This window comes from Streptomyces sp. NPDC001493, from assembly GCF_053597235.1.
Genome location: NZ_JBSFHV010000003.1, coordinates 115,344 through 167,604, shown reverse-complemented (window position 1 = coordinate 167,604; position 52,261 = coordinate 115,344). Strand labels below are relative to the sequence as shown.

Genomic DNA, 52,261 nt, shown 5'->3' with positions numbered 1-52,261 from the left:
GCCGCGCACGAGCAGGAGGTCGCCAACACGGTCGCCGAGATCGACCGGGCGGTCGCCTCCGAGGCCACGCTCGCCCGGGTGCGCCGGCTTCTCGAACGGGGCCCGATCGGCACCTGCTGCGACCGGTACGTCAGGGCCGCGCTCGACGCGCCGCCGCCCACCACCACCTGACACACCCGCCGGCCGGGCATCGTGTGCCCGGCTGGCAACCCAACTCCACCTCACGAAAGACGATCATGGCCACTGTCTACGTAGTACTGCTCGCAGGGATCCCCGTCACCGTCACCCACACCGCCACTGACGCCGAAGACGCCGGGCGGGAGGCCGCGAAGCTCGACTCCACGGACATCTTCCGGTGGGAGCACCGTCGTGGCGAGAGCCGCCTCCTCAGGCGGGCGTCGACCGGCCGCTACGTGCTGACCGGATGCACCTACCGGGAGGTACCCATGATCGCCAGGAGTGGCGGCGTTGCAGGCGCCACCTCTGTCGAGCCTGTGGCCAGCCAGGTTCCCGCCGCCGCTCCCGGGTGTGACATCTGGCGCCGCGAGAACGGGCGTGCCGACCTTTGCGCGTCGCTGCTCTGCCCGCGGTGTAACTACCTCCGCCGCCGGTAGCACCACCACTCCGCACCGCCGGCCGGGACGCCCTCCAGCGTCCCGGCCGGCACCACCACCCTCGCCCCACCGCACGACCAGGAGACCGCCGTGAACACTGCCGCCTGCATCATCTGCCTCTCCACCCTGCACGCCGCCGAGGCCAGCACCTATGCCTGCCAGCGGTGCACCGACCGCGTCGACGGCCACCTCCGCGCCATCGGCGGACCCAGCGGGCTGTACGTGCAGCTCTCTACCCGGCTCGCCCCCGGCTCCACCGGTGGCGGCCCGGCGGTGTCCGGCGGCGGCGCGACCGCCCCCGTGCCGGTCCGGCTCGACGTGCTCAACCTGATGACCGCGGGCGGGCCGGTCCTCGGGCCCCTGGAGGGGTGGGTGCAGGACTGGGCCACCCACGGGCGGGCCCGGGTCTGCGCAGGCGGGACGCTCCAGCAGCGCGTCGACCACGCGGTCAGCACGCTCCGGTTCAACCTCCGGTGGGCGAGCGAACGGCACCCCGCCGTCGACGAGTTCGCCCGCGAGATCGGCAGCATCCACCGGGCGCTCACCGCGCGCATCACCGGCGAGCGACCGGTGCGCACCGTCCCCGTCGCCTGCCCGTGCGGCACCGTCCTCCGCGTCGGCCTCGACACCCCCGGCGCCCGGTGCCGCGGATGCGGCGAGCAGTACGGGCACGCGGAGGTGCTCCGGCTCCCGCTCGCCGGGCGGCAGGTCGCCGCGTAGGCCCGGACGCCCCCTACCCCTTTCGTCGCCCGTCACCATCCCGGTGGCGGGCGTTCGCCATACCCGAGGAGACCACCGTGCACGTCGACTTCATCCACCTCGCCACCCCAGCCACCATGACGCGTGACGCCTACCGCGAACTCTGCTGGGGAGCGGACCTGCCCGAGCGCCCCGCCGGGTACGGGCTGCTCCTCGGCCACACCGACGACGGCGAGCTGCACACCGCCGTGCTCGACGACACCGAGTACGTGCGGCTCCTCACGCAGGCCGGCGGCGGAGTGGACGTCCCCGCCGAGAAGGTGGTGGCCACAATCGCCGACTGGCCGTGCCTCCGCTCGGATGCCGACAGCGTGTGGGACTGAACGTGCCGTCACCGAACCGTGACCTGGGCAACCGTGGGACTTCCACGCGCACCACCCCATAAACCAAGTAGCGGCGGACTCGCCGCCGCCACGAACCAGGGAGCATCACATGTCTTACGCCGCCGACCCGCAGCGCCTCGCCCGCCTCCTCCGCGACCTCGCCACCGGCCTTGTCGCAGCGGGCACCGACCCGTCCGGGAGTAGCAGCATCCGGCTGCTCGCCGCCGAGGCGCTCACGGCCGCCCGGGGGTTGGAGGAGCCGCCGCCCCTGCGGAAGCCGGGGCGTCTCGTCTGCTTCTGACACGGAGCGGAGGCAGCGCTGTCGGTCCCGCGCCGTACTCTGTGAGTGGGCGCGGGGCCTGCATGTCCTAGGAGGACGAAATGCGCTCTGCCCACGTGAACGCCGCGAAGTTCATTGGGCCCGTACTGCCCGAGCCCTACGAGTCCATGCTCGGCGGCCACAACCCAGCGGCCACCCACCACCTGCTGGCTACCGTCTTTGCTGACGTCGTCTGCCCGCCCACAGGGCACCGCATCCCGTGGCAGGACTGCTACGACTCCGCGCAGATGCGCCCCCTGCCGCACAAGGCTGGCTTCCTGCTGGAGCACGGGGGGCCGCGCCCGATCCCCGCCCACCTCACCGGAGCGGCAGCGCGCCGGTACCGGGCGGCCGTGCGGATCGCGATCCGCATCGAGTGGGCGGCCCGCTCGATGCCGCTCGGCAACCAGGGCTGACGGTTCAGGGGGCGGACCAGGCGTCGGGCCCGCCCCCACGCCAGTCGATCAGCCCGGACGCGGCGACGTCGTCCTCGGTGACGTCGTCCATCCCCGCCCGCCGCAAGAATTCGGCGACGTCCCGCAGTGAGTGGGCGAGCCCGAGGATCGTCCCGTCGACCCGCACGCGCCGGCCGCCCGTCGGCGAGACGGGGTACACGACGACGGGCAGGTGACCGGACATAGCACCAGCGTCGCCTACGCCCGCGGGCCCCGCGCGGCAGGGTAGCCCGGACAGCGCGGCGCCCCCGAGCCGGTGACCCAGTACGGGGGCGCAAATGCGTGCTGAACTACCCGGCCGCGCGGGGCCGGTTCTTCCCAGATCCGGTGTAGCCCCGCTCGATGTCCTGCACGGTGGCCAGTGAGATCTTGAGCGCGGCGGCGATCTTCCGGTAGGAGATCGGCGGGTCCTGTGCGCGCATGTCGAGTACGACCTGGCGGCGCATCTCCCGCCACCGCTTCCCTCTCTCCGCCTGGTCTGCCATCACCTCCCCGATCGCCCGAGCCCGGCTTTGCGGGTCGGCCATTTCCTCCACAGCCTGCATGGCGTCGATCACGCGTTGCGCCTCCTCGGTCACGCCCGGCCTCATCTCTTTTGGGCGAGGCACTTGCCCGGAGTGTACGGGGCCCCGTACAGTCTGGGGAAGTAGCCCAGCTACGAACGCAGAACGGCCCCGATCGGAGTGCTACCTCCACATGACCGGGGCCAGCCATCCACCTGAGCAACCAGGACGGACAGCCATGGACAACCGTACCCACTCCACCACCACGCTGGCACGCGCCCTCACCGGCCCCACCCACGCCCAGCAGATCCTCGTCGCCACCGCCAACGCCCTCCAGGCCACCTGCGACCCCTTCGAGCCCATCAGCCTCGCCGACGTCAACGCGACCTTCTTCGGCGCCGCCCGCGGCACCATGGCCGCCCACCCCGACGTCGTCACCCTCGCCGCCATCGAGGCCGCCGCCCACGCGCTCCCCACGATCCACGACGGCGAGACCGGCGACGCCTACTCGCTCCGCGTCCACCACGCCGCGAAGGCCGCCTGATGGCCGCCCAGCCGAAGGTCACGCCGCAGCGCGAACCCGGCTCCGTCGTTGCCGAGCCCGCCACCGTCGACGCCTGCCGCCGCGACTACGACGCCGCCAAGGACGCCCGCGCCAGCTTCGACGAGCACGCCCAGCGGTACTACCGCCGCCCCGCCAGCGACCGCTGACCGACGGGCCACCAACCGGCCGGGCCCGGCTGCAGACCGGGCCCGGCCACCTATCGCTCCTGGAGGGGCACCTCGTGAAGCACGAACTCTCGCCCGGCCAGACGGCCGTGCTCGTCGCCGCCGCCGTACCGATGGCCGCCGCAGGCGGCATCGGCGGCTGGGGCACCTACACCAACATCGTCACCGAGTTCCATCGCGCCGCGACCGCCCTCGGAGTCGTCGCCGCCGGAGAAGGCGTCACCCTGATCCTCGCGCTCCTCATGGTCGGCCTCACCATGCTCGGCCAGGCCGCCCCCACGCCCGTCCGGCTCGGCCTCTGGCTCGCGCCTGTCGTCGCCACAGTCACCGGCCTTGTCGTCGCTGACGACGCCACCGAGGCAGTCGTCTACGCCATGACCCCCATGGCCATGTCCGCCTCCGCCGAGGGCCTCGGACTCCTCGCCCGACGAGTCGTCATCCACCGCACCGGAGTCGACGCCGAAGCACAACGGCGCAACGCGACAACGATGCAGCGGCTCGCCGTCGCCCGTGCCATCGCCGCCAACCACCCCGACAAGAAGGTACGCACGAAGGCCGACCTGAAGGCGTGGGACCTCGCGAAGAGGGTCGGCGTCGGTGACACCCAGCTCGGCGCCCACCTTGTCGAGGTGCAGCGCGACCGGCTCGGCGACGGCGCCGACGCGGCACTCGCTAGCATGCTGGCCACCACCCCGGACCGTCCGCCGGCCGCTCCAGAAGCGCCCGTCCGGCACTCGGCGACCGAGGCGCTGCGGCCCCGCTTCTCCTCGATGGACCCGGCTGACGCGATCCGTGTTGCACATGATGCGCAGCCTGATATGCCCCCGGCCGAGCTGGCCGCGCTCCTCGTTACCTATGGCGTAATCGTGGACGCGGTACAGGTCGCCCTGGTGCTCCACGGCCAGCCGGAGCGCATCACCGTCGACCGCGATGACGCGGATGACGCGGACGATGACGCGCCCGCTGATACGGGTGATGCGCCACAGGTCACGCCCTTGGCGCTTACCAAGAAGCAGGCCGTTCTCGACGCGGTCACCGCGCTCGGCCCGGCCGGATTCACTCCCAAGGACGTCGTCGACCGCGTGAAGCGCATCAACCGCATCACCGTGCAGCCGGCGTACGTCCGCACCGTCCTCAGCCGCGAGAAGAAGGCCGAGCAGCCCCAGGGCGACGACCACATGGAGGGCGGCTTCCTGTGACTGCCATGGCCCTGTTCTTCCCGGTCGCCGCCGTCGGCTCTGTGGTCGCGTTCGTCGTGCTCCTCTCCGGCGAGACGCCCCGCTTCCGCGCCACCCTCGCCCTGCTGCTCACCGCCGCCGCGCTTACCGCGGCACTCCTCCGCTGAGGACTCACATGCCCAAGCCGATCACCCCGAGCCGGATCTTCCCGGCCGGGGCACCACTCCCCGGCGGCAGCATCCCGCCGCCCCCGCCCCCAGCGCCGCCGGTCTTCCCGCCCATCCCGGCCCCCGGAGGCGAGTGGTGGCGGCGACCCCCGCCACCGGCCCCCGTCGCCGTGCCGCCCCCGATCGATATCACCATCCACATCGACCCGGCCGCCTGGCTCCCCGCGCAGCCGGAACCCGCCCCCGGGCCCCCGTGGTGGAGGCGGCTCCGCCTCGGCTACAACGCCGCCTGCATCCTCTGCGCGTTCCCCGCAGTCGGGCTCTGGGCCGACGTCCTCCGCTCCGTCCGCGACGCAGACGCCCTCGCAGGCGCCTGGGTCATCGCCACCGTGCCGTTCGGCCTGGCGGCGTTCGCCGACAACGTGCACCGCATCCGCGCCGCCCACGCCGACCCCGACTTGTGGGCCCCGAAGGTGCGCGCGGCCGCCGCCCGGACCGCCCTCTGGACCACGATCCTCGGCCCCGCCATCGCCCTCCCGATCGTCACCATCACCTACCTCATCACCGGAGTACGCCCATGAGCGTCACCCTCGCCGCCGGACTCAGCGGCACGACCTCGGCCACCATCACCTCCGCCGGCCTCGCCGTCGGCCTCGCCCTCCTCGCCGTCGAACACGTCACCTGGTGGCGCGGCGCCACCGCCGGGGGAGGGGGCAAGGGCGGCCCCACCGAGGGCGGCGGGAAGGCCAAGGATCCGAAGGAGTTGATCCCGTTCTGGTTCGGCGTCGCCTTCGGCACGCTCGCGGTCGCCTGCCCTGCCGGGCTCCTCGGCTACGGCGCTGGCGTCCTGCGATGGGGCGGCAACGGGATCGGCGGCACCGTCATGGCATGGATGACCGGCGCGACTGCCCCGACCGTCGCCACCGGCGGTGCCCCCAGCCTCGATGGGAACGGGGCCCTCGTCGTCACCGCGCTCGTCATCGGCCTCTGGCTGCTGCGCAAGCGCTTTGGCAAGGTCGTCAAGGGCAAGTGGAAGAAGGGCGTGTTCTGCGGCGTCTTGATCGCCATCGGCACCGGGGTCTTCGCCATGGTCGGCGACCTGGTCGTCCCCGGCGCCAACGACCTTGGGAACTGGCTCCTCGCCTCCCTCCTCCATGGCGACCTTGGGAGCCTGGTGTGAGCGACCAGACCACCGCCCAGTGGCTCCGGACCGCCGTCGAGCGCATCGCCACCGGCTCCAGCAGGATCTGCCTTGTCTGCGCTCGCCAGCTCGCCCAGCGGCTGCTCAGCAAGGGCCGAGCCTGGAAGGAGGGTGTCACCGACTGGGTCGGCGAGGCAGAGGGACACGACAAGGTGTTCCGCATCGGACTCCTCCTCGGTGGCGCGCTGATCCTCCGGAGGGCCGGCGGCGGACTCCTCGTCCCCCTCGGGCACGCCGTCCAGTCACCCACCGCCCGCTGGCTCCTCTGGCCGGCCGCCGCAGTGTGGATCGTCGCCGCGTACCGGATCGGCCACCCCGACTGGACGCCGAAGGCCTCGCCGACCCAGGACCGCGGCGCGGACGAACCGGCGGAGGCGCCAGCCGAGGACGACGCAGTGGAGCCGGACGAGCCGACCGCCCCCGAGGCTCCCCCGGCACCTGCCGGGCCGTCCCTTCGCGACCTCCACAACGCCCTCGCCCGCATCGGCACCCCGCACGCCCACATCACCGCCCTCGCCGAGGCGCTCGACACCACCCCCGAGCTCGTCCGCGAGGCCCTCGGCGCGGCTGGCGTGCCGGTCGAGGCGGTGAGGATGCGCGGGCGCGGCTCCTCCACCGGCGTCCGCGGCGGCAGCATCCCCACCCCGCTCCCCGCTCAGAAGGGGGCCTCTGACGACGTTGTTGCCGCAGGTCAGCCCGCCAACAACAACGACAACAACACCGAGAGGGGCTTCCGGATCGAGCAGGACCCCGACAACCCCGTCCGGCATCACGTCCAGCACGTCGCCTGACAGCTGCCCGATCCGCCCGAGTGAGACGGGCGGTGAGGGGAGCCGGACAGCCCGGCCCGAGACCCAGGAGTACTCCCCGTGGACTTCACCCGCTACCGCGTCGTCGACCAGGACGGCACCTTCCTCGACGAGTTCACCACCAACTCAGCCGACTTCGCCGAGGAGCGCATCGGACGCATCCGGCGGTACCGCCCCGACCTCGTCGTCACCGAGACACCCGACAACTGACTCCACGCCCAGGGCGGCCGACAGCTGCCAGGCCACCCGGCCGCCCCGGACGCGGACCCCATCCCAACCACGAGACAGGACCACCAGCATGGCACTCCCGAACATGAGCCTCGAAGAGCTGAGGCGGAAGAACGAGGCGAGCCGGGCGGCCCGGGACGCCGAGAAGAGCGCGGGCGCCGCCAACGGCCAGGAGAAGACGGGGCGCTGACGCTGGCCGGGCGCTCCAAATCCCTCGGAAGAGACCTCACAAGGAGGCTTGCAAAGTATGGGTCGAGTCCTGTAAAGTAAGTGATGTCGGAAGGGGGGAGCACCCCGAACGACTGGCAGATTCCCAACTCAAAAGAGGTAGCCGTGACAGACGGACAGAGACTCTCCATCGGAGAACGACTCAACATCGTCTACCAGCGCCTGACGGCGCTGCCCCCGGCAACAGGCCCCGAGGAAGCCCTCCGCCAACTCGCCGAAACGCTCACCATCGTCGAGAACGAACACAGCGGAATCCCCGAGGACCCGAACCCCGGGCTCGCCTTCGACGGCCGGATGTACCCGCCCCGCGCGGACTACACCACCCGAGAAGACGACGGCACGCTGGTAGCAGTCACCAAGGGCAACGTGATCTACGCGAAGCCCGACGGGGAACTGATCATCACCAGCAGGCGGAACGGCGAGACGGTCTACCAGCGCCCCGGCGCCTAGACCAACCGCCCGCCCCCGGCAGCCAGCCGGGGGCGGGCCCCCTCTGCCACAGCTACCGCCCCAGGAGACACCCGATGCACCCCGACCTCATCGTCATCTACACCGACCGCCTCGACGCGTGCCGCGACTTCTACACCGGCCTTGGCCTCGCCTTCGTCAAGGAACAGCACGGGTCCGGCCCCGAGCACTACGCCGCCGAACTCGACAGCGCCGTGTTCGAGCTCTACCCGGCCAGCGCGCGCCGCCCCGCCACCGGGTCGCTGCGCCTCGGCCTCACCCTCCCCGCCGGCCCCCACACGGCCCCCACGGGCCGGCACACGCACACCGACCCGGACGGGCGCACCATCGTCCTCACCGTCACCCAGGAGACACACCCCATGACCACCGCACAGGACGCACAGACCGCGATCCGCCACGCCTTCGGCGACGCGGCGCACGCCGACATCACCACCCTGCCCGCCGGGAACCTGGCCATCACCCTCACCAAGGGCGACCACGCCGCCACGATCGACGGCCACGACGACAGCGGCTGGGGCTGGACCGTCGACCCCGCCGACGACGACGGCTTCACCGGCCACGAGAACATCGCCGCCAGCCTCGACGAGGCGCTCACCGCCGTCCGCGCCGCCCTGCTCTGACCGAGAAGGGCCGACGGGGCGGGGCCCGAAGGCCCACCGCCTGAGGCGGGGAGCACGCCCCGTCGGCCGCAGCAGATTCCCCAGAGGAGAACCACTACCGATGGTAGCGACCACGCCGCCCGAGCCGCCCGAGGGGCGGACGGGCGTCACCTACGCCGAGATCGCCGCGCACTACGGCCTCGCCCCCCGCTACGTCGCGGAGAACCCCCGGTGGGGCCGCCACCCCTCGTGGCCGCCCCGCGTCGCCAAACGGGGCCGCAACGGCGAGTTCGACCCACAGGCGGTCCACTCCTTCGTTCAGGACCACCACGCCCGGCAGGTGCCCACGCTCGACCCGCAGCACGCCTACACCGTCGCGGAGATCGCCACGGCCACCGGCCTCGCGGCGGACACCATCTATGCCGACATCAGCCGAGGCCGCTGGCCGGAACCCGACCGCACCACCCCCGACGGCGTGCGCACCTGGCACGGCTCCACCATCACCACCGCGCTCGCCGGACGGCGCGGATACCGCCAGAGCGGTGATGCCACCGGCACTTGACAGATCACCAGCGCCGAAGTCATGATCTGTCTCACTAGGACTTCTGCGCGCAAGGGCCACCCACCGGGTGGCCCTTCGTCGTTCCACCGGGAGGTGCCCATGCCCCCACGCCTCGTCACCGCCGCCGACGCCGCCGTCTACACCGGCCGCGCCACCGGCACCATCTGGCGGTGGGCCTCCGAAGGGCGCATCAGTCGGCACGGACACGGCAAGGGCGTCCGGTACGACCTCGGCGAACTGCCACGCGCGGTACGGGACCCCTGGACCGACGAGATCACCCTCGGCGACCCGCCCCCGCTCCCCGCCGGGGCCCGCGCAGCCTGAACGCAGGACACGGCAACCCCAGGTGGCCGATGATGTCCCCCTCATCACGCAACGTCCGGGGGGACACGCACATGCACAGACGCATCGCCACCACGCTCATCGCGGCTGGCCTGCTCGCCACGCTCACCGCCTGCAGCAGCAGCGACACCGCGAGCGCACGGGCGACCACTCCAACGGCGACCACCGCCTCACCGGCTGCGGAGTACGACGCCAACGACTGCAAGGCTCTGCTGGAGCGCAACTACACGGATGAGGAAGTGCACGACGCCTCGGGCGACCCCGAGTGCGCGGACCTCACCCACGACGAGTACGTTGCCGCCGCCAGCGAGGTCGTCGCCGCGCACAAGGACGACTTCCTCGACCAGGCCACCAACGAGGTCGCTTGGGACAGCGCATGGGACCAGACGCCCGCCGAACAGCAGCAGGTCATCTGCGACCGGGTGGCGATGGACGGCGCTGACGCCGTGGCGCTGGAGATGGCCGCCGCCGGCAGCCCGTCGGGCGACGAAGCAGAAATGCTCCAGTACTTCGCCGACAAGAAGTGCTGACCTGATGGGAGGCGCCCGTGGCCGGTAACCCGCGCACCGGGCGCCCCTACCGCGCCCTATGCGACTGGCTGCGGGCCCAGCGCCTCCCGTGCTGGCTCTGCGGCCACAACATCCGGTACGACATCCGGGGAGTCGAGGCGGGCAAGCACCCTGACGCGTTCACCCTCGACCACGAGCAGCCCCTGTCGAAGGGCGGCGATCTTCTCGACCGGGCCAACGCGCGGCCCGCGCACCGCCGGTGCAACTCGGCGCGGGGGAACCGGGCGAGCGTCCCGCAGCAGCGAGCCTCACGGAGGTGGTGACAGCATGGCGACCATGACCGAGCCGACCCTGACCCTATTCAGCGCTGACCTGCTGTCCAAGTGGGGCTTCAACGACGGCAACACCCCCGATGTCTGGCTTGACTGGTGCGACAACCAGGACGTCGCCCACGAGGCGCTCGGCTTCCCGTGGGCCGCCATCGTCCGCGCCCACCTCGTCCCCGCCATCGAGCAGGACGTCACCACCGTCGACATCGAGACGTGCCACAACCCCATCAGGGTGGACGCCGTGAACGGGGTAGACGTCACCGAGGCCTGGTACGGCAGAGCCGAAGCACCCACGCTCTCACCCGACCACGTGGATGTCCCCATGGCCGAGGTGCTCCGGATGGCCCTGGCAGAGGCAGGACTGACAGACGCGCCACGCAGTGGAGGCGCGAGGCTCTGACCGTTGGAGGTGACGCCGTGCTCATCGTCGTCACCGGCCCGCCGGGCGCGGGGAAGAGCAGCTACATCCGGGCCAACGCCAAGCCCGCCGACATCGTCATCGACCTCGACCTGATGGCCCTCGCCATGGCCGGCCCCGGCGCCGACCACCACGACCACCACCCCGCGCTCCTCCGGGTAGTGCACCGGGCCCGGCAGGCGGCCATCCATGAGGCTGAGCGTCACCTGGATGTGGTCGACGTCTATCTGATCCACACGATGCCGCAGGCGAAGGCCCGCGCGCACTACAAGCGACTTGGCGCGCGCATCGTCACCGTCGACCCGGGCGAGGCGATCGTCCGTCAGCGGGTCCGGGACATGCGCCAGCCCGCCATGGAAGCCGTGGTCACCCGCTGGTATCGGGACCGGCGCAAGGGCGGGTCACGTCCGGTGACCAGGCAGGCATCACGCACCTGGTGACCACCGGCGGGCCGCTCGGCCAGGCGCCGGCGGGGAGAGAGTGGATCAAAAGTTCAGGGCATGAGGGGGCGACCCAAACGCCCTTCTCGCCCTGTTTTTTGCGCGAGCGATTCCAAAGACGATCTTGACCGAAGCCTCACACCTAACCCCAAGATCATTATCACGCACGGTAACGTCACGCAGGGTGATGGGGGTGGCTCGTGATCGCGGATGAAGTTGGCGACGAGCTTGACAAACTCGGCGTGACCAGCATCGCTCCCGGGCGGGCAGCCGTCGCCCTCAAGCTCGCGCGGGCCCTCGACCAGATCGCCGATGGTGACGCTCCGACATCACAGGCCGTCCTCGCCGACAAGCTCGACGCGATCATGACCAAGCTGCGTGCGCTCGCGCCGCCCGCGACGGAGGGGGACGTCCTCGATGACCTCGCTGCTCGACGGGCCGAGCGCCGCGGCGCCTGACCTCGTACACGTTTCCGACGTCCGGGGCGCCCAGCGCCCGCGGGTGTTCACTGCCCCGCCGTACACCTCGTCGGCCGGGCAGGAGGCCGTCGAACTTGCTGCACACGCTGAGCTGGTCCTCGACGAGTGGCAGCAGTTCGCCATGCACGTCGGCCTGGGCGAGCGTCAGGACGGCAGCTGGTCGGCGTTCGAGGTCGCCGTGAATGTCGCCAGGCAGAACGGCAAGGGCGGGATCATCGAAGCCCGCGAGCTGGCGGGCCTGTTCCTGCTTGGCGAGCGATTGATCTTGCACTCGGCCCATGAGTTCAAGACCTCGATCGAGGCGTTCCGCCGCATCGTCGCGCTGGTCACGAACACCGACTCGCTGCGCAAGCGCGTGAAGGCCGTGCGCCGGACGACCGGTGAAGAGTCCATCGAACTCCTCACCGGTCAGCGGCTGCGGTTCCTGGCCCGCTCCGGAGGCTCCGGTCGTGGCTTCACTGGGGACTGCAACATGTTCGACGAGGACATGATCCTGGGCGACGACGCGATGGGCGCGTTGATGCCGACTATGGCGGCCGTGAAGAACCCGCAGGTCTGGTACCTCGGGTCCGCGGGAATCGGGTCTCCGTCGCAGCAGCTGGCGCGCCTGCGGCGCCGGGCTCTCGCCGCGATGGAGCGGGGCGAACCGGACCCGTCGCTCGCGTACCTGGAGTGGAGCATCGACCCGCACGTTCGGGAGTGCCCGCCCGGGTGTACCGACCACGACGACCCGCTGTCGCCACTGTCCGTAGCGAAAGCCAATCCGGCCCTGGGCTACCGCCTGACGCTGGAGCACACGGAGCGGGAGCGGCTGACCATGTCTCCTGAGATCTTTGCCCGTGAGCGGCTTGGCGTCGGCGACTACCCGACGGACGGGGAGGACACGTGGCGGGTTATCGACGAAGAGGTGTGGCGGGCGCTGGCGGACGGCACCAGCTCGATGGCTGACCCGGTGAGCTTCGCGGTCGACATGACGCCGGAGCGGTCGCACGCGGCGATCTGCGCGGCCGGCCGATCCGGCGAGGCTGTGCACGTCGAGGTGGTGGACCACCGGCCGGGCACCGGCTGGGTGGTGGAACGGCTCGTCGAGCTGGTGGAGAAGTGGAGTCCGTGCGCGGTCGTCATCGATCCGGGCGGTCCGGCCGGCTCACTGATCCCGGCGGTGCGCAAGGAGCTGGAGCTGCTCGGCATGCCGGACCTGCTGCTCGAACCGAAGACCCGGCAGATCGCGGGCGCTACCGGGCAGTTTTTCGACGCGGTCGCCTCGCAGGCGATCGTGCACCTGGATCAGGCGCCGCTGTCGACCGCCCTTGCCGGGGCGGACAAGCGGCCGGTGGGCGACGGCTGGGCGTGGGCGCGTCGTGGGGTGTCCGTAGACATCAGCCCGCTGGTGGGCTGCACGCTCGCCGTGTGGGGCCATGCGGAGCGCGCGGACGCCGAGCCGGAAGGAGCGCCGAACCTGTGGTGATTCTCCTGGGAGTCGTTGAAGTGCTGTTCCTGCTGGCCGGGCTGGCTGGGGTGGCGATGTGGTCGGTGCCGGCCGGGCTGGTTCTGGCCGGTGTGCTCGGGGTGCTCGCGGTTGAACGGGAGCAGGCGCGACGGAAGGGGACGGGATGAGCCTCTTCGGGTTGTTCGAGAGCAGGGCGACGGTGGAGAACCCCACGGTCCCGCTCACCTCGTCGTCGCTGTCCGCGCTGCTGGGTGGCGGGACGCCGGTCGAGGCGGGCGTTGCCGTCACGGAGACGGGCGCGCTGCACATGCCAGCGGTGTGGCGGGCGGTGTCCGTCGTGGCGAACGTGTCCGCGTCCCTGCCGCTGCACACGTACACCGTGGGCACGAAGGACCGGGTCGCGGTGACCCTGCTGGAGGACCCCCACCCCGAGCTGACAAGGTTCGAGCTGTGGCGCCTGGTGTACGTGCACCGGCTGCTCTGGGGCAACGCCTACCTGCAGAAGGTGGTCAACGGGGCTGGCGTCGTCGTGCAGTTGTGGCCGATTCGCCCGGACAGGGTGCAGGTCGACAAGGAGCAGCCGACCGCGGGGAACCCGAGCGGCAAGGTGTTCTGGATCCAGATCGAGGACGGCGCTCGAGTGCGGCGCACGCCGACGGAGATCCTGCACCTGCCCGCACTGGGGTACGACGGGGTGACCGGGTGTTCTCCGATCCGCGCCGCAGCACAGGGCATTGGTCTGGGGATCGCCGCCGAGCGTGCGGCAGGCCGCCTGTACGGCAGCGGCAACATGATCTCCGGTGTACTGCAGACCGAGCAGCGGCTAAACCCGGACCAGGCGGCGGCGCTGAAGGCTGGGTGGAAGGCGCGATACGGCGGCGGCCAGTCGGCACACGACGTGGCGATCCTCGACTCTGGGGCGTCGTTCCACCCGGTGACGATGCCGTACAAGGACTCCCAGTTCTTGGAGTCCCGCATGTTCCAGGTCACCGAGGTGAGCAGGATGTTCGGCGTGCCGCCGTTCCTGCTGATGTCCACCGAGAAGTCCACGAGCTGGGGCACCGGGCTGGAACAGCAGGCGCAGGGGTTCGTCACCTGGGACCTCGCGCCGACGTGGCTGACCCCGACCGAGCAGCGGGTCACGAAGGAACTGTTGCCCAAGACGATCTATGCGAAGTACCAGTTGGGCGGGCTTCTTCGCGGGGACAGTGCCGCGCGAGCAACGTTCTACCGGGCGATGCGTGACGTCGGCGCGTTCTCCGCGAACGACATCCTCGGCCTGGAGGACCGCCCGCCGCTCACCGGCCCCGAGGGCGACATGCGACTCCAGCCGCTGTACATGGCGCCGCTGGGCTACGACCCCAGCGTCAAGGCGCCGGCAGACCTTCCGCCGGATGTGGACCGGGCGGCCCGTGCCGCCGACCACCTCACCAAGGCCGCCGCCCTGTTGGCCGGTTCTGAGACGAAGGAGGGCAGCGATGCCGAAGACGACTGAGCGCCGAGATCTGACGCTCGCCACGGCGGGCCTTCAGGTCCGGGATGCCGACGAGAGTGGATCGCGCGGCTTCGCCGGTCACGCTGCGGTGTTCAACTCCCGCACCGCGATCGGCAACCCGCTGACCTGGGGATTTTACGAGGAGATCGCCCCCGGCGCGTTCACGAAGACCATCAGCGAGGGGGACGCCCGCATGCTCGTGGATCACGACACGAGCCTCGTCGTCTCCAGGGTCTCCGCCGGCAGTCTGCGCCTGGCCCAAGACCAGGTCGGTCTGGCCGTCGACGCCGACCTCGACACGCGCCTCTCCTACGTCAGCGACCTGGTGGTGAACCTCGACAACCGGAACATCACCGGCATGAGCTTCGGGTTCCGGGTCGTGAAAGACGAGTGGGAGCCGCTGGAGATGGAAACGGTCGACGGGGACAAGGCCGAGGTCGAACTGCGGGTCATCCGCGAGGTACAGCTCTTCGAGGTCAGCGCCGTCACCTTCCCCGCCTACGAGGACACCGACGCCGGCCTCCGCTCGGTGGGGGTTGCCTTGGCCGCGCGCGGCGACGACGCGGCCTTCGACCGCCGGGCCGCGTACCGGCCCGAACTTCTGAACTTCCGCCGCGAGCCGGGCCCAGCGCCCACTCGCAGCGGCGACGCAACCCAGCCGGGAGAGACCACTGGGGCCCGTCAGGCGATGCGCATGGAGGCGCTCGCCGCCCGCTACCTCCTCGCGCGGTAGCCGCTCTCACATCCCTTTCCAGCCCCCCGCTCAACGGCGGTCGGGGCTCTTCGTGCTGGGAGGCACAATGCCGAACCTTCAGGGCCTGCTCGACAAGCGGGCCACCGCGTGGGCCGCCGCCCAGGACTTCCAGTCCCGGGGCGACGACACCCCGCTGTCCTGCGAGGACCGGGCGGCGTGGGAGGCGGCGCTCGCGGACGTCGAGCGCCTGTCCGTCGAGATCGAGACCGAGGAGCGCCACTCCCGCCTCGCTGCCGTCGACTACTCGCAGATCGTCGCCCCCGGGGCGGACACCGCGGAGGCCGAGGAGGCCCGCGCCCGCCACGGCGGGGAACGCGGCGTCACGGCGTACCAGGACGCGTGGCGGTCCTGGCTCCGAGACGGCACCCAGGACCTCACCTCGGAGGAGCGCAACGTGCTCCGCACAGGGTGGGTCGACGGCAAGGAGTTGCGCGCCCAGGGCGTGGCGACCGGCGCCGCAGGTGGCTACGTCGTCCCGCCGGCGTTCCGCGCGACCATGGTGGAGACCATGAAGTTCTTCGGCGCGATGCGCCAGGTCTCCGAAGTCATCACCACTGAGTCGGGACAGACGCTCCCGTGGCCGACCAACGACGACACCGGGAACGTCGGCGCGATCCTGGCCGAGAACACCCAGGTCACCGAGCAGGACGTAACCCTCGGCCAGCAGGACATCGGCGCGTACATGTACACGTCGAAGCTGGTCCGGGTCTCGCTCCAGCTGCTCCAGGACAGCGTCCTCGACTTCGAGAACTGGCTGGCCCGCAAGCTCGGTGAGCGCATTGGCCGCATCCAGAACACGCACTTCACGACCGGCACCGGCACCGCTCAGCCCGAAGGCGTCCAGACTAACGCGATCATCGGCAAGACCGGCGGCACCGGCCAGACGACCAGCGTCACCTACGACGACCTGATCGACCTCGTCCACTCCGTCGACCCGGCGTACCGCAACTCCGGACGCGTGCAGTTCATGCTCGCTGACTCCACGCTCGGATCGGTGCGCAAGCTGAAGGACGGCCAGGGCCGGCCGCTGTGGGAGCCCTCCGTCCAGGCCGGGGTCCCCGACAAGGTGCTGGGCTACGGGTACACCGTCAACCAGGACATGCCGGCGATGGCGGCCAACGCCAAGTCGATCCTGTTCGGCGACTTCTTCGCGGGCTACCTGATCCGCGACGTCTCCGACATCCAGACCCTGCGCCTGGCCGAGCGCTACGCCGACTTCCTGCAGGTCGGCTTCCTGGCGTTCTCGCGCGCCGACGGTACCCCCCAGGACACGGCCGCGATCCGCGCCTACCGCAACTCCGCAACCTGATCGACCGAGAGAGGACACCGACCATGGCGAACACGCCGAAGCCCAGCACCACCGACTCCGGGGTGCTCCAGGAGAAGCCCTCCGCCGCCGCGGCAAAGGGCGGTGACCATGACCGGATCGTCATGGCGTCGCGCCGCGCGGACGGCAGCATGGACCAGGTCGCCCCGGAGTTCATCGGCGACAAGGACGTGGCCATCGCCGCGGCGAAGCAGCAGCTTGGCCAGCAGGCGGCCAGCGCGGTGGACGTCGCGGCCCGCGGGGTGTCGTCCGCCCCGGAGGGTGCTGGTCCGTCCGAGCCGGACCCGGACGTCGCGGCACTGAAGGAGGCGCAGGACAAGGCGATCGAGAGTGCCGAGTCCCAGGCGGAGCGCGAGGTCAACGATCTGCACCAGGGGCTGAGTGGCTGATGGCCCGCATCCGCATGCTGACCAGTGTGTCGGGGCGGGGCTTCGCGTGGGCGCCGGGGGAGGTCGTGGACCTGCCCGGCGCCGAGGCGTCCGTGTGGGCTGACGGAGTTCGAGCCGTCATGGTCCGCGACGAACAGCCCGAGACCCCGGAGTCCGGTGGGGCCCGGCCGGAGCGCACCCGCAAACGGCCGGTCCGGCGCGAGACCCGCACTACGTAGAGGAGGTGGGTCGTGGCTCTGCTCACGCTCGACGAAGCGAAGGCGCAGACCGGCACCCGGGGCAGCGGCTCGGACGCCGAGATCCAGATGTACATCGACGCCCTCACCTCGGTCATCGAGGGGTACGTCGGCGTCGTTGAGCAGCGGGAGATCTCGGAGACCGTGACCGGCCAGGGAACGGCCGTCGTCCTGCTGAGCACGCCGGTGCTCGCCATCGCCTCGCTCACCCCGGTGGAGACCGGCGGTACGGCCGTGAACGTGGCTGGGCTGCACGTGGACGGCCCGTCCGGGGTGGTCGCCTACGCGGACCGCTCCCAGTTCACCGGGGGCCCGTGGACGGCCGTCTACACGGCGGGCCGGGACGAAGCCCCGCCGACCATCCGGCTCGCGGCGCTGCTGCTGTTCCAGCACCTGTGGCGCACCCGCAACGGTCCGGCCCGGGGCGCCAGTTCGGACGACAGCTACTCGGTCAGCGAGCCCATCCCCGGGTTCGGGTACGCCGTACCGAACCGGGTGCTGGAGTTGCTGGAGCCGTTCAAGCGTCCGCCGGGGATAGGCTGATGGCGACGTCAGCAGTACCCGCTGCGATCTCTGCGCTGCTCGCCGCGCTCGGCCCTGCGCCGGAGCTGGCCGAGGTCCGGGTCATCGACGGGCCGCCGCCAAACTCGAACCTCTCCGAGCCGGACCGGCTGTACGTCGGCTGGTCTCCCGGGGCCGAGCAGGCGGCTGAGATTCAGCAGGCCTTCGCCGTGGTTGGCGCTCGGCGCCGCAACGAGGACGCATCCATCGCCTGCTACCTGGAGACCCGCGACGGCGGCGGCGACATGGCGTGGTGCCGGGGGCGCGTCTTCGATCTGCTGGCCGTCGTGGAGTACCGCCTCCGCGCCACCGACGCGGCACCGGACGCGCCGACGCTCGGCGGTGCGGTGCTCTGGTCGGAGCTGACCGCCGGGTCCCTGGTCCAGGAGCAGGGCCCGGATGGCGCGTATGCCGGACTCGCCTTCACCGTGGCGTACCGCGCCCGCATCTGAACACCCCACCATCAGGAGGAACGCCATGGCGCGAGTGCGCTACATCGGCGCCGAGCCGGTCACCGTGCCGGAGCTCGGCAGCAGGACGATCCACCCGGACGAGCTGGTCGAGGTGCCCGACGCCCGGTACGACGGGTACGTCTGCCAGACCGCGACGTGGGAGGCGGTCGAGGAGCCCAAGGGCGAGACCCCGGCTGCGAGGAAGACCACCCCCACGGCGAAGCCCGCCATCACCTCGAAGGAGGGCTGACCCATGGCGATCGGTTCCGGGCTCGGTGCCCAGATCGGCATCGCGGCAGAGGCGTCCTACGGGACGTTCCTCGCGCCGACGAAGTTCATCGAGTTCACCAAAGAGTCCCTCCAGCTCAAGAAGACGACCGCGCAGTCCGCCGGCATCGCTGCCGGTCGGCTGGTCCCGCTGTCGTCCCGCCGTGTGGTCACGCAGCGGCAGGCGTCCGGGTCGCTGGACATGGAGGTCACCAACAAGGCGATGGGCGTTCTGCTCCAGTCGCTGATGGGCACGACGGTGACCCCGGTGCAGCAGGCAGCCACCGCGGCGTACCTCCAGACGCACATCCTGGCGGACACCGCCGGGAAGTCCTTGGTGATCCAGAAGGGTGTCCCCCTCACCACGGGCACCGTCACCGACAAGACGTTCCTCGGCTGCAAGGTCATCTCGGCGGAGTTCTCGTGCGAGGTCGGCGGCATGCTGCTGGCCACGTTCGAGATCGACGCCAAGGACTGCGACGAGACGCAGACGCTGGCCGTCGCCACGTACCCCTCGATGTCCCCGTTCCACTTCGGGCAGATGTCGGTTAAGACCGGCACGTACAACTCCGAGGTGGCCCTGGACGGCATCCGCAAGGTCTCGGTGAAGATCGAGCGCCCGCAGGCCACAGAGCGGTTCTACGCCGGACAGGCCGGGTTGAAGAAGGAGCCCATCTCGAACGACCAGGTGAAGATCACCGGGTCGCTGGAGGGCGACTACGTCTCCACCATCCTCGACGACCTCCACACCTCGGATGCGGCCACGTCGTTCGTGTGGGACTTCACCGGTCCGATCATCGCCGCGGCGAACGCCGAGCGGTTCACCATCAAGATTCCGGCCATCCGGCTCGACGACGCGCCCCCGGTCGTGGAGGGCTTCGACGTGGTGAAGCCGACGTTCAACTTCACCGGTTTGTACGACGGCACGAACCCCACGCAGATCGAGTACATGAGCACGGACATCACCCTCTGACGGGAGATCCGGCGTGCCGTCCTCCTTTCAGATCGTCGGCACCGGCCAGCTGCTGGAGCTTCAGCGGCGCCTGCGGTCGGCCGGGCACGAGAACATCCGGTCGTCCATGCAGCGCCGGGTGCGGCGCGCAGCCGAACCGCTGCGGGACGACCTGCAGTCCACGATCCGCGGCCTGTCGATCCAGTCGGCCGGCCGCAGCTCGGGGAAGCGCGGCGGCCGGTCCCCGACGACCCGGCCGCTGCGCGCGTCGATCGCCGCCGCGATCCGGATCAGTGTCCGCACCTCCGGCAACCCGGGTGCCCGGGTGTTCGTCGACAAGGGCCTGCTGCCGCGCGACATCCCGATGGGCGTCCTGGACCGGCTGAACGACGGCCGACTCCGGCACCCCGTGTTCGGCAACCGGAAGCGCTGGGCCACCCAGACCGCGACGCCCCTGTGGTGGGACAAGACCGTCCGCCGCCACACCCCCCGTATGCAGTCCGAGGTGGCCCGCGTCGTGGACGACGTGCGCCGCCGTATCGAGTAGGAGCCCGCTTTGATCATCAGGTACACGCCCGCCGGTGGGGCGCCGGAGGACTACGACGCAAGGTCGCTGCTGACGTCGGAGGCGTCGATCGTGGCCCGAACCATCGACCAGAAGTGGCCGGAGGTCAAGCAGGGCCTGGTCGACGAAGACCTCGACGCGATGCGCGCGGTCGTCTGGGTGCTGCGCAAGCGGCAGACCCCGACCCTACGGTTCGCCGAGTTCGACCCCGGGGTGGACGAGATGGTCACCCGGTATGACAAGGGCGAGATCGAGACCTGGATCGACGGCGCCTTCGGCCTGCTGGGCACCGACCCCGAGGTGACGGCCGAGGGGATCGCGCACGCGCTGCGCGAGGTCCCGGCCGCCGCCGCTGACCCGGAGCACGCTCGTGCGTACATCGGGAAGCGTCAGGCCGAGGCGACCGAGGGAAAAGCCCTCGAGGAGCCGGAGCCCGTGGCGGAGTCCGTACCCGGGCCGACGAGCTCTGCGACCGGGACGTCAACGCTCTCCGCAGTGAGTACCTCGGACTCTTCGCTCACCTCCTGAACATGCCGCCGGACGTCGTCGACCGGCAGCAAGTCGAGGACTTCTACTCCCTCGTCTGCTGGCTGGACGCCCACCAGCAGGCCCAGCAATCCGGAGGTGAGTGATGGCAACTCGCCTTACGTTCCTGATCGACGCCCGCGACGGTGCATCCCGCGTCCTCGACCGGATCGGCGACAATGCGACCCGCCTCGGCCGGCGCATGCTGACTGCGTCGATCAACGGCGAGGCGGCGATGAACCGCCTCGGGCGGTCGACCACGGACCGTATGGCCGCGATGGAGAGGAGCACCGGCCTCGGGGAGAAGGCGGCGTCCCGGCTGAAGGGCGCCCTCATTGCCCTGGGCCCGGCGGCGATCCCGGCTGCCGCGTCCCTTGCCCCGCTCGCGGCCGGAGCCGGTGCCGCCGCGGTGGCGGCTGGTGCCTACGCGGCGGCGCTCGGTCCGCAGATCTCCGCGATGACCGAGGCCGCCGAGGCGGAGAAGAAGTACACCGACGCGGTCGAGGCGTCCGGCGAGCGGTCCGAGGCGGCGGTCACCGCACAGCTGGACTACCTCCGCACCCTGGCCACCATGCCGCCAGAGACACGGCGCGCGGCGGCAGCTCAGTCTGTCCTGACGGATGAGTACAACGCGTGGTCGGACTCGCTGTCCGGAGACACGATGGGGCCGGTCATCAAGGGCATGGGCATCCTGACGGCCCTGCTGCCGAAGACCAGCGGGCTGGTCAAGGGGACCAGTGGCGAGCTGGACCGGATGGTCACCATCCTCGCCGGGGGCATGGAGTCCCCCGGGCTGGACGGACTCAACAGCAAGTTCACCGCGTTCGCCACGGGCGCGCTGGACCGCGTCAACGACGGTCTCGTGCGCCTGATGCGGACGGGCTCCTCGGGCAGGGTCGGCACCGGCCTGACCGAGTTCATGGACTACGCCCGCGAGCAGGGCCCAGTCGTCGCGGACACCGTGCACAACGTTGCCGACGCGCTGGTCAACGTGCTGCGTGCCAGTTCCGATGTTGGCGTCGGCATGCTCGACGTCGTCAACGCGTTGACCGGCATCGTCGCGGCCGTACCCCCGGAGGCCATCGCGGCGGTGCTCCAGCTCGCCCTCGCCATCAAGGCCGTGCAACTCGCAGCTGTCGGCATGGGTGCCGCACGAACCGCGATGGCCTCATTCGGTACCCAGCTCGTCGCGATGCGAGTAGCAGCAGCGGCAGCTCCGGGTCGGCTGGCTGCGGTCGGCGCCGCGATCGGCGCCTTGTCGAAGGCGGCCAAGCTGGCGGTGGCAGGCACGGCTATCGGGCTCCTGGTCCTGGCCGTCACCCAGCTGTCTCAGATGGGCAAGCAGGCGCCGCCGGACGTCGACCGGCTGACCACGTCTCTGGGGAAGCTGGCCCAGACGGGCAAGGTCAGCGGCGAGGCGGCCCGCGCTTTCGGGTCCGACCTCGGTGGCCTGGCCGACTCGCTGCGCGACCTGTCGCGCCCCGCGAACTACGACAAGTTCGAATCGTTCATGGCCGGCCTGATCGGCATGGACTCGGCGACGATGCGGGACGCGAAGGCGGATCTCGACTCCGTCGACAAGGCGCTCTCCAACCTGGTGCAGGGCGGGAAGACGCAGCTGGCCCAGGCCGCCTTCGATCAGCTCGCGGCGGCCATGCGCAAGAACGGCATGAGCGCGGGCGAGCTCCGCGGCAAGCTCGACGACTACCAGGCGGCGCTCGCCGACCAAGCCTTCGAGGCGCAACTGGCGGCACAGGCGCAGGGGCTCTTCGGGGCGCAGGCGCAGCAGGTGCAGGCGAAGCTTGACACCCAGAAGGCCAGCGCGGACGGGCTCCGCCAGTCGATCCAGGCGTTGAACGATGTGAACCGCGCTGGCCTCGGCGGGATGATCGGGTTCGAGGCCGCCATCGACGCTGCGGCGAAGGCGGCGAAGGACAACGCGGGCGCGCTCTCGATGTCGGGCGGCCAGCTCAACCTGAACTCGGAGAAGGCGCGGACCGCGGCCACCGCGCTGTCCGACCTCGCGGCCCGGACCGACGAAGCAACTGCGGCGGCCCGGCAGTCGGGCGCCGACTGGTCCGAGGTGAACGCGATCTACGACCGGGGCCGGTCGAAGTTGCTCGCCTCAGCGCAGGCGATGGGGCTGACCAAGGCGCAGGCGGCCGAGCTCGCGGACCAGATCCTGGCCACGCCGGACAAGACGGCGCGGATCAAGGGCAACCTGGAGGATCTGGAGGCGAAGCTCTCCTCCGCGAAGGCGCGGCTCCAGTCCGTTCCGGACTCGCGCCGGGCGGCGATCCGGGCGGAGATCTCCGACCTGCAGGCCAAGGTGGCGCAGGCCCGGGCGGCGCTCGGCACGGTGCAGAGCAAGACCGTCAGCGTGATGGTGCAGTACCGCTCGTCGAAGAACCCGAGCTCCTTCGCAACCTCGATCGGCGGGTACGCCTCCGGAGGCAAGCCGAAGCCGGGCGAACTCGCCTGGGTTGGCGAGGAGGGCCCGGAGCTGATGCGCTTCGGGTCTGGCGGGGCGGAGGTGTACTCCCACCGCGACAGCATGGCCATGGTGTCGAGCGCGGCGTCGGCCGGCCGTGACGCTGGGCTGGGGCTCCGGCGCGGCATGGCCGTGTCGACCGACGGCGTCGAGTCCTCCGGTCGCTCTCTCGGAGCGGCCATCCTCTACGGTGTGCGCGACGAGCTTCAGATCGCGTCCCCGTCGAAGAAGACAAAGGCGCTCGCGGCCGACGCGGGCAAGGGCCTCATCGTCGGCATGACCGGCTCGAAGGCGCAGATCAAGGCGACGGCAGCGGACCTGGCGAAGGACATCTGGGCTGCCTGGTCCGGGACGAAGAGCACGAAGGACAGTCGCCTCGTCGCCATGGTCAACCGCGACACGGCCAAGCTCCAGGGGCTGGCCAGCAAGCGGGACTCCCTCGCGGCCCAGATCACCGCGGCGCGGGCATACTCGGCCGAGCTGAAGACGTCCGCCCGGGACGACGCCAAGCTGAGCAACCTCGGCCTCTCCGACGAGGAGGTGACCGCCGGGTCGATCCAGGCCGGGCTCCAGCAGAAGCTGGCGAAGATGCGGCAGTTCACCAGCTACGTCACCACCTTGGCGAAGAAGGGCCTGTCCAAGGGTCTGCTCCGCCAGGTCCTCGACATGGGCCCGGACCAGGGGTACGCCTACGCGTCCGCGCTGGCCGGGGCATCGAGCACGGCGCTGAAAGCGATCAACGCCACCCAGTTGGGCATCGACCGTGCCTCGACCACCCTCGGGAACACCGGCGCCGACCTGCTGTACGACTCCGGGGCGAACGCCGGGAAGGGCTACCTCAAGGGGCTGCAGTCCCAGCAGGCGGCGATCGAGAAGCAGATGCTCACCATCGCCAAGGGCATGGACAAGGCGATCCGCAAGGCGCTCGGAATCAAGTCGCCCAGCACCGTCGCGGCGAAGAGCGGCGGGTACTTCACCCAGGGCCTCGGCGTGGGCGCCCTCGCTCAGGTGCCGTTCCTCGACCGGGCCATGGCCACGGTCACCGGCCGTATGGCGGCGGCCCGGCCGGTCGTCGGCCGCCCGGCGGTCACGGGCGGCAGGGCATCGGGAGACCAGCAGGTGATCAACCTTGGCGTCACGTTCTCCGGGGTCATCGACCGGATCGGCGCGGCCAAGGAGATTCAGAGGCTGCTTGCAGAGCTGGCCCTGACCACGGGCCAGCCCATTCGATTGGGGGTGACGGGATGACGCTCATCGTGGAGGCGGCGTTCGGCAGCACGCTTGCCGACGCCGTCGCCGGGTTTGTCGCCTGGACGGATATCACCCAGTGGGCTGGCACGGTCTCCATCACCCGGGGCGCCGAGTCTCAGCTGTCCCAGACGCAGGCCGGGACGTTGAGCCTGCCGCTCGACAACGCGGATGGCCGGTTCACCCCGGAGAACAGCGGATCTCCGTACTACCCGAACGTGGTGGACGGGGTGCCGATCCGGATCAGCGTAGCCACGGCCAGCCTGAACCTCCTGAGGAACCCGTCCCTGGAGGGGGACCAGGACACCGCCATGGACACCTGGGAGTGGGTCCAGTGCACCCCGGTCTCCGTCGGCACACCGGTCCAGTCCGGCAGCCGGGCGGCCCGCGTCGTCTGGGACACTGGGGCGGCGGGCGCGTCGTTCCAAAGCACGGTGTACGGACTGACCGTCGGCGCCCGGTACACGGCGAGCGTGTACGTCCGCGTCCCTGCCGGGGACGTGGCGGTGCGCATCCGGATGGGCGGGGTCACCTCGTCCGCGTCCGCAGTGAACGACACCTACACCCGGCTCAGCGTCACGTTCACCGCCACCTCCGTCGTCCTGCCGCTCCAGGTCATTCCGTCGACCGCGCCCGCCGCCGGTGACCTGGTGTACGTCGATGCCGCGCAGGTCGAAACGGGCGCAGTGGCCACCACGTTCGCTGCGACGGGCGCGCAGCTGCACCGGCGGTACTGGGGGCTGATCAACCAGTGGCCCGTCCAGTGGGAAGGCCTGCTCGCCGCGTCCGCCATCACGGCCACAGACATCTTCTCGGTGCTGTCCCGGGCCGAGGATCAGATGCGCCCGATGCTGGTCCAGGAATCCCTGGTGTGGGGGCCGCAGGCCCTGTGGATGCTCGACGAGGTGGCTGGCTCCGCGTCGGCCGGCGACGAGGCGGGATCGGGCGGCGCCGGAACGCTGGCCGTCACGCAGGCAGGGGCGGGCGGGACGTTGGCGTTCGGGTCGTCGTCCGCCCCGCTCGGCCTCGACGGCGCCCCGATGCTCACTCCGGCCAGTTCCACCGCCGGCCAGTTCCTCCGGGGCGCGACCGGCGCCGACTTCCGAGCCGGGACGTTCAGCCCGTGGCTGTGCGAGGTCTGGTTCCAGACCTCGCTCGCCGGTCGTGCGATTCTCACCCTCACCTCAACCGCTGGCGACTCCGTCCTGCTGATGTACCTCAACGCCACTACGGGGTACCTGACGATCGAGACGCAGCAGGCTGGCACGCTGGTCACCACCACCGTGACCAGCGTTTCCCTTGCAGACGGCCGGTGGCACCACGTGGTGTACAGCAGCGCCCTCGGCGAGGTGTACGTCGATGGGGCCAGCCTCGGCGCCTACGCCGGAATTCAACAGGTCAACGACCTGACCACCATCACCGTCGGCGCGACCCACACCGACAAGGCCATCTGGTCCGGTTCGCTCGCCGGGATCGCCCTGTACGCCGACCCGACGATCACCGCCTACGACCTGGCCCTGCACTACGCGTGCGGGACGACCGGGTACGCGGGCGAGACCGCCGACGAGCGCGCGCACCGGCTCGCCGCCTACGCCGGGATCCCATTGCGGGACACCGGCATTTTCACCACGGGGATTGCCGAGCAGGCGGCGCTCGGCTCGACCGCCCTTGATCACCTGCGGGGCGTCGAGACCACCGAACAGGGTGTCCTCGTGGCCGACAGGGACGCACCGTGGCTGTGGCTCCAGGGCCGCAGCGTCCGCTACAACCCGAACGCCACCCTGGCCATCGCGTGGGCTGATCTAGAAACCGGGGATGTCGAGCTGGCCTACGACACCCAGCGCGTCATCAACTCGGTGACCGTCACCCGGCCCGGAGGCGCAACCCAGCGACTCGTCAACGCCGCGTCGCGCGCCGCCCGGGGGCCGATCGGCCGGACCGTCGACACGCTCGCCATGGACGACCTGGTCACGTCCGACCTCGGGTCCTGGCTGCTCCAGCGGTACGCCGCCCCGCACCCCGAACTCCGCTCGCTGACAGTCGAGGCGTACACCCTCGGTCTGACCGCGTACCGGCAGTGGCTCGCCGTGGACATCGGCACCCCGCTGACCGTGACCGGCCTGCCCGCGCAGGCGCCCACCTCCTCGATGGGCGTCACCGTCGAGGGCTACACCGAGACCATCGGCGACCAGCAACACCGCCTCGCGTTCCACACATCACCCACCGCGCTCGCCACCGTGTGGGTCCTCGATGACCCCGTGTACTCCGTCCTCGGGTCCACGACCCGATTGGCATTCTGAGGAGCCCCATGCCCCGCATCGTCCCTGTCGTCCGTGCCGAGACGGTCTACACCCCGCCGGCACCGCAGCCGCTCAACGCCTGGGCGGACGTCCCTGGCGCCGAGCTGGTCTACTTGTACATGGAGTCCCGGACCGGGCGCCCCATAGAGCGGCCCGTAGAGGACACCGGCGACACCTACTACGCCCGGATCAACCAGAACCGATGGCTGGCCGACTGTGACTGCGGGTCCGCGCAGGTCATCTCCCCGACCGACCCGCGGTACGGGTGCGTGGTCTGCGGGTGGGGCTGGGTGACGCTGGTCTTCCCCGAGGACGTTGCGGCCGTCGAGGCGCAGATGCTGCTGGAGCCGAAGCCTGCGTACCGGAACTGGTGGCACCCGGACGACCCGCGCAACCCGGACCGGCCGATCGAGCCGGAGGTGACGCCGTGACGTTCTCTCCGAGGACGTGGACGGTCGGCGAGACTGTCACGGCCGCGCAGTTGAACCAGGAGATCCGCGACCAGTTCGCGTCGATCCTCGACGCGTGGACCGCGTACACCCCGACGTGGACCGCAGCCACCACCAACCCGGTCCTGGGGAACGGAACGATCGTCGGCCGTTACCTCAAGGTCGGCCGGACAATGCAGATCCACATCGAGCTGACGATGGGCTCGACCACGACCTACGGGTCCGGGGCCTGGACGATCAGCCTGCCCGTCGCCGCAGCGTCCGGCTCCGGCACCCGCGTCGGCGTCGCCCACGCCCTCGGGTCCATCCGCGTCGCCGGGAACACCCAGGTCGGCGCGACATCAACGTCCATCACCACGTTTTTCCCGGCCAGCACCTCGGTCAGCAACCTCTCGAACGCAGGCGCCACGAATCCCTTCACGTGGGCGGCGACCAACACCCTGCGCATCGATCTGACCTACGAGACCGCGAGCTGACCCAGCCCAACCGTTCCGCCCCGCGCCGCTGGCCCGGGGCCTCCTGCATGTCTGGAGACCTGATGGCCTGGTATCCGAGAGCCACGAAGTACGAGCTGCAACCCGAGTCGGACGCCCAACCGGCGATCCGGCCGACGCAGTTCATCGTGCACTCGATCATCGCCCCGTGGACGGCGAAGCGCGTCTTCGAGTACTGGCGTGACAGCACCAACCTGGAGTCCCACTTCGGCATCGGCTACGAGGGGGACGTCGGCCAGTTCATCGGCACGCAGACCCGGGCCGACGCGAACGCCGGCGCGAACCTGCGGGCCGACGGCACCGGGGCCGTGTCGGCGGAGACCGCGTCGAACACCGAGGGCACCGACCCGTGGACCGACGCCCAGGTCGAGGAGCTGATCCAGCTCGGCGTGTGGCTGCACGAGACGCACGGCATCCCGCTGCGGATCTGCCGCACCCACGATGACCCGGGGTTCGGCTACCACTCGATGTTCCCCCAGTGGTCAACGTCCGGGACCGCGTGCCCCGGTGCCGTCCGCATCGCCCAGTTCAAGACGGTCGTGTTCCCCGGCATCGTCGCCCGCGCCACCGGCGCCCCCGTACCCACCAACACCACGTCCGAGGAGGACGAGATGACCCCTGCCGACATGGCGAAGCTGGCCGACCTCGTGGTCGACCGACTGCTTGCCGCCGACAAGTTCGACGCCCCGGCGGACGCCGCCGACTACAGCGCGGACAAGAAGTCCCCGCAGCACTTCTGGTCCGGGCGGAGCGTCTTCAGCGACCTCGTCACCCGGGTCCGCCGCATCGACAAGACCCTGATCGCCCTCGCCAAGAAGCTGGAGGCCTGACCATGTCCGAGACCCCGTTCCCGCTGCCCAGCACCGAGACCGTCCTGAAGACCGCCGGGACCTACGCCCGCGACCTCGGCGAGCGCGTCGTGTCGACCGGGCTGGAGGCGTTCGTCGGCGCCCTGGTCGTCACCGCCCCGTTCGACCTGTCCATGTGGGAGTCCGCCGCGACCGCCGGGGCCGCCGCCGGGTTCGCGGTGCTGAAGGGCGTGGCCGCCCGGCTCCGCGACGTGCGCAACAGCGCCAGCCTCGCCCGGGGCGTGTAGTGCGGGCCGCCCTGTGGCGGCACCTCGGCTGGCGTGGCCTCGCCCTGGCTGGGACCGGCGCTGCCTGGGTGGTCGTCGGTCTCGGCCTGCTCCTTACCGACCGGCCCGCGGTGCGCGCGGGCGCCGGGCCGCTCATCGACCTCATGTGCATCCAAGGTTGGGGCGGGGTGTGGATCGGCTGCGGGCTCCTCGGCCTGGCCGCCGGGCTCCGTCGTCCCGGCCGGGACGTCTGGGGGTTCGGCGCGGTCGCCGGGCCGCCCGCGTGGTGGGCATTGGCCTACCTCGCGGCGGCCGTCAGCGGCCGGTACCCGCCCGGGTGGGCGACCGTCCCGGTGTACGGGGTCATCCTGCTGCTGCTGGTCATCGTCGCCGCGCTCACGGGGAGGCAGAGGCGCATCTGTACGTGCGAGAGAGGAGGGCGATGTGGGCGGTGAGGACTCGGTCTTCGGCGTCATCGCAGCGGCGATCGGGGGCCTGGCCGCGATCCTCGTGGCGCGGATTTCCCGGCCGGGCCCCGGGGAGGATGAGGACGAGCTGAAGGTGTCCCCGGAGATCTGGCAGCGGTTCGAACGGCTGGAGCGGAAGGTCGACCATTTGACGGCGCTGGTCGAGACGAAGAAGGCGGAAGTCAGCGCGCTGGAGAAGCTCCTCCGGTCCGCCATGCGGATCGTCCGCCGGCAGCAGCGCCGTCTCCGCGCGCACGGCGACCGGCCCGAGGAAGTCCCGCTGGAGCTCATCCCGTACAGCATCGACTGACCACCACCACGCCCCCGTCCTGGCCACCTCGGCCGGGCGGGGGCGATTCGTCGTGCCTGACCTGCGGTTCTGCCCTATAAGAATGCGCGGAAAGTAACCGCACCTCGCGGCTCAGCCAGCGCACCCTGGCGCCGGTGGCGAACCGCAGGCCGCAAAACCCCGCAGCTACAGGGACGGGTCAGTCCCGCCGGAGGAGCACCCGCTCGGGCTGGCAGACGTCGCACGGGGGCGTCCCCGCCGCGAGATGGGCGGCCGCGTCCTCCCGGGTGAGCGGGCGCATCTCGGCGCCGGACGCCCAGCAGTCGCCCCGGTGGATCTCCTCGTCCGGGCCGAGCCCGATGCGCGCGGCGCCGAACGCCGGGGTGGCGGCGCGCCGGGGCGCGGACGGCGCGGCGGCGCGGGCGGGTTGCTGCACCGGGGCTGCCTGCCGCTCGGCCGCCGCGAGCGCCCGGTCGACCTCGGCGAGCTGGAGCGCGAGGTAGGTACGAAGGACGCGGAGGCGGTCGGCATCGGGTGGCAGATCGGGCATATGTTCGAGTCTACGACCGGGTGCAGACTCCAGCATTCCGCTCCGGGGTCGCCGCCCCGCCCGGCACCATGAGCCCATGACCGACACCACCGTCGCCCCCGCCGGCCGCGCGCTCTGCCTCGACTGCCTCGGTGCGGGACGGGTCGCCAACCCCTACGCGCACACGTGCAACAGCCCCGCCTGCCAGGACCCGGCGGTCGTCCAATGCCCCGAGTGCGACGGGCAGGGCACCGTGGCCGCGCAGAGCGCGTAGGTCAGGCGTCCGACTCCTCCGGGTGCCGCACGAGCCGCTTCAGCGACTTCTCCACCTCGTACCGGTTCTGCCCGGTCGCGGCGGCGTGCGCGGTGATCGCCGCCTGCACGGCCGCGGCGGTCGACACGGTCAGCCGCCCATCCTGCTGCTCCGCCCAGGCGGCGCGTTCCAGCTCGATCAGTTCGTCGGTCAGTTCGATTGCCACGAGGCGGATCGTAGCCGCGTCACTCCGGCCACTCACCCGCAGGTCATGCCGCTTCGGCGGTGTCCCCTCGGACGGCCGCAGTCCACTCGCCGAGGAGCCGCTCGTACTCGCGGCGCCCCTCCGGCGAGAGCCGCCCGCCGCCGCGCTGCCACAGCGCGCGGATGTCCGCGTTGACCGCGGGCAGCGGGCGCGCAGGAGCTGCGTCGGACCGGAGTGAGGGCATGCGGTCAGGATAGGGGTCGGCTCCGGCTCTACGGGAGAGGTGCATAGGATCCCGCCATGATTCGAGCAGTCGTATTTGACGTCGGCGAGTGCCTGGTGGACGAGACCAGGGAGTACGGCACCTGGGCTGACTGGCTCCACGTGCCCCGTCATACCTTCGCGGCGATGTTCGGCGCCGTCATCGCCCAGGGCCGCGACTATCGGGACGTGTTCCAAGAGTTCCAGCCCGGCTTCGACCTCTACGCCGAGCGCCAGGCCCGCGCGGACGCGGGCCAGCCCGAGCACTTCGGCGAGGACGACCTGTACCCCGACGTCCGCCCCGCGCTCGCACAGCTCCGGGCGGACGGCCTCTGGCTCGGCATCGCGGGCAACCAGACGGTGCGCGCCGGCGGAATCCTCCGAGAGTTGTTCACTGCCGACGTCGACCTGATCGGCACCTCGGACGACTGGGGCGCGAGCAAACCGGACCCGGAGTTCTTCGTCCGCGTCGCCGAGGTCGTCCCGGCCGAGCCCGGCGAGATTCTGTACGTCGGCGACCGCGTCGACAACGATCTGAAGCCGGCCATCGCGGCCAGGATGAAGACGGCTCTCATCCGCCGGGGCCCGTGGGGAACCATCCAGTGGTCCACCCAGGAAGCTCGCAACCTGCCGACCTTCCGCATCGAGTCTCTCGCCGAACTCGCCGACTGCATCGCCAAGTTCAACGCGCAAGGGCGCTGACGGTCGTCGACCACCCGTAGAGCCTGTCATCGAGGTCACGGACGCACTGCTCGTGCTGGTGCGGGGCCAACGTCCGCCGGACCTCGCGCACCCGGTCCATGCCCGTTGCGTACCAGGTGATCTCCAGCTGGTCGAGGGCCTGGCAGGCGTAGGTGCAGGCGGCCTCCGGCTGTCCAGCGGCCGCCTCCACGGCAGCAAGGTCGCCGAGGAGGACGCTCCGCTGCTTGTCCTCTGCGGCAGGCAGCTGGTCCAAGGCCTGATGCAGGGTCGCCCGCGCCTGGGGCAGGTGGCCGGCGGCGAGTTGGGTGTTCCCCTTGAAAGCGAGCAGCCGGACAGGTGAGAACCAGTCCAGCCAGCTGGGCGACTGCTCGTCGCCGCCAGCCGCGAGCACGTCCTCGCCGTGCGCGATCAGGTGCAGCGCGGTGCGCGTGTTCCCGGCGCGGGTCTCGCACTCGGCCTCGACCGCGTCGAGCCAGGCGAGGAGCTCGGCGCTGGCCGGGCCGCGCCGGGCATAGGTCCGGGCAGCCACCATCCGCTCAACCGCGTCCTCGCGGCGGCCAACCCAGGCGGGGATGAAGGCGGTGTGCGCGAGGATCGCGGCGCCGAGGAGCGCGTCGTCCGCCTCGCCCGCCGCCTGGAGCGCGCGGAGCCAGGTGGCCGAGGCACGGTCCGGCTCGCGCAGGTCGAAGAACTCAATGCGGCCGGCCAGCAGCCACGTCTCCGCAAGGGCTTCCGCCACCGTGGCACGGGTCTGCCCGGCGGTTTCAGGGAGCAGCGCGCACCCCAGGGTGGCGTGCGCAATGGCCGCCGGGTGCAGGGTGGCTGGGGCGACGGACCAGTAGAGGCGGCGGTGCGAGCGGGTCACGGCCGCGAAGTCCTGCGCGACCGAAGCAGGTTGCATCGTGGCGACCGCCTGCGAAGGGACGGCCGCCAGGCCAACGGCGGCGACCGTCGCCCCGACGAGACGCCGGCGCACGGGGTCGACCCCAGGCGGAGGGGTGAAGCCCAGACCGTCGAGGTCTTGGCCAAGGACGCGGACGAGCGCCTGCTGCATGTCCGGGCGCGGCCACGGTGGGGTAGCACCCTCCCATCGGCGGACCTGTCGGACGTCGACGCCGAGAGCTTCAGCGAGGGCCTTCTGTGAGCGGTAACCCGCAGCAAGGCGGGCCGACTTGAGACGGTGGTTACTGGACGTCGGTGGCACTCTGCTCCTCCTGGGTAGCTCGCTGCTCCCAGTGTCACAGCACGTCCTCACCCTGACCACTCATCACTCGAACTGCCGTATCAAAGTCCTTTTCTGCGCAGTCAAGAGTCCCCCCAAAGTCCTCGGAATGAATCTCGTTGCGGGCAATGCTGAGCTCCCGTCACCGAGACCGAGGAGATGCGATGCCACGACCCGCCGCCCGAGAAGAGTGGGCCGCAATCCGCGTACCCCGCAGCGTTGGCCTCGACGCCGTCGGCATCCTCGGCATCCGCTCCGGAGCGGTCCTCGCGCACGATGAGGCCCTCTACTGGTTCGTTTCCCCGGCCATCGTGCCCGACTGGGACGTACCCGGGACTCGTCCGATCGGCGTTGCGGCCCACCTCGTCATCCCGCCCGAGCGTCGGACGGAGGGGCCGGGCCCACACTGGCGCGTCTGTCCCGGACCCGGGGCGTGGACGACGGATGCCGCGGCCCTGCGCGCCGCACTGGAGGACGCGATGAGCCCGCGGGCGACACGAGCGGCGGTGGCACGATGAAGCCACACGCTGAGCAGCTTGGCGCCGGGGACCGCGCGTACCGCGCTTGGCTCTTCCACACTGAGCAGTGTTCGACGTGCCGCGCGAACGCGGCTTGTCCCACCTCGGTACGCCTCGGCCGCGCCTGGCGGAAGGTTCGCCGATGACCTTCCCCCGGTACTGCGTCGACTGCGACCGCACGATCGCCAGCAACGCCATCGTCGTCTCCGAGGGACACTCGGCGTCGGGCGCCCGCGAGGACGCCTACGCTCACCCGGCGGGCGACCCGGCGTGCACCGTCCGGCGGGCGTCGCCCTCGATGCTGCACCAGCAGCTCGACGCGATGCCAGCCCCGGCACCGAGGCCTGGGCCGCGCCGCTGAGCTCCTGCCCGCACCCGAGGTCGGCGGCGGCCGGGGTGCAGGCAGGGTTACCGCACGAGGTCGCTGAGCCGGATCTCCAGCGCGCGGCAAATACGGAGGAGGTCCGAGAAGCGCGGGTCGTTCGTCCCGCGCTCTACGCGGTGGACGGTGTCCCGAGAGATGCCCGCTCGCTCGGCAAGCGCCTCCTGGGTCAAGTTCTGCCGCATCCGCTGCTCGCGGGTCCGGTCGCCGAGGAGTCGGCGCTCGGAGAGGAGCCAGGGCGGATGATCTTGGGACGGCACTCGACATACGCTTGCCGCCGCATAAGCTGATGTCAGTAGCTACGTAGCTGCTTTTTTTGATCTTGAACGGCGCACCGCTCCGCAGCAAGATCGCGAGGTGAGGGGGTGCCGGATGCTACGAAGGCTGCCGATCCCTGCTGCTCGCCCACCATGCCATCACCTGGTACAGCGTGCGCATCCCCAACTTCTCCCGCAGTTGGCTCAGTTCACCAGTCACGGTGCGCTCGGAGATCCCCAGCCGCTTCGCTGCCTGCTGCTTGTTCCAGCCAGCCTCAAGCTCACCAAGGATCTGACGCTGCCGATCGGTCGTCACGCTGCCTGCCCGCGGTTTGGCGTCGCCCCACCGGACACCCCTGTCCCACAGGGCCTCGAAGACGCGCTCGGCCCACGCCACGCTGGCCCGGTCGGAGACGTGCCAGCCCGCGTCGGGACCCGCCCCGCTGACGACGTGGTTGTCGACAAAGAGGTGACGCCCATCGACGATCATCAGCCGAGGGAAGACCCCGCTGAGTGTCCGCACTTCGGCGCCAGCGTCGATAATCTCGGAGACGTAGGACGCCGTCTGGTTGTGGCTGACGGCCGCACTGGCGTAGAGGCTTCGCACAGAGACCCCCGCCTCCAGGGCGCCCACCACACGCCGTGCACCCATTGCCACGACCGCAGGGTCTCGATCCGCCGGAGCGCCCGGCTGGGCTGTCAAAACGGACTCGGCGGCACTCGCCGAGACGTCCCCTATGCGGGCATTCATCCCATCCCTGCTGGGGAGGAATTCGGAGGCGGGGCCACCGTACATACGGTGTGGGTCGTAGGCGTCCGTGAGCGACTCCAAGGCGGGGACGTTGTGTATCCGGTCGACCAGCGCCCGGAGGTCGTCCAGTGCGCCGCCAAGCAGGTCGTGAGCCACGGCGCGCGGATCATGCGCGACCCAGGTGCCGTGCGGCTGGCGCTCAATGAGGCCGAGTTCGGCAAGCCGATCGGTCACGGGGCCGGGCTCGACGGAGTCGCCAGCCGCCACGGCCTGGTATGTCGCAGCCTCAAAAGTGCTCAAACTTTTTCTCAACATCCGCACATCCCCCATGTGTTGCGCTTGCGTGAATCGGCAAGTGCCCATTCTGGCACGAGGAAACCGACCAAAGCCCTGGTTTCTCACGCCCGCCGCATGCCAGTATTTCGATGCCGCAACATCATCGAGCATATGTTCGAGTCACTTGGAGGGCGTCACCATGAAGACCCGCATCCGCATCCTGGCCGCGAGCGCGATCCTGGCCGCCGGCCTCGCCGCCACCGCCATCCCGGCCTCCGCCGAGGAGACCAGCACCACCACCCCCGTCGCCACCCCCGCCGACCTCGGCTGGGGCAGCACCGGATCCGACGCGGCCACCCCGTCGCCCACCCCCACCACCGTCCACCCGCTCGACCTGGGCTGGGGCTGACCTACCGCACGACCACACGGCAACGGGGAGATCGAATGTGTGTGCACGTCCTTATCGCTGACCTTCCGGCCGGCATCCTCGCCTCGGCGGATCGGCAGCCCGTGCACACGCAGGTGTACGCGGACACCTCCCTCCTCGTCGGCGGTCAGATGACCGCCGACGGGCGGGTCGCCATCGAGCAGGCTCTCGCCGCAGTCGGCGGCGAGAGCCTCGCCTCGGCCAGCCCCTGCTCCCTCCGCCTCGCGAGCTGAGGGGAGACGGCGATGGCGTACGCGGAGAAGGTCTACAAGGTCCGCAACGGGGTCAAGACGAAGGCATTCACCTGGCGGGCGGTCTACAAGAAGCCCGACGGAAAGCCCGGATTCAGGCCCGGCTTCCCCACCGCGAAGTTGGCGAAGGAGTGGGGTGGGGAGCAGGAGACTCTGATCCGCGCCGGGGCGTGGGTCGATCCCAAGCTCAGCCAGACGCAGCTCGGCGAGTTCGTACGCGAGTGGATGGCGGTGCAGACCCCGCGCGGGCGGACGACGATGAACCGCTGGGAACGCCTCGACGCACACATTCTTCCGAAGTGGGAGCACACTCCCCTCATCGCGTTCAACTGGTTCGACGTTGAAGCGTGGGCCCGAACCATGACGTGCGCCCGCAGCACCACGAAGGACAGCGTGCAGCTGCTCACGAGGATCCTGAACGGTGCGGTGGACAAGCGGTACCTCCAGGTCAACCCATTGGCTGGCCGACGCCTCACCGGCCTACCGCCTGACCCCGCCCCGAAGAAGTCCGAGGAGGAGTTGTGGGCACCCACCGAGGTGGTGCTCCAGCTGGCGCGACGCCTCGGCCCCGCCTACGGCCTCCACGTGCTGACCACTGCCTTCACGGGCCTCCGGTGGGAGGAGCTGGCCGGCCTGCACCGCGACAACGCGCTTCTGGAGCGACAGCAGCGGTACGCGGGCGGGACGTTCACGTGTCCGATCATCCGGGTCGACCCCGATGTGGGCGCCCTGGCCGAGTACTACAAGCGGACCGAGGAGGGGAAGCGGAAAACCTTCCGCGGGTTGGAGCCTCCCAAGAATCCGAAGTCGGCGCGCGCCATCGACGTGGCGCCGTTCCTCCGTATCCTCCTGGAAAAGCATCTGGCGGAGTGGCCGTATGAGTGGGTGTTCTGCACGCCCACGGGCAAGTGGTGGTGGAGAAGCGAGTGGTTCCGGATCATCCGGCCTGCTGCCGACGGGCGGGACCCCCGGCCGAAGGCGCGGGGGACCGCCCTGAAGGAAGGGTGGGACCCGATCATGCCGGGCCTCACGATGCGGGCGCTGAGGCACACTCACGACACGTGGCAGGCCGAGGACGAAGTGAATCCAGTGCTCGCCCACGAGCAGTCGGGGCACAAGTACCCTGGCATCAAGGGCACCTACCAGCACCCGACGCCGACGATGCGACAGCATCGGCTGGATGCGTTCGAGCGTCGCTTCGTCAGGGCCATGGAGACGTTGGGGTGGCAGGAGATCTGGCCCGGAAGTTGATCTCCTAAATTCCCCCTAAACGGCCCCCTGGGAACGGGATCTGATCTTACTCAGAGGCCGTCCTCCCCTTTGCTTACAGCCTCCTCCGCGATCCGCTCGTGGTGACGAATTACTTCAGCGACGATGAAGTTGAGGAGCTTCTCCGCGAAGGCCGGGTCGAGCTTGGCGCTGCCGGCGAGCTGGCGGAGCCGCTCGATCTGCCGCGCCTCGCGCGCCGGGTCGGCGGGCGGGAGCTGGTGAGCTGCCTTCAGGTGTCCCACTTGCTGGGTGCACTTGAACCGTTCGGCGAGCATGTGGACGACGGCGGCGTCGATGTTGTCGATGCTCTCGCGCAGCCGGTTCAGTTCGGCGCGTACGGACGGATCGATGTCGTTCATGGTCGACGAGCTTAGACGTAGCGCGCCGGAGGGTGGGCGTCGGTGGGTGGTACGGGCCCGGGGCCGCCGCGACGGCACCTCACGGGCCCCGGCCGTCCGGCCGGCGCGTGCCCGTACGGACCCGGCCCCGTACGGTGGAGGGCGAGCGGCGACGGGGGCCGCCTACCGGGGGGTGGGGACGTGACGGAGGACGGTCGGCCCGGGGAGCCGGTGGTGCGTGGCTTTCCGCATCTGGGCACGGTCAGGGATTCGATCACCGCGCTGTACCGGCGGATGGGCGGCGCGGGGGTACGTGCGTTCGCGGGGAGCCTGCCGGCGGCCGAGGTCGCGTTCGGGGACGCGGAGGAGTTGTACGGCGGGGCGCAGCGGGTGGCCCTGGCCGCGGTGTCGCATCTGCGGCTGCCCGATGCCCGGATGATCGTCGGTTTCCGTCGGATGGAGCACGCAGCGACCGTCGAACTCACGCCGGGTCCCGAGTACTTCGTGGAGCTGAACGACCGCTTTCGGTCCAACCGGCGTGATGTGGGTGCGGCGTTGGTGCACGAGGTCACCCATGTGCTTTTGCACCGGATGGGGTTGGAGTTCTCCGGCACCCGGGAGAACGAGATACTGACCGACACGGTGGCGGTGTATCTCGGGGCGGGCTGGCTGCTGCTGGACGCGTTCCGCGAGGATGCGCTGACCCGCCAGAAGCTGGGTTATCTGACGCCGGAGGAGTTCGGGTACGTGCTGGCGAAGAGGTCGCTGGCGTTCGGCGAGGACCCCTCGCCGTGGTTCACCAGCCCGCGGGCGTACCAGGCGTACACCGAGGGCCGGTCCAGGGCGCTGCGGGATCTGCGGGTGCCGCCGCTGCGGGCGGCGGGCGGGATGAGCAGGATGCGGTACGCCCGGGACCGGCACCGGGCGGTGGCGGCGCCCGGCGCTCCGTACGCCTTCGAGGGCGGCGGTCCTGAGCGGCGGGTGCTGTTCGACTGCCCGACCTGCCATCAGCGGCTCCGGGTTCCGGTGCGCGGCCCGGTCCGGGCGCGGTGCGGGGTGTGCGGGACGCAGTGGGCGTGCGACACGTGAGCCGGGTCGCGCGCGGCCCGGCCGGCCGGACGGAACGGGCCCGCTGGACGAAACAGCCCGCCGGACAGGCCGCCTGACGAAACCAACCGGTCGGACGGGCGGCCGGACGGAACAGGCCGGTCAGACGGCCGGTCCGACGACCGGGGCGGGCGGGGTCCAGCGCCGGGTGCGGGGGACGGCGGTGGAGAGGCCGTAGTCCTTCTTGAGGTGTTCCGGGATCGCGTAGTGCATGACCCGGCCCCGGGTGAGCGAGGAGAGTTCGAACAGGGTGGTGAGGTGGCCGAGGCGGTCCAGGGCCCACGCGCCCAGGGGTGAGCGGTCCTCGATGGTCTCCAGTACGTTCATCAGGGCGGGGGCGGCCTTGACGACGGTGTCCCAGGGGGTGCGGGCGACGCCGAGCCAGTCGGCGCAGGTGTCGCCGATCAGGTGGCGGATCAGCGCGGAGACGACCGGGTCCAGCAGGGTTCCGGGGACCACTTCCTCGTACAGGTCGATCAACTGCCGGGTGAGGGCGACGCCTTCGTCGCTCGGGCCCATGTGGCGGGTCATGTAGAGGTCGGAGAAGGCGCGGGCCTGGCCGAGGTCCTTGGGGGCGTGTTCCTGGTCGACGCCGAGCATCGCGCCGACGACGCGCCAGGCGTAGTGGTAGGCCTCCGCGCCCTCGACGCTCATGTGGATGCCGAGCCGGTGCAGGGCGTCCAGCACCTGCATCGAGAACATCATCTGGCCGCCGATCATGTCCTCCTGGCAGATCGGCGTACCGAGGGCCGCCGTGTCCCAGCGGCCCTCGCGCCGCAGGTGGTAGCGGATGGAGGCGTGCAGGAGGCGGACCTTCTGGGCGGCCGGGAGGAAGCGTCCGCCGGCTTCGAAGGCGTCGGGCTGCATGAGGTAGACGGTGAACTGCCCGGTCTCCGCCATGCGCTTGGAGGGGTAGTTCAGCGAGTGCGTCGCCGACAGGAGCTTCGCGATGTGCGGGACGACGTAGCAGGCGGGCATGGCGGCGAAGGAGAGAGCGGTGGAGATGTGCACGTTGTTGTCGATGAAGAAGAGCCGCGCCTTCTCCATCTCCTCCCAGTCGACCCAGGAGGGCGGGCTGCTCGTCTCGTGGAGGTACGCGCGGGCGACGTCCGGCAGCCCGTCCGGGAGGGGCTGTCCGGACACGGAGACGTACCGCATCAGGGTGTTGAACTTCCCCGTCTCGCCGCGCTCGAAGAGGGTGGCGACCGTGGCGTCGGCGAGTTCGTCGCCGCACTGGCGCAGCGCGTTCATGGACTGCTCGGTCGGGTACACGGGCGGCTCCTCGGGTGGGGCGAGTCTGCGGGGGCGTCAGGCGGGGCGGGTGGTGACCGCCGTGGCCAGGTGGGTGAGGGCGGCGTGCGCGGGGGCCGGGAGACCGGCGTCGTCGAGCGCCCGGGTGGCGAGGGTGACGCGGTCGCCGATCATGCGCTCGACGCGGGCGCGGGCGCCGGTGGACTCCACGACGGCGCGTACGAGGCCGAGTTGGGCGGTGGTGAGGCTGCCCCGCCCGAGGAGCCGGGAGAGTTCACGGCGCTCGGCGGGGCCGGCCGCGGTGAGGGCGTGGGCGATCAGCGCGGTGGGGCGGGCGCCGGTGATGTCGTCGGTGTTGGCCTTGCCGGTGTGCTCCGGTTCGCCGAAGAGGCCGAGGAGGTCGTCGCGGAGCTGGAACGCCTCGCCGAGCGGCAGCCCGTACTCGGTGAAGGCGTCGCGCAGGGGGGCGTCGCCGCCGCCGAGCGCGGCACCGATGTGCAGGGGGTGTTCCACGGTGTACTTGGCGGTCTTGTACCGGATCACCTTCAGGGACTGCCGTACGTCGGGCGGTCCGGCGGTGCGCAGGATCTCCAGGGCCTCTCCGGCGACGAGTTCGCGGGCCAGCACGCCCCAGAGGGGGCGGGCCCGGGTCAGGTAGGCGCCGGGCAGGCCGCAGCCGGTGAAGAGCTGTCCGGCCCAGGACATGAGCAGGTCTCCGGCGAGCATCGCGAGCGAGGCGGCGCGCGGGTTCACCCGGGTGCCCCGGGCAACGGCGGAGCGGAGGGCGACGTGGGCGGTCGGCAGGCCGTGCCGCAGCCGGCTGTCGTCGATGATGTCGTCGTGGACGACGGCCGCCGCGTGGACGAGTTCCATGGCGGCCGCCGCCCGGACCATGGCGTCGCTGTCCGGCTGCCGCGCCGCCCGCCAGCCCCAGTAGCAGAACGCGGACCTCAGCCGTTTGCCGTGGGCGGTGGCGTCGGACAGGACGGCCGCGAGCGGGGCGAGGTCCTCGTCGACGGCGAGCAGCGCCTCGGTCTCCGCGTCGGTGAACCGCCGCAGCTCCCGGTCGACCCGGGCCCGCAGCGCGGCGAGCTCCGACGGCTCGGGGGCGGCGGGAGCGGCGGGGGCGGGGCGGGGGGCCGCCGAGGGTGCGGCGGCGGGCTGCCTGGGCCTGGGCAGGGGTACGGCGTGGGACGGCGGCCCCGCCGCGGTGTGCGGGGCCGGACCGGGGGCGAGGCGTACTGGCTCAGGCACCGGGTCCGCCCGCGCCCCGGGTACGGGCGTGGCGCGCGAGGATCTCCAGGTGCGCGGGGCCGGTGCCCACCCGGTCGAGCGCCAGGCGGCCGCGCGCCCGGAGGTCCTGCTCCCCCTGCTGGGCGAGGTCGCCCAGGTCGGAGCGGCCGAACAGACCGCGGGCGGCGGTCCAGGCCGCGCCGCAGGTGGTCAGGGCCAGATCGGCCAGACCGGCGGCGAGCAGGACCGGCCCGCTCCCGCCGTCCTCCCGGGTCTCCGATGTCATGTGGGTGCCCGCCCCTCCCGTACGGCGCGCCGCCGCTCCGGCGCCGCTTCGGTGGGCAGGCTGCCCCGGTGGAGGGCGGCGGAAGCGCCGGCCACCCCATGTGGTGATCACTCGTTCGCCCGTACTACTCCGGGCTGGTCGGCCTCGGCGCTCCCTCGCACAGCACACTCCCCCGCACAGCACGACGCCCGGTCCGGAGAACCGGACCGGGCGTCGCTCAGTGGTGAGGCTGCCGAGCCTTACGCGGCGCGGCGGCTGCGGGGTGCGCCCCCGCCGTTGCCGCCGTTGCCCCGGCCCGCCCCGGCGGGACGGCCGGAGCCGGTGCCGGTACGGCCCGAGCCGCCCGTGCCCGTACGGCCGGAACCGGTGCGGCCGGCGCTCGCGCCCGTACGCCCGGCGCCCGCACCGCGGGACTCGCCGCGCTGCGACCCGGCGGAGGCTCCGCCGCGACCGCCGCCGTTGCCCGTGCCGCGTGCGCCGCCGGTGGTACCGGTGGCGCTCGCGCCACCCGCACCCGCACCGCCCGCGCCACCCCGGCGGCCGCGGCCGCGGCTGCCCGAGCGGGTGGTGGTGCCGGTGCCCGGCTGGCCGCCGGAGCGGGTGCGCTGCTTCGGCGGGGTCGGCTGCGGCACCTCGATGACGACGGCGATGCCGGAGGGCTCGCGGGCGCCGGTGATCCGGCTGAGCTCCGGGTCGCTGGAGGTGATGCGGGTGGTGTGCGGGGCGATGCCCGCGTCCTGCATGAGGCGGGTCATGTCCCGCTTCTCCTCGGGCAGCACCAGCGTGACGACGCTGCCGGACTCGCCCGCGCGGGCGGTACGGCCGCCCCGGTGGAGGTAGTCCTTGTGGTCGGTGGGCGGGTCCACGTTGACGACGAGGTCGAGGTCGTCGACGTGGATGCCGCGGGCCGCCACGTTGGTCGCGACGAGCGCCGTGACCTGGCCGTCCTTGAACTGGTCCAGGGTGCGGTTGCGCTGCGGCTGGGACCGGCCGCCGTGCAGGGCGGCGGCGCGGACACCGGCGGCCAGCAGGCGCTTGGCGAAACGGTCGGCGGCACGCTTGGTGTCGACGAACATGATCACGCGGCCCTCGCGGGCGGCGATCTTCGTGGCGACGGCCTTCTTGTCGGTGTCGTCCAGCACGTGCAGCACGTGGTGCTCCATCGTGGTGACGGCGCCGGCCGACGGGTCGACGGAGTGCACGACCGGGTCGGTCAGGAACATCTTGACCAGCCGGTCGATGTTCTTGTCCAGGGTGGCGGAGAAGAGCATCCGCTGGCCGTCCGCCTCGACCTGCTTGAGCAGGGCGGTGACCTGCGGCATGAAGCCCATGTCGGCCATCTGGTCGGCCTCGTCGAGGACCGTGATGGAGACCTCGTCCAGGCGGCAGTCGCCGCGCTCGATGAGGTCCTTCAGGCGGCCCGGAGTGGCGACGAGCACCTCGGCACCGCGCCGGAGCGTGGCGGCCTGCTTGGTGAGGGACATCCCGCCGACCACGGTCGCCAGGCGCAGGTTCACGGAGGTGGCGTACGGCGTGAGCGCGTCGGTCACCTGCTGGGCGAGCTCGCGGGTCGGGACCAGCACGAGGGCCAGCGGGGCGCGGGGCTCGCTGCGGCGTCCGGCGGTACGGGCCAGCAGCGCGAGGCCGAAGGCCAGCGTCTTGCCGGAGCCGGTACGGCCGCGGCCGAGGATGTCCCGGCCGGCGAGCGAGTTCGGCAGGGTGGCGCCCTGGATCGGGAAGGGGTCGGTGACGCCCTGAGCGGCCAGCGTCTTCAGCAGCGCGGCGGGCATGTCCAGCTCGGCGAACGCCTCGACGGCGGGCAGAGCGGGGGTGAGGGTCTCCGGCAGGGCGAACTCGCCACCCTGCGGAGCGGCGGGGCGGCGGCGCGCGGGGGCCTTGCCGGCTCCCCGGCGGGCGGGGGCGGCCTGGGACTGGCCACGGCCCCGTCCACTCGGCTGACGGTTGCCGGCCGGGCGGTCCTGGCGTTCGAAGCGGGTCATACGGAATTTCCCTCCTGGGGGATTCCTGGGTCGCTGCGACATGCTCTTCGGACCGCTTTCATGTGCGCCCCAGGATGCGGCACATGGCGGGTGCTCCGGTGACAGGACGTCCCGGAGACAGCACAAACCGGGGCCCGCACCGTGAAGGTGCGAGCCCCGGCTGCGAGGTACGCGTCCGGCCGAATTAGGCGGGGACGATGTTCTCCGCCTGCGGGCCCTTCTGGCCCTGCGTGACGTCGAAGGAGACCTTCTGGCCCTCCTGGAGCTCACGGAAGCCCGAGGTGGCGATGTTGGAGTAGTGGGCGAAGACGTCGGCGCCGCCGCCGTCCTGCTCGATGAAGCCGAAGCCCTTTTCCGAGTTGAACCACTTCACGGTTCCAGTAGCCATGTCATTCTCCTAAAAGAGGTGCAGTGCCGAGAATCCGCACTTTACGAATTCCAAGTCGCCGCATTGAGCCCCATCCGGAGAAAGCCGGAAAACAATAATGCGCCTGAGGAAGCATTCCCGTCAGGCGCACATAAAGTTCATGGGTACCAAAACTGCAACTGGAACACCGTAGCACGTCCTCCCGGCGAGCGGTGGATCTTGAGGCTCCGGATCTCGGAAACTTGCCCGCCGGGGGCCCGCGCGCCCGCCACCGGGCGGTTGTGGCGGGTCGCGGAGAGACGCGGCTCACCCGGGCGACCGCACCCCTCCCCCGGCGTCAGGCGTCCGGGCCGCCCTCGGGCAGCAGCGGGAAGAGCCGTGTGACGACGGCGACGGGGAGGGCGCCCTCGGGGCGCGTGGCGGGGTCGCGGTCGCGTTCCCGGTACCCGGCCAGCAGCCGGGTGACGAAGGCGGCGACTTCGGCGGCCTCCTCCGGGGTGAGGTGGACGACGGCACTGAAGGACGGGTCGCCACGCCAGGACGCCGGGGCCTCGTCCCGGTGGGCGAGCCAGTGCCGGTAGCTCTCGTCCTCCAGTCCGCGGGAGAGCACGTCGAAGGGCTCCGGCACGGGCGCTCCGGCCGGCCCGGCACTCGACGCCCCCCTCTTGGCCGCCGGCCTGTCCGTGCCGGGCCGGGCGGGCTCACCGCTCCCCCACCGCAGCCGCCACGGCTTGGCCCGGCCGTGACTGTCCGGGACCTCCTCGATCAGGCCGTGACGGGCGAGCTGCCGCAGGTGGAAGGAGCAGAGGCCGGAGCTGTGGCCGAGACGGCTCGCGGCCTCGGTCGAGGTGAGCGTCCCCCTCTCGGCGAGGAGGTCCAGCAGGGCGAGGCGTAGCGGGTGGTCGGGGAGCGACTCCCCGGCACCCTCGCGCGGGACCTCCACGACTGGGGCGGCCTCGGCCGGGGCGCCCTTGCGCGGGGTGCGGTTCTCTGCAATGTCCTCGTCGGTCACTTTGCAAAGTCTGCTACTTTGCAAAGCATCTGGTCAAGCGCTTTCGGCCGTGGCGTGCGCCCGGCGGGCGCCACAGACGCGAAGGGCGTTGATCTTCATGACGGACGCGTTCGACGGGCCCCGTCCGGGCGGCGGGGTACGCGTGCAGGGGGTGCCCGTCGCCTCGTATCCCCGGCGGGTCCCGGAAGCCGTGCGGGGTGAGGTGCGGCGGATCACCGTCGTCGGCGAGGAGGTACTGCACCGCCCCTGCCGGGAAGTCACCGCCTTCGGCACACCCGGGCTCTCCCGCCTGATCGACGACATGTTCGCCACCAACGAGGTGGCCGAGGGCGCGGGGCTGGCAGCCAATCAGGTGGGCGAGGACCTGCGGCTCTTCGTGTGGGACATCACGGACGACTGGGGCGTGCGGCACGTGGGCCATATCGCCAACCCCGTACTCGACGAACTCTCCGCCGGGCAGCGCCACTTGGCCGATGAGGCGGAAGGGTGCCTCTCCGTGCCGGGCCCCTACCGGACGGTGCCCCGCCCCGACCTCGCCGTCGTACGGGGGACGGACAAGGACGGTGCGCCGCTGGTGATCGAGGGCCGGGGGTACTTCGCACGGTGCCTCCAGCACGAGACCGACCACCTGGAGGGCCGCCTCTACCTCGACCGGCTCGCCCGGCGGGAGCGGCAGTCGGCCCTGCGCGAGATGGCCGTGTCGGCGGACGCGGTGCACGCGCGCCGGGCCGCCCGGGCGGCCGGACTCGGCCGGGGGTGAACGGACGGGGCCAGGGGGAACGGTCTGGGCCGGGGGGGACCGGACTGGGACGAGGGGCGGCCGGACGGTGCCGACCCCCGGCCCCCTCTCCGGCCGCCCCTCCCCCTGCGACGCCGGAGACCACGCCAGGCCTCAGCCCACCGGCCCCTCGTTCCCCCGGCGGACCGTGCGCAGCTCGCGGCCCGGGGTCCAGGAGCGGACGACGAGCTCCTCGCCGTCCATGCCGGTGTGGACCACCTCGGTGATGTCCACGCGGAAGAGGTGGAACGGCTCGGGGGGCGTGGCCTCCTCGATGAAGCGGGCCAGCAGGGCGGGGTCGGTGACCTCGATCGCGCGGCCGGCGACGCGTACGTCGCCGTCGGCCATCTCGGCGTCCGGTCCGGGGTTCGCCTGGATCGCGAAGCGGGGGTCGCGGAACAGGTCGAGGGCCTTGCGGGAGCGGGGCATCATGCCGAGCAGCATCTCGCCGAAGCGGAAGTCGGCCTCCAGCCCGGAGACCCGCGGCGACCCGTCCTTGCGGAGGGTGGCCAGGACCTGGTGGCGGTAGAGGCGGAAGCGCTTCTCGGCGGTGGCGGCGAACCCGGGCTCGGCCGCGTGGAAGTCCGCCCAGGTGGTGGGGGTCGTGGGGGCGGGGGCGGGAGTGTTCGGTGTCATGCCTCCCATCGAAGCGCCTCATCCCGACACCTTCTGTCAGGATTTCCGGCGGGTCACCGCAACGGGTGCGGAGGCCGGGGGCGTCCGGCCGCGCACCCTCGAAGCGCCCCTGCGCGGGACGCCTCCCCGGGTCACCCCACGATGCCGCGCTCCCGGGCCGCCGCGAGCCACAGCGGGAACTCGGCCACGAGCCGGTCGTAGAGCTCCTCGTCGGGGACGGTACGGGGGTCGGGCCCGGCGTGGAAGTACCCGGCGTTGTCGACCACGCGCTTGGCGGGGACGGCGAGTTCGTCGAGTTTGCGCAGGAAGTCGAACTGCGTGCTGCGGGTGTTGCCGAACCCGACGAACTGCCAGAACAGCGGAAGTTCGGCGGCCTTGCAGAGGTAACGTTCGGCCGCGAGTTTGTTGATCGGGCCGCCGTCCGTCTGGAAGACGACGAGAGCGGGGGCCGTGGAGCCGCTGTCGAGGTAGTGGTCGATGACCGCGTCCATCGCCAGGTGGTAGCTGGTCTTCCCCATGTGTCCGAGGCTCGCCGCGATCGCGTCGACGCGCCCCTGGTGGTTGTCGAGGGCGATGTCGGTGACGGCGTCGATGTCGGTGGAGAAGAAGACGACGGGGACGCGTCCGTCGTCGTCGAGATGGGCCGAGAGCCCGAGGACCTGGTCCGCGAGGGCCTGGACGCTGCCGTCCTTGTAGTAGTCCTTCATCGAGCCCGAGTAGTCGAGAACCAGGTAGACCGCCGCCCTGGCGCCGTCCATACCGCGCTTGCGCAGGGAGACGCCCGCCCTCTTGTAGAGGCTGACGAGGCCGGGCGCACGCGCCGCCACCTTGTCGAGGGAGAGCGCGGGGCCCGTGCCCGCATCCACACCCGTGCCCGTGCCCGTGGGTGATCCGATCATGCTTGTCTCCGTTCTGTTCCGATCCGGTCCGATCCGGTCCGACCCCGAGCGACCAGGTCCGGTCCCGCCGGACACCGGCTCACCGCTCCACGCCTGCCCGGCAAGGGGGTTGACGGTACCGCCGCCACCCCAGGCTGCCATCCGGCACCCGGGCGCCTGGCCCGAATTCCGGGTTCGCTATCTTGATCGCCGCCGTCACCTCGGCACCGCGCACCACCTCGCCCAGTGAAGGAGCCGGTCATGGAGGCCGACACCCCCGCCGACACCCCCACCTGTTACCGCCATCCGTCCTTCGAGACGCATGTCCGCTGCACCCGCTGCGACCGCCGGATATGCCCGGACTGCATGCGGGAGGCCGCGGTCGGCCATCAGTGCCCGGAGTGTGTACGGGAGGGCAACCGCACGGTCCGTCAGGCGCTGAGCCTCTTCGGCGGCCGGGTCCCGTCGGGCACGAAGCCTCTGGTCACGTACGCGCTCATCGCCCTGAACGTCCTCGCCTACATCGCCGAGGTCGTGAAGCCGGAGGTCCTGGACCGGTTCGGGATGCTCGGGGCGGTGCTCCTCGGGCCCGATGGCTCCATGTACGTGTACGACGGCTATACGCCGCCCGGTTTCGAGACGATCGGCGTGGCCGGCGGCGAGTGGTACCGGCTGCTGACCGGCTCGTTCCTGCATCTGCCGCCGGACTCCTCGATCGGCGTGATGCACCTGGTCTTCAACATGCTGGCGCTCTGGAACCTCGGCCGGGACGTGGAGACCCAGCTCGGCAAGGTCCGGTACACGGCCCTGTACCTGATCTCCGCGGTGGGCAGTTCGGTGCTGGTGTACGTACTGGCGCCCGACAGCAACACCGTGGGGGCCTCCGGCGCGATCTTCGGCCTGGCCGCCGCGCTCTACGTCATAGGCCGGCGGCTGGGCCGCGACGTGGGCCAGCTGAACCGCTTCATGGCCGGGTTCCTGGTCTGGATGGTGATCTCCGCCTTCTTCACCTCCTGGCAGGGCCACCTCGGCGGCCTCCTCACCGGCGGCCTGGTGATGTCCGGGCTGGCGTACGCCCCCGCGAAGCTCCGCAACGGCCTCGCGCAGAGCGTCGCCGCCGTGGTGCTGCTGGGTCTGCTGGTGCTCGTGGTGGTGCTGAAGACGAACGCGCTGACGGGCGGCTGAGCCCCCTGAAGCGCGAAATGCCCGGCACGGAGTCGTCCGTGCCGGGCATTTCCGTGTTCCGGCTACCGCCCCCGGACGCGCCACGGCGCCCACCCAAGTCCGGTCGGGGACGAGGTAGGCGCCGCGTTCAGTTCCGTACGCCGTTGTACGGGACGTCTGCTCCGGGGCCGGCCGCGGAAGTGCGGCCGGTTCCGGCGATCGGGGGTCAGACCATCAGGGAGCGGTCCGTCGGGCGGATCGGGGCCGGCAGGGCGCTGGTCCCGGTCAGGAAGCGGTCCACGCCGCGTGCCGCGGAGCGGCCCTCGGCGATGGCCCACACGATGAGCGACTGGCCGCGGCCGGCGTCACCGGCGACGAAGACGCCTTCGACGTTGGTGGCGTAGTCGGCGTCGCGGGCGATGTTGCCGCGCTCGTCGAGGCCGAGGCCGAACTGCTCGACGAGGCCGTTGGCCTGGTCGGTGCCGGTGAAGCCCATGGCGAGGGTGACGAGCTGGGCCGGGATGACGCGCTCGGTACCGGCCTTCTGCTCCAGCTTGCCGTCCTTGAACTCCACCTCGATGAGGTGCAGGGACTGGACGTTGCCGTCCTCGTCGCCCTCGAAGTGGGTGGTGGAGACGGAGTAGAGCCGCTCGCCGCCCTCCTCGTGCGCGGAGGTGACCTTGTAGAGCATGGGGAAGGTCGGCCAGGGCTGGTTGGCGTTCCGGTCCTCACCGGGCCGCGGCATGATCTCCAGCTGGGTGACGGAGAGCGCGCCCTGACGGTGGGCGGTGCCCACGCAGTCGGCTCCGGTGTCGCCGCCGCCGATGACCACCACGTGCTTGCCCTCGGCGCTGATCGGGGAGACCGTCAGGTCGCCCTCCTGCACCTTGTTGGCGAGCGGGAGGTACTCCATGGCGAAGTGGACGCCGTTGAGTTCGCGGCCCGGGACCGGGAGGTCGCGGGAGACCGTGGCACCGGCCGCGACGACGACCGCGTCGTAGCGGCGGCGGAGCGCGTCGGCCGGCATGTCGGCGCCGATCTCCACCTCGGTGCGGAACTTGGTGCCCTCCGCGCGCATCTGCTCGATGCGGCGGTTGATGTGCGACTTCTCCATCTTGAACTCGGGGATGCCGTAGCGCAGCAGGCCGCCGATGCGGTCGGCGCGCTCGTACACGACGACCGTGTGGCCGGCCCGGGTCAGCTGCTGGGCGGCGGCCAGTCCGGCGGGGCCGGAGCCGATGACGGCGACGGTCTTGCCGGAGAGGCGCTCGGGCGGCTGCGGGGTGACGTCGCCGCTGTCCCACGCCTTGTCGATGATGGAGACTTCGACGTTCTTGATGGTGACGGCCGGCTGGTTGATGCCGAGCACGCACGCCGACTCGCAGGGAGCCGGGCACAGCCGCCCGGTGAACTCCGGGAAGTTGTTCGTGGCGTGCAGGCGCTCGGACGCGGCGGTCCAGTCCTCGCGGTAGGCGTAGTCGTTCCACTCGGGGATGAGGTTTCCGAGCGGACAGCCGTTGTGGCAGAACGGGATGCCGCAGTCCATGCAGCGGCCGGCCTGCTTGCTGATGATGGGGAGCAGGGAGCCCGGAACGTAGACCTCGTTCCAGTCCTTGACGCGCTCGCCCACGGGGCGGGTCTGCGCGACCTCGCGCCCGGTGGTCAGGAAGCCCTTGGGGTCAGCCATTGGTCGCCGCCTCCATCATCTTCTCGGTGGTCTCCTGCTCGGAGAGACCGGCGAGCTCAGCGGCGTCCTTGGCGGCGAGCACTGCCTTGTAGGTGGACGGGATGATCTTGCTGAAGCGGGTCACGGCGGTGGCCCACTCGGCGAGGAGCTTCTCGGCGACGGTCGAGCCGGTCTCCTCGTGGTGGCGGCGCACGACGTCGTGCAGCCACTGGGCGTCGGCCTCGGTGAGTTCCTCGATCGCGCCGAGGTTCCCCGAGTTGACGTTGTCGCGGTTCAGGTCGATGAGGTACGCGACCCCGCCGGACATGCCGGCGGCGAAGTTGCGGCCGGTCTCGCCGAGGACGACGGCGTGGCCGCCGGTCATGTACTCGCAGCCGTGGTCGCCCACGCCCTCGGAGACGACGGTGGCACCGGAGTTGCGGACGCAGAAGCGTTCGCCGGTACGGCCCCGCAGGAACAGCTCGCCGCCGGTGGCGCCGTAGCCGATGGTGTTGCCCGCGATGGTGGAGTACTCGGCGAGGTGGTCGGCGCCGCGGTCCGGGCGGACGATGATCCGGCCGCCGGAGAGGCCCTTGCCGACGTAGTCGTTGGCGTCGCCCTCCAGGCGGAGGGTGACTCCGGCGGGGAGGAAGGCGCCGAAGGACTGGCCGGCCGAGCCGGTGAAGGTGATGTCGACGGTGTTCTCGGGCAGGCCCGCGCCGCCGAACTTCTTCGTGATCTCGTGGCCGAGCATCGTACCGACGGTGCGGTTGATGTTGCGGATGGCGACCTGGGCGCGGACCGGCTGGGCGGCTTCCGCGCTGTCGGCGCCGAGCGCGTCGGCGGCGAGCTTGATCAGCTGGTTGTCGAGCGCCTTGGCGAGGCCGTGGTCCTGCTCGTGGATCTGGTGGCGGACCGCGCCCTCGGGGAGCTCGGGCACGTGGAACAGCGGCGCCAGGTCGAGGCCCTGGGCCTTCCAGTGCGTGATCGCCCGGTCGGTGTCGAGGAGTTCGGCGTGGCCGACCGCCTCTTCGATCGTGCGGAAGCCCAGCTCGGCGAGGATCTCGCGGACCTCCTCGGCGATGAACTGGAAGAAGTTCACGACGTACTCGGCCTTGCCGGAGAAGCGGTCGCGCAGCACGGGGTTCTGCGTGGCGATGCCGACCGGGCAGGTGTCGAGGTGGCAGACGCGCATCATGACGCAGCCGGAGACGACGAGCGGGGCGGTCGCGAAACCGAACTCCTCGGCGCCCAGCAGTGCGGCGATGACGACGTCGCGGCCGGTCTTGAGCTGGCCGTCGGTCTGCACGACGATGCGGTCGCGCAGGCCGTTGAGGAGCAGGGTCTGCTGGGTCTCGGCGAGGCCGAGCTCCCAGGGGCCGCCCGCGTGCTTGAGGGAGGTGAGCGGGGAGGCGCCCGTTCCGCCGTCGTGGCCGGAGATCAGGACGACGTCCGCGTGGGCCTTGGACACACCGGCCGCGACCGTGCCGACACCGACCTCGGAGACCAGCTTCACGTGGATGCGGGCCGCCGGGTTGGCGTTCTTGAGGTCGTGGATCAGCTGAGCCAGGTCCTCGATGGAGTAGATGTCGTGGTGCGGCGGCGGCGAGATGAGGCCGACGCCCGGGGTGGAGTGCCGGGTCTTGGCGACCCAGGGGTAGACCTTGTGGCCGGGCAGCTGGCCGCCCTCGCCGGGCTTGGCACCCTGCGCCATCTTGATCTGGATGTCGTCGGCGTTGACGAGGTACTCGCTGGTGACACCGAAGCGGCCGGAGGCGACCTGCTTGATGGACGAGCGGCGCGCCGGGTCGTACAGACGGTCGGCGTCCTCGCCGCCCTCGCCGGTGTTCGACTTGGCGCCGAGCTGGTTCATCGCGATGGCGAGCGTCTCGTGCGCCTCGCGGGAGATCGAGCCGTACGACATGGCGCCGGTGGAGAAGCGCTTGACGATGTCGGCGACGGACTCGACCTCGTCGACGGAGATCGGGGCGCGGTCGGACTTGAAGCCGAACAGGCCGCGGAGCGTCATCAGCCGCTCGGACTGCTCGTTCACCCGGTCCGTGTACTTCTTGAAGATGTCGTACCGGCGGTTGCGGGTGGCGTGCTGGAGGCGGAAGACCGTCTCCGGGTCGAACAGGTGCGGTTCGCCCTCGCGGCGCCACTGGTACTCGCCGCCGATCTCCAGCGCGCGGTGCGAGGCCGCGATGCCGGAGGCGGGGTACGCCTTGGTGTGCCGGGCGGCGACCTCCTTGGCGACGACGTCGAGGCCGGCGCCGCCGATCTTGGTGGCGGTGCCGTTGAAGTACGTCGCGACGAAGGCCTCGTCGAGGCCGACGGCCTCGAAGACCTGGGCGCCGCGGTAGGAGGCGACGGTGGAGATGCCCATCTTCGACATGACCTTGAGGACGCCCTTGCCGAGGGCGTAGATCAGGTTGCGGATGGCCTGCTCGGGCTCGATGCCCTCGATGAACGTACCGGCGCGGACGAGGTCCTCGACGGACTCCATGGCGAGGTACGGGTTGACGGCGGCGGCGCCGTAGCCGATCAGCAGGGCGACGTGGTGGACCTCGCGGACGTCACCGGCCTCGACCAGCAGGCCCACCTGAGTGCGCTGCTTGGTGCGGATGAGGTGGTGGTGGACGGCGGAGGTGAGCAGCAGCGACGGGATCGGCGCGTGCTCGGCGTCGGAGTGCCGGTCGGAGAGGACGATGAGGCGGGCGCCGTCCTCGATGGCGGTGTCGACCTCGGTACAGATGGCCTCGATGCGGGCGGCGAGGGCGTCGCCGCCGCCGCTGAC

The 52,261-nt window shown here is 71.2% G+C and carries 72 protein-coding genes (2 of these 72 only partly in view); 53 read left to right on the top strand and 19 right to left on the bottom strand.

What is annotated here, in order from left to right; genetic code table 11:
* The 6 genes from ACWCWD_RS06030 to ACWCWD_RS06005 form a co-directional block, all read left to right on the top strand.
* Positions 1-171, top strand: the end of a protein-coding gene (locus ACWCWD_RS06030; protein ID WP_450770628.1) for a hypothetical protein. It extends 246 nt beyond the left edge of the window; the window shows 171 of its 417 coding nt (coding positions 247-417); the start codon falls outside the window, past its left edge; the stop codon is at positions 169-171.
* Positions 172-236: 65 nt separating this feature from the next.
* A complete protein-coding gene (locus tag ACWCWD_RS06025; protein WP_450770626.1) occupies positions 237-614 on the top strand; it encodes a hypothetical protein in 378 nt (125 codons plus the stop codon).
* A gap of 90 nt (positions 615-704) precedes the next feature.
* Complete coding sequence (locus tag ACWCWD_RS06020; RefSeq protein ID WP_450770624.1) at positions 705-1,334, top strand: hypothetical protein; 630 nt, start codon at positions 705-707, stop codon at positions 1,332-1,334.
* A 77-nt stretch (positions 1,335-1,411) separates the two neighbouring features.
* Positions 1,412-1,696: a hypothetical protein gene (locus tag ACWCWD_RS06015; protein ID WP_450770622.1), complete on the top strand. Its 285-nt coding sequence runs from the start codon at positions 1,412-1,414 to the stop codon at positions 1,694-1,696.
* 109 nt (positions 1,697-1,805) lie between these two features.
* Positions 1,806-1,997, top strand: a complete 192-nt coding sequence (locus ACWCWD_RS06010) for a hypothetical protein (protein WP_450770620.1) — start codon at positions 1,806-1,808, stop codon at positions 1,995-1,997.
* Between the two features lie 80 nt (positions 1,998-2,077).
* Positions 2,078-2,431 carry a hypothetical protein gene (locus ACWCWD_RS06005; protein WP_450770618.1) on the top strand — a complete coding sequence of 118 codons (354 nt, stop codon included), beginning with the start codon at positions 2,078-2,080 and terminating at the stop codon, positions 2,429-2,431.
* A 4-nt stretch (positions 2,432-2,435) separates the two neighbouring features.
* Here ACWCWD_RS06005 and ACWCWD_RS06000 read toward each other — a convergent pair whose 3' ends face one another.
* Together ACWCWD_RS06000 and ACWCWD_RS05995 are read right to left on the bottom strand one after the other, a co-directional pair.
* Complete coding sequence (locus ACWCWD_RS06000; protein ID WP_450770617.1) at positions 2,436-2,654, bottom strand: hypothetical protein; 219 nt, start codon at positions 2,652-2,654, stop codon at positions 2,436-2,438.
* 106 nt (positions 2,655-2,760) lie between these two features.
* Positions 2,761-3,048: a hypothetical protein gene (locus ACWCWD_RS05995; protein WP_450770616.1), complete on the bottom strand. Its 288-nt coding sequence runs from the start codon at positions 3,046-3,048 to the stop codon at positions 2,761-2,763.
* Between the two features lie 163 nt (positions 3,049-3,211).
* Here ACWCWD_RS05995 and ACWCWD_RS05990 point away from each other — a divergent pair, with 163 nt between their 5' ends.
* The 38 genes from ACWCWD_RS05990 (at position 3,212) to ACWCWD_RS05805 (ending at position 29,466) form a co-directional block, all read left to right on the top strand.
* The gene (locus tag ACWCWD_RS05990) at positions 3,212-3,517 is read left to right on the top strand and encodes a hypothetical protein (protein WP_450770614.1); all 306 of its coding nucleotides are present in this window, start codon (positions 3,212-3,214) and stop codon (positions 3,515-3,517) included.
* Positions 3,517-3,684, top strand: a complete 168-nt coding sequence (locus ACWCWD_RS05985) for a hypothetical protein (protein ID WP_450770612.1) — start codon at positions 3,517-3,519, stop codon at positions 3,682-3,684. The genes ACWCWD_RS05990 and ACWCWD_RS05985 overlap by 1 nt, the downstream gene beginning before the upstream one ends.
* A gap of 74 nt (positions 3,685-3,758) precedes the next feature.
* Positions 3,759-4,901, top strand: coding sequence for a hypothetical protein (locus tag ACWCWD_RS05980; RefSeq protein WP_450770610.1), 1,143 nt, complete (start codon positions 3,759-3,761; stop codon positions 4,899-4,901).
* On the top strand, positions 4,898-5,047 hold the full coding sequence (locus ACWCWD_RS05975) for a hypothetical protein (RefSeq protein WP_450770608.1): 150 nt from the start codon (positions 4,898-4,900) through the stop codon (positions 5,045-5,047). The genes ACWCWD_RS05980 and ACWCWD_RS05975 overlap by 4 nt, the downstream gene beginning before the upstream one ends.
* Before the next feature lie 8 nt (positions 5,048-5,055).
* On the top strand, positions 5,056-5,628 hold the full coding sequence (locus ACWCWD_RS05970) for a hypothetical protein (RefSeq protein WP_450770606.1): 573 nt from the start codon (positions 5,056-5,058) through the stop codon (positions 5,626-5,628).
* Positions 5,625-6,227, top strand: a complete 603-nt coding sequence (locus ACWCWD_RS05965) for a hypothetical protein (protein WP_450770605.1) — start codon at positions 5,625-5,627, stop codon at positions 6,225-6,227. The genes ACWCWD_RS05970 and ACWCWD_RS05965 overlap by 4 nt, the downstream gene beginning before the upstream one ends.
* A complete protein-coding gene (locus ACWCWD_RS05960) occupies positions 6,224-7,039 on the top strand; it encodes a hypothetical protein (protein WP_450770604.1) in 816 nt (271 codons plus the stop codon). Before ACWCWD_RS05965 ends, ACWCWD_RS05960 begins: the two co-directional genes overlap by 4 nt.
* A gap of 78 nt (positions 7,040-7,117) precedes the next feature.
* On the top strand, positions 7,118-7,267 hold the full coding sequence (locus ACWCWD_RS05955) for a hypothetical protein (protein ID WP_450770602.1): 150 nt from the start codon (positions 7,118-7,120) through the stop codon (positions 7,265-7,267).
* Positions 7,268-7,618: 351 nt separating this feature from the next.
* The gene (locus tag ACWCWD_RS05950) at positions 7,619-7,963 is read left to right on the top strand and encodes a hypothetical protein (protein WP_450770601.1); all 345 of its coding nucleotides are present in this window, start codon (positions 7,619-7,621) and stop codon (positions 7,961-7,963) included.
* 74 nt (positions 7,964-8,037) lie between these two features.
* Positions 8,038-8,601 (top strand): VOC family protein, encoded by a 564-nt coding sequence (locus ACWCWD_RS05945; RefSeq protein WP_450770600.1) that lies wholly within the window; start codon positions 8,038-8,040, stop codon positions 8,599-8,601.
* 100 nt (positions 8,602-8,701) lie between these two features.
* The gene (locus ACWCWD_RS05940; protein ID WP_450770599.1) at positions 8,702-9,142 is read left to right on the top strand and encodes a helix-turn-helix transcriptional regulator; all 441 of its coding nucleotides are present in this window, start codon (positions 8,702-8,704) and stop codon (positions 9,140-9,142) included.
* 99 nt (positions 9,143-9,241) lie between these two features.
* A complete protein-coding gene (locus tag ACWCWD_RS05935) occupies positions 9,242-9,466 on the top strand; it encodes a helix-turn-helix domain-containing protein (protein ID WP_450770597.1) in 225 nt (74 codons plus the stop codon).
* Positions 9,467-9,537: 71 nt separating this feature from the next.
* A complete protein-coding gene (locus ACWCWD_RS05930; protein WP_450770595.1) occupies positions 9,538-10,014 on the top strand; it encodes a hypothetical protein in 477 nt (158 codons plus the stop codon).
* A gap of 17 nt (positions 10,015-10,031) precedes the next feature.
* Positions 10,032-10,316 (top strand): HNH endonuclease, encoded by a 285-nt coding sequence (locus tag ACWCWD_RS05925; RefSeq protein WP_450770593.1) that lies wholly within the window; start codon positions 10,032-10,034, stop codon positions 10,314-10,316.
* Positions 10,317-10,329: 13 nt separating this feature from the next.
* Complete coding sequence (locus tag ACWCWD_RS05920) at positions 10,330-10,722, top strand: hypothetical protein (protein WP_450770591.1); 393 nt, start codon at positions 10,330-10,332, stop codon at positions 10,720-10,722.
* A 17-nt stretch (positions 10,723-10,739) separates the two neighbouring features.
* Entirely contained in the window at positions 10,740-11,180 is a 441-nt protein-coding gene (locus ACWCWD_RS05915; protein ID WP_450770590.1) for an AAA family ATPase, read from the top strand.
* 242 nt (positions 11,181-11,422) lie between these two features.
* Positions 11,423-11,638 carry a hypothetical protein gene (locus ACWCWD_RS05910; protein ID WP_450770589.1) on the top strand — a complete coding sequence of 72 codons (216 nt, stop codon included), beginning with the start codon at positions 11,423-11,425 and terminating at the stop codon, positions 11,636-11,638.
* On the top strand, positions 11,598-13,127 hold the full coding sequence (locus ACWCWD_RS05905) for a terminase (RefSeq protein WP_450770588.1): 1,530 nt from the start codon (positions 11,598-11,600) through the stop codon (positions 13,125-13,127). Before ACWCWD_RS05910 ends, ACWCWD_RS05905 begins: the two co-directional genes overlap by 41 nt.
* Positions 13,121-13,276 (top strand): hypothetical protein, encoded by a 156-nt coding sequence (locus ACWCWD_RS05900; RefSeq protein WP_450770587.1) that lies wholly within the window; start codon positions 13,121-13,123, stop codon positions 13,274-13,276. The genes ACWCWD_RS05905 and ACWCWD_RS05900 overlap by 7 nt, the downstream gene beginning before the upstream one ends.
* Positions 13,273-14,604, top strand: a complete 1,332-nt coding sequence (locus ACWCWD_RS05895) for a phage portal protein (RefSeq protein WP_450770585.1) — start codon at positions 13,273-13,275, stop codon at positions 14,602-14,604. The genes ACWCWD_RS05900 and ACWCWD_RS05895 overlap by 4 nt, the downstream gene beginning before the upstream one ends.
* Positions 14,588-15,337, top strand: coding sequence for an HK97 family phage prohead protease (locus tag ACWCWD_RS05890; RefSeq protein ID WP_450770583.1), 750 nt, complete (start codon positions 14,588-14,590; stop codon positions 15,335-15,337). The genes ACWCWD_RS05895 and ACWCWD_RS05890 overlap by 17 nt, the downstream gene beginning before the upstream one ends.
* Positions 15,338-15,404: 67 nt before the next feature.
* Positions 15,405-16,667, top strand: coding sequence for a phage major capsid protein (locus ACWCWD_RS05885; protein ID WP_450770582.1), 1,263 nt, complete (start codon positions 15,405-15,407; stop codon positions 16,665-16,667).
* 23 nt (positions 16,668-16,690) lie between these two features.
* Entirely contained in the window at positions 16,691-17,074 is a 384-nt protein-coding gene (locus tag ACWCWD_RS05880; protein ID WP_450770581.1) for a hypothetical protein, read from the top strand.
* Positions 17,074-17,292 (top strand): hypothetical protein, encoded by a 219-nt coding sequence (locus tag ACWCWD_RS05875; RefSeq protein ID WP_450770580.1) that lies wholly within the window; start codon positions 17,074-17,076, stop codon positions 17,290-17,292. Before ACWCWD_RS05880 ends, ACWCWD_RS05875 begins: the two co-directional genes overlap by 1 nt.
* A gap of 12 nt (positions 17,293-17,304) precedes the next feature.
* Entirely contained in the window at positions 17,305-17,853 is a 549-nt protein-coding gene (locus ACWCWD_RS05870; protein WP_450770578.1) for a hypothetical protein, read from the top strand.
* Positions 17,853-18,323, top strand: coding sequence for a hypothetical protein (locus ACWCWD_RS05865; protein ID WP_450770577.1), 471 nt, complete (start codon positions 17,853-17,855; stop codon positions 18,321-18,323). The genes ACWCWD_RS05870 and ACWCWD_RS05865 overlap by 1 nt, the downstream gene beginning before the upstream one ends.
* Before the next feature lie 25 nt (positions 18,324-18,348).
* The gene (locus ACWCWD_RS05860; RefSeq protein WP_450770575.1) at positions 18,349-18,573 is read left to right on the top strand and encodes a hypothetical protein; all 225 of its coding nucleotides are present in this window, start codon (positions 18,349-18,351) and stop codon (positions 18,571-18,573) included.
* Positions 18,574-18,576: 3 nt separating this feature from the next.
* Positions 18,577-19,563: a phage tail tube protein gene (locus ACWCWD_RS05855; protein WP_450770573.1), complete on the top strand. Its 987-nt coding sequence runs from the start codon at positions 18,577-18,579 to the stop codon at positions 19,561-19,563.
* Positions 19,564-19,576: 13 nt separating this feature from the next.
* Positions 19,577-20,089: a hypothetical protein gene (locus ACWCWD_RS05850; protein WP_450770572.1), complete on the top strand. Its 513-nt coding sequence runs from the start codon at positions 19,577-19,579 to the stop codon at positions 20,087-20,089.
* A 9-nt stretch (positions 20,090-20,098) separates the two neighbouring features.
* A complete protein-coding gene (locus ACWCWD_RS05845) occupies positions 20,099-20,635 on the top strand; it encodes a hypothetical protein (RefSeq protein ID WP_450770571.1) in 537 nt (178 codons plus the stop codon).
* A 103-nt stretch (positions 20,636-20,738) separates the two neighbouring features.
* On the top strand, positions 20,739-24,371 hold the full coding sequence (locus ACWCWD_RS05840; RefSeq protein WP_450770569.1) for a hypothetical protein: 3,633 nt from the start codon (positions 20,739-20,741) through the stop codon (positions 24,369-24,371).
* Positions 24,368-26,671 (top strand): phage head spike fiber domain-containing protein, encoded by a 2,304-nt coding sequence (locus ACWCWD_RS05835; RefSeq protein WP_450770568.1) that lies wholly within the window; start codon positions 24,368-24,370, stop codon positions 26,669-26,671. Before ACWCWD_RS05840 ends, ACWCWD_RS05835 begins: the two co-directional genes overlap by 4 nt.
* A gap of 8 nt (positions 26,672-26,679) precedes the next feature.
* A complete protein-coding gene (locus ACWCWD_RS05830) occupies positions 26,680-27,102 on the top strand; it encodes a hypothetical protein (RefSeq protein WP_450770566.1) in 423 nt (140 codons plus the stop codon).
* A complete protein-coding gene (locus ACWCWD_RS05825) occupies positions 27,099-27,596 on the top strand; it encodes a hypothetical protein (RefSeq protein WP_450770565.1) in 498 nt (165 codons plus the stop codon). The genes ACWCWD_RS05830 and ACWCWD_RS05825 overlap by 4 nt, the downstream gene beginning before the upstream one ends.
* Before the next feature lie 62 nt (positions 27,597-27,658).
* Positions 27,659-28,444, top strand: coding sequence for a peptidoglycan recognition protein family protein (locus tag ACWCWD_RS05820; RefSeq protein ID WP_450770563.1), 786 nt, complete (start codon positions 27,659-27,661; stop codon positions 28,442-28,444).
* Positions 28,445-28,446: 2 nt separating this feature from the next.
* Positions 28,447-28,710 (top strand): hypothetical protein, encoded by a 264-nt coding sequence (locus tag ACWCWD_RS05815; protein ID WP_450770561.1) that lies wholly within the window; start codon positions 28,447-28,449, stop codon positions 28,708-28,710.
* The gene (locus ACWCWD_RS05810) at positions 28,710-29,144 is read left to right on the top strand and encodes a hypothetical protein (RefSeq protein ID WP_450770559.1); all 435 of its coding nucleotides are present in this window, start codon (positions 28,710-28,712) and stop codon (positions 29,142-29,144) included. The genes ACWCWD_RS05815 and ACWCWD_RS05810 overlap by 1 nt, the downstream gene beginning before the upstream one ends.
* Entirely contained in the window at positions 29,134-29,466 is a 333-nt protein-coding gene (locus tag ACWCWD_RS05805) for a hypothetical protein (protein ID WP_450770558.1), read from the top strand. The genes ACWCWD_RS05810 and ACWCWD_RS05805 overlap by 11 nt, the downstream gene beginning before the upstream one ends.
* Positions 29,467-29,644: 178 nt before the next feature.
* On the opposite strand, the gene ACWCWD_RS05800 is transcribed toward ACWCWD_RS05805, so the two are convergent.
* Entirely contained in the window at positions 29,645-29,995 is a 351-nt protein-coding gene (locus ACWCWD_RS05800) for a DUF6233 domain-containing protein (protein WP_450770557.1), read from the bottom strand.
* A 76-nt stretch (positions 29,996-30,071) separates the two neighbouring features.
* Between ACWCWD_RS05800 and ACWCWD_RS05795 the strand changes: the two genes are divergently transcribed.
* Positions 30,072-30,248 carry a hypothetical protein gene (locus ACWCWD_RS05795; protein WP_450770555.1) on the top strand — a complete coding sequence of 59 codons (177 nt, stop codon included), beginning with the start codon at positions 30,072-30,074 and terminating at the stop codon, positions 30,246-30,248.
* Between the two features lies 1 nt (position 30,249).
* Here ACWCWD_RS05795 and ACWCWD_RS05790 read toward each other — a convergent pair whose 3' ends face one another.
* Entirely contained in the window at positions 30,250-30,453 is a 204-nt protein-coding gene (locus tag ACWCWD_RS05790) for a hypothetical protein (RefSeq protein WP_450770554.1), read from the bottom strand.
* A 43-nt stretch (positions 30,454-30,496) separates the two neighbouring features.
* A complete protein-coding gene (locus tag ACWCWD_RS05785; protein ID WP_450770553.1) occupies positions 30,497-30,676 on the bottom strand; it encodes a hypothetical protein in 180 nt (59 codons plus the stop codon).
* 56 nt (positions 30,677-30,732) lie between these two features.
* On the opposite strand from ACWCWD_RS05785, the gene ACWCWD_RS05780 reads away from it, so the two are divergent.
* Positions 30,733-31,395, top strand: coding sequence for an HAD family hydrolase (locus ACWCWD_RS05780; protein ID WP_450770551.1), 663 nt, complete (start codon positions 30,733-30,735; stop codon positions 31,393-31,395).
* Here the strand turns inward: ACWCWD_RS05780 and ACWCWD_RS05775 are convergent.
* Positions 31,376-32,599 (bottom strand): helix-turn-helix domain-containing protein, encoded by a 1,224-nt coding sequence (locus ACWCWD_RS05775; protein ID WP_450770549.1) that lies wholly within the window; start codon positions 32,597-32,599, stop codon positions 31,376-31,378. The two genes, ACWCWD_RS05780 and ACWCWD_RS05775, sit on opposite strands and share 20 nt — an antisense overlap.
* Positions 32,600-33,277: 678 nt before the next feature.
* Between ACWCWD_RS05775 and ACWCWD_RS05770 the strand changes: the two genes are divergently transcribed.
* Entirely contained in the window at positions 33,278-33,496 is a 219-nt protein-coding gene (locus ACWCWD_RS05770; RefSeq protein WP_450770548.1) for a hypothetical protein, read from the top strand.
* Positions 33,497-33,543: 47 nt separating this feature from the next.
* On the opposite strand, the gene ACWCWD_RS05765 is transcribed toward ACWCWD_RS05770, so the two are convergent.
* Together ACWCWD_RS05765 and ACWCWD_RS05760 are read right to left on the bottom strand one after the other, a co-directional pair.
* Positions 33,544-33,777: a helix-turn-helix domain-containing protein gene (locus ACWCWD_RS05765; RefSeq protein ID WP_450770546.1), complete on the bottom strand. Its 234-nt coding sequence runs from the start codon at positions 33,775-33,777 to the stop codon at positions 33,544-33,546.
* Positions 33,778-33,892: 115 nt separating this feature from the next.
* Positions 33,893-34,972 (bottom strand): LuxR C-terminal-related transcriptional regulator, encoded by a 1,080-nt coding sequence (locus ACWCWD_RS05760; protein ID WP_450770544.1) that lies wholly within the window; start codon positions 34,970-34,972, stop codon positions 33,893-33,895.
* A gap of 28 nt (positions 34,973-35,000) precedes the next feature.
* On the opposite strand from ACWCWD_RS05760, the gene ACWCWD_RS05755 reads away from it, so the two are divergent.
* Genes ACWCWD_RS05755 through ACWCWD_RS05745 form a run of 3 tightly spaced genes read left to right on the top strand, consistent with a single transcriptional unit; the run spans position 35,001 to position 36,730 of the window.
* Complete coding sequence (locus tag ACWCWD_RS05755) at positions 35,001-35,210, top strand: hypothetical protein (RefSeq protein WP_450770542.1); 210 nt, start codon at positions 35,001-35,003, stop codon at positions 35,208-35,210.
* Positions 35,211-35,251: 41 nt separating this feature from the next.
* A complete protein-coding gene (locus tag ACWCWD_RS05750) occupies positions 35,252-35,461 on the top strand; it encodes a hypothetical protein (RefSeq protein WP_450770541.1) in 210 nt (69 codons plus the stop codon).
* Between the two features lie 12 nt (positions 35,462-35,473).
* Positions 35,474-36,730, top strand: a complete 1,257-nt coding sequence (locus ACWCWD_RS05745; protein ID WP_450770539.1) for a hypothetical protein — start codon at positions 35,474-35,476, stop codon at positions 36,728-36,730.
* Positions 36,731-36,780: 50 nt separating this feature from the next.
* On the opposite strand, the gene ACWCWD_RS05740 is transcribed toward ACWCWD_RS05745, so the two are convergent.
* Positions 36,781-37,107: a chorismate mutase gene (locus ACWCWD_RS05740; protein WP_450770538.1), complete on the bottom strand. Its 327-nt coding sequence runs from the start codon at positions 37,105-37,107 to the stop codon at positions 36,781-36,783.
* Between the two features lie 180 nt (positions 37,108-37,287).
* Here ACWCWD_RS05740 and ACWCWD_RS05735 point away from each other — a divergent pair, with 180 nt between their 5' ends.
* Positions 37,288-38,175: a hypothetical protein gene (locus ACWCWD_RS05735; protein WP_450770536.1), complete on the top strand. Its 888-nt coding sequence runs from the start codon at positions 37,288-37,290 to the stop codon at positions 38,173-38,175.
* A 120-nt stretch (positions 38,176-38,295) separates the two neighbouring features.
* Here ACWCWD_RS05735 and ACWCWD_RS05730 read toward each other — a convergent pair whose 3' ends face one another.
* From ACWCWD_RS05730 to ACWCWD_RS05705, 6 genes are all read right to left on the bottom strand, one after another.
* A complete protein-coding gene (locus ACWCWD_RS05730; protein WP_450771004.1) occupies positions 38,296-39,444 on the bottom strand; it encodes an oxygenase MpaB family protein in 1,149 nt (382 codons plus the stop codon).
* 57 nt (positions 39,445-39,501) lie between these two features.
* Positions 39,502-40,527 (bottom strand): polyprenyl synthetase family protein, encoded by a 1,026-nt coding sequence (locus tag ACWCWD_RS05725; RefSeq protein ID WP_450771002.1) that lies wholly within the window; start codon positions 40,525-40,527, stop codon positions 39,502-39,504.
* Positions 40,528-40,690: 163 nt separating this feature from the next.
* Positions 40,691-40,963: a polyprenyl synthetase gene (locus ACWCWD_RS05720; protein WP_450770534.1), complete on the bottom strand. Its 273-nt coding sequence runs from the start codon at positions 40,961-40,963 to the stop codon at positions 40,691-40,693.
* 239 nt (positions 40,964-41,202) lie between these two features.
* Positions 41,203-42,963 (bottom strand): DEAD/DEAH box helicase, encoded by a 1,761-nt coding sequence (locus ACWCWD_RS05715; RefSeq protein ID WP_450770533.1) that lies wholly within the window; start codon positions 42,961-42,963, stop codon positions 41,203-41,205.
* Positions 42,964-43,147: 184 nt separating this feature from the next.
* On the bottom strand, positions 43,148-43,351 hold the full coding sequence (locus tag ACWCWD_RS05710; RefSeq protein WP_003969786.1) for a cold-shock protein: 204 nt from the start codon (positions 43,349-43,351) through the stop codon (positions 43,148-43,150).
* A gap of 316 nt (positions 43,352-43,667) precedes the next feature.
* Positions 43,668-44,273, bottom strand: coding sequence for a helix-turn-helix domain-containing protein (locus tag ACWCWD_RS05705; RefSeq protein WP_450771000.1), 606 nt, complete (start codon positions 44,271-44,273; stop codon positions 43,668-43,670).
* 166 nt (positions 44,274-44,439) lie between these two features.
* Between ACWCWD_RS05705 and def the strand changes: the two genes are divergently transcribed.
* Complete coding sequence (gene def, locus ACWCWD_RS05700; protein WP_450770531.1) at positions 44,440-45,102, top strand: peptide deformylase; 663 nt, start codon at positions 44,440-44,442, stop codon at positions 45,100-45,102.
* 132 nt (positions 45,103-45,234) lie between these two features.
* On the opposite strand, the gene ACWCWD_RS05695 is transcribed toward def, so the two are convergent.
* Entirely contained in the window at positions 45,235-45,756 is a 522-nt protein-coding gene (locus tag ACWCWD_RS05695) for a pyridoxamine 5'-phosphate oxidase family protein (RefSeq protein WP_450770529.1), read from the bottom strand.
* Between the two features lie 131 nt (positions 45,757-45,887).
* Entirely contained in the window at positions 45,888-46,655 is a 768-nt protein-coding gene (locus tag ACWCWD_RS05690) for a VWA domain-containing protein (protein ID WP_450770527.1), read from the bottom strand.
* Positions 46,656-46,895: 240 nt separating this feature from the next.
* Here ACWCWD_RS05690 and ACWCWD_RS05685 point away from each other — a divergent pair, with 240 nt between their 5' ends.
* Positions 46,896-47,819, top strand: coding sequence for a rhomboid family intramembrane serine protease (locus ACWCWD_RS05685; protein WP_450770526.1), 924 nt, complete (start codon positions 46,896-46,898; stop codon positions 47,817-47,819).
* A 205-nt stretch (positions 47,820-48,024) separates the two neighbouring features.
* On the opposite strand, the gene ACWCWD_RS05680 is transcribed toward ACWCWD_RS05685, so the two are convergent.
* Together ACWCWD_RS05680 and gltB are read right to left on the bottom strand one after the other, a co-directional pair.
* Complete coding sequence (locus ACWCWD_RS05680; protein WP_386890739.1) at positions 48,025-49,485, bottom strand: glutamate synthase subunit beta; 1,461 nt, start codon at positions 49,483-49,485, stop codon at positions 48,025-48,027.
* A protein-coding gene (gene gltB, locus ACWCWD_RS05675) for a glutamate synthase large subunit (RefSeq protein WP_450770524.1) crosses the window boundary here: on the bottom strand, positions 49,478-52,261 show its 3' portion. The gene runs 1,776 nt beyond the window's last position; the window shows 2,784 of its 4,560 coding nt (coding positions 1,777-4,560); its start codon lies off the right edge, out of view; it ends in the stop codon at positions 49,478-49,480. The genes ACWCWD_RS05680 and gltB overlap by 8 nt, the downstream gene beginning before the upstream one ends.

Bases quoted from the DNA above. Each gene is read 5' to 3' on its own strand.
- ACWCWD_RS05800 (WP_450770557.1), bottom strand. From the start codon at position 29,995: ATGCCCGATCTGCCACCCGATGCCGACCGCCTCCGCGTCCTTCGTACC.
- ACWCWD_RS05885 (WP_450770582.1), top strand. From the start codon at position 15,405: ATGCCGAACCTTCAGGGCCTGCTCGACAAGCGGGCCACCGCGTGGGCC.
- ACWCWD_RS05965 (WP_450770605.1), top strand. From the start codon at position 5,625: ATGAGCGTCACCCTCGCCGCCGGACTCAGCGGCACGACCTCGGCCACC.
- ACWCWD_RS06010 (WP_450770620.1), top strand. From the start codon at position 1,806: ATGTCTTACGCCGCCGACCCGCAGCGCCTCGCCCGCCTCCTCCGCGAC.
- ACWCWD_RS05890 (WP_450770583.1), top strand. From the start codon at position 14,588: ATGCCGAAGACGACTGAGCGCCGAGATCTGACGCTCGCCACGGCGGGC.
- ACWCWD_RS06005 (WP_450770618.1), top strand. From the start codon at position 2,078: ATGCGCTCTGCCCACGTGAACGCCGCGAAGTTCATTGGGCCCGTACTG.
- ACWCWD_RS05930 (WP_450770595.1), top strand. From the start codon at position 9,538: ATGCACAGACGCATCGCCACCACGCTCATCGCGGCTGGCCTGCTCGCC.
- ACWCWD_RS05830 (WP_450770566.1), top strand. From the start codon at position 26,680: ATGCCCCGCATCGTCCCTGTCGTCCGTGCCGAGACGGTCTACACCCCG.
- ACWCWD_RS06000 (WP_450770617.1), bottom strand. From the start codon at position 2,654: ATGTCCGGTCACCTGCCCGTCGTCGTGTACCCCGTCTCGCCGACGGGC.
- ACWCWD_RS05720 (WP_450770534.1), bottom strand. From the start codon at position 40,963: ATGACATCGGAGACCCGGGAGGACGGCGGGAGCGGGCCGGTCCTGCTC.
- def (WP_450770531.1), top strand. From the start codon at position 44,440: ATGACGGACGCGTTCGACGGGCCCCGTCCGGGCGGCGGGGTACGCGTG.
- ACWCWD_RS05820 (WP_450770563.1), top strand. From the start codon at position 27,659: ATGGCCTGGTATCCGAGAGCCACGAAGTACGAGCTGCAACCCGAGTCG.
- ACWCWD_RS05795 (WP_450770555.1), top strand. From the start codon at position 30,072: ATGACCGACACCACCGTCGCCCCCGCCGGCCGCGCGCTCTGCCTCGAC.
- ACWCWD_RS05865 (WP_450770577.1), top strand. From the start codon at position 17,853: ATGGCGACGTCAGCAGTACCCGCTGCGATCTCTGCGCTGCTCGCCGCG.
- ACWCWD_RS05860 (WP_450770575.1), top strand. From the start codon at position 18,349: ATGGCGCGAGTGCGCTACATCGGCGCCGAGCCGGTCACCGTGCCGGAG.
- ACWCWD_RS05785 (WP_450770553.1), bottom strand. From the start codon at position 30,676: ATGCCCTCACTCCGGTCCGACGCAGCTCCTGCGCGCCCGCTGCCCGCG.
- ACWCWD_RS05920 (WP_450770591.1), top strand. From the start codon at position 10,330: ATGACCGAGCCGACCCTGACCCTATTCAGCGCTGACCTGCTGTCCAAG.
- ACWCWD_RS05935 (WP_450770597.1), top strand. From the start codon at position 9,242: ATGCCCCCACGCCTCGTCACCGCCGCCGACGCCGCCGTCTACACCGGC.
- ACWCWD_RS05880 (WP_450770581.1), top strand. From the start codon at position 16,691: ATGGCGAACACGCCGAAGCCCAGCACCACCGACTCCGGGGTGCTCCAG.
- ACWCWD_RS05695 (WP_450770529.1), bottom strand. From the start codon at position 45,756: ATGACACCGAACACTCCCGCCCCCGCCCCCACGACCCCCACCACCTGG.
- ACWCWD_RS05940 (WP_450770599.1), top strand. From the start codon at position 8,702: ATGGTAGCGACCACGCCGCCCGAGCCGCCCGAGGGGCGGACGGGCGTC.
- ACWCWD_RS05985 (WP_450770612.1), top strand. From the start codon at position 3,517: ATGGCCGCCCAGCCGAAGGTCACGCCGCAGCGCGAACCCGGCTCCGTC.
- ACWCWD_RS05760 (WP_450770544.1), bottom strand. From the start codon at position 34,972: ATGCTCGATGATGTTGCGGCATCGAAATACTGGCATGCGGCGGGCGTG.
- ACWCWD_RS05895 (WP_450770585.1), top strand. From the start codon at position 13,273: ATGAGCCTCTTCGGGTTGTTCGAGAGCAGGGCGACGGTGGAGAACCCC.
- ACWCWD_RS05815 (WP_450770561.1), top strand. From the start codon at position 28,447: ATGTCCGAGACCCCGTTCCCGCTGCCCAGCACCGAGACCGTCCTGAAG.
- ACWCWD_RS05770 (WP_450770548.1), top strand. From the start codon at position 33,278: ATGACCTTCCCCCGGTACTGCGTCGACTGCGACCGCACGATCGCCAGC.
- ACWCWD_RS06025 (WP_450770626.1), top strand. From the start codon at position 237: ATGGCCACTGTCTACGTAGTACTGCTCGCAGGGATCCCCGTCACCGTC.
- ACWCWD_RS05855 (WP_450770573.1), top strand. From the start codon at position 18,577: ATGGCGATCGGTTCCGGGCTCGGTGCCCAGATCGGCATCGCGGCAGAG.
- ACWCWD_RS05745 (WP_450770539.1), top strand. From the start codon at position 35,474: ATGGCGTACGCGGAGAAGGTCTACAAGGTCCGCAACGGGGTCAAGACG.
- ACWCWD_RS05970 (WP_450770606.1), top strand. From the start codon at position 5,056: ATGCCCAAGCCGATCACCCCGAGCCGGATCTTCCCGGCCGGGGCACCA.
- ACWCWD_RS05730 (WP_450771004.1), bottom strand. From the start codon at position 39,444: ATGAACGCGCTGCGCCAGTGCGGCGACGAACTCGCCGACGCCACGGTC.
- ACWCWD_RS05840 (WP_450770569.1), top strand. From the start codon at position 20,739: ATGGCAACTCGCCTTACGTTCCTGATCGACGCCCGCGACGGTGCATCC.
- ACWCWD_RS05710 (WP_003969786.1), bottom strand. From the start codon at position 43,351: ATGGCTACTGGAACCGTGAAGTGGTTCAACTCGGAAAAGGGCTTCGGC.
- ACWCWD_RS05835 (WP_450770568.1), top strand. From the start codon at position 24,368: ATGACGCTCATCGTGGAGGCGGCGTTCGGCAGCACGCTTGCCGACGCC.
- ACWCWD_RS05875 (WP_450770580.1), top strand. From the start codon at position 17,074: ATGGCCCGCATCCGCATGCTGACCAGTGTGTCGGGGCGGGGCTTCGCG.
- ACWCWD_RS05685 (WP_450770526.1), top strand. From the start codon at position 46,896: ATGGAGGCCGACACCCCCGCCGACACCCCCACCTGTTACCGCCATCCG.
- ACWCWD_RS05680 (WP_386890739.1), bottom strand. From the start codon at position 49,485: ATGGCTGACCCCAAGGGCTTCCTGACCACCGGGCGCGAGGTCGCGCAG.
- ACWCWD_RS05690 (WP_450770527.1), bottom strand. From the start codon at position 46,655: ATGATCGGATCACCCACGGGCACGGGCACGGGTGTGGATGCGGGCACG.
- ACWCWD_RS05740 (WP_450770538.1), bottom strand. From the start codon at position 37,107: ATGAACGACATCGATCCGTCCGTACGCGCCGAACTGAACCGGCTGCGC.
- ACWCWD_RS05780 (WP_450770551.1), top strand. From the start codon at position 30,733: ATGATTCGAGCAGTCGTATTTGACGTCGGCGAGTGCCTGGTGGACGAG.
- ACWCWD_RS05990 (WP_450770614.1), top strand. From the start codon at position 3,212: ATGGACAACCGTACCCACTCCACCACCACGCTGGCACGCGCCCTCACC.
- ACWCWD_RS05755 (WP_450770542.1), top strand. From the start codon at position 35,001: ATGAAGACCCGCATCCGCATCCTGGCCGCGAGCGCGATCCTGGCCGCC.
- ACWCWD_RS05905 (WP_450770588.1), top strand. From the start codon at position 11,598: ATGACCTCGCTGCTCGACGGGCCGAGCGCCGCGGCGCCTGACCTCGTA.
- ACWCWD_RS05945 (WP_450770600.1), top strand. From the start codon at position 8,038: ATGCACCCCGACCTCATCGTCATCTACACCGACCGCCTCGACGCGTGC.
- ACWCWD_RS05715 (WP_450770533.1), bottom strand. From the start codon at position 42,963: ATGACCCGCTTCGAACGCCAGGACCGCCCGGCCGGCAACCGTCAGCCG.